The 56435-nt window shown below is 46.0% G+C and carries 65 protein-coding genes, 1 tRNA gene and 1 other annotated feature (2 of these 67 only partly in view); of the genes, 24 read left to right on the forward strand and 42 right to left on the reverse strand.

The features are described from left to right. Nucleotides 1-476 carry the 3' portion of a cation:proton antiporter gene (locus tag KNO96_RS02065; RefSeq protein WP_214702019.1) on the forward strand. The gene continues 745 nt to the left of window position 1, outside the view, so only the last 476 of its 1221 coding nucleotides appear in the window; the start codon falls outside the window, past its left edge; its stop codon occupies nucleotides 474-476. Between the two features lie 46 nt (nucleotides 477-522). Here KNO96_RS02065 and KNO96_RS02070 read toward each other — a convergent pair whose 3' ends face one another. Beyond that, entirely contained in the window at nucleotides 523-1305 is a 783-nt protein-coding gene (locus KNO96_RS02070; protein WP_026825971.1) for a LysM peptidoglycan-binding and 3D domain-containing protein, read from the reverse strand. A gap of 208 nt (nucleotides 1306-1513) precedes the next feature. Here KNO96_RS02070 and KNO96_RS02075 point away from each other — a divergent pair, with 208 nt between their 5' ends. Both KNO96_RS02075 and KNO96_RS02080 read left to right on the forward strand, forming a co-directional pair. After that, a complete protein-coding gene (locus tag KNO96_RS02075) occupies nucleotides 1514-1774 on the forward strand; it encodes a DUF1294 domain-containing protein (protein WP_214702020.1) in 261 nt (86 codons plus the stop codon). Between the two features lie 165 nt (nucleotides 1775-1939). Then, complete coding sequence (locus KNO96_RS02080) at nucleotides 1940-2719, forward strand: helix-turn-helix transcriptional regulator (RefSeq protein ID WP_215187695.1); 780 nt, start codon at nucleotides 1940-1942, stop codon at nucleotides 2717-2719. A gap of 16 nt (nucleotides 2720-2735) precedes the next feature. Here KNO96_RS02080 and KNO96_RS02085 read toward each other — a convergent pair whose 3' ends face one another. Continuing rightward, nucleotides 2736-3494: a glucose 1-dehydrogenase gene (locus tag KNO96_RS02085; RefSeq protein ID WP_214702022.1), complete on the reverse strand. Its 759-nt coding sequence runs from the start codon at nucleotides 3492-3494 to the stop codon at nucleotides 2736-2738. 184 nt (nucleotides 3495-3678) lie between these two features. On the opposite strand from KNO96_RS02085, the gene KNO96_RS02090 reads away from it, so the two are divergent. Next, the gene (locus KNO96_RS02090; protein ID WP_214702023.1) at nucleotides 3679-4515 is read left to right on the forward strand and encodes an alpha/beta hydrolase; all 837 of its coding nucleotides are present in this window, start codon (nucleotides 3679-3681) and stop codon (nucleotides 4513-4515) included. A gap of 34 nt (nucleotides 4516-4549) precedes the next feature. On the opposite strand, the gene KNO96_RS02095 is transcribed toward KNO96_RS02090, so the two are convergent. The 6 genes from KNO96_RS02095 to bglA form a co-directional block, all read right to left on the reverse strand. After that, the gene (locus KNO96_RS02095) at nucleotides 4550-5503 is read right to left on the reverse strand and encodes an alpha/beta hydrolase (protein WP_214702024.1); all 954 of its coding nucleotides are present in this window, start codon (nucleotides 5501-5503) and stop codon (nucleotides 4550-4552) included. Next, on the reverse strand, nucleotides 5496-6050 hold the full coding sequence (locus tag KNO96_RS02100; protein ID WP_214702025.1) for a helix-turn-helix domain-containing protein: 555 nt from the start codon (nucleotides 6048-6050) through the stop codon (nucleotides 5496-5498). Before KNO96_RS02100 ends, KNO96_RS02095 begins: the two co-directional genes overlap by 8 nt. Nucleotides 6051-6242: 192 nt before the next feature. Further along, the gene (locus KNO96_RS02105) at nucleotides 6243-7067 is read right to left on the reverse strand and encodes an SDR family oxidoreductase (protein ID WP_214702026.1); all 825 of its coding nucleotides are present in this window, start codon (nucleotides 7065-7067) and stop codon (nucleotides 6243-6245) included. 87 nt (nucleotides 7068-7154) lie between these two features. Then, nucleotides 7155-7478 carry an ArsR/SmtB family transcription factor gene (locus KNO96_RS02110; RefSeq protein ID WP_214702027.1) on the reverse strand — a complete coding sequence of 108 codons (324 nt, stop codon included), beginning with the start codon at nucleotides 7476-7478 and terminating at the stop codon, nucleotides 7155-7157. 69 nt (nucleotides 7479-7547) lie between these two features. Then, nucleotides 7548-8366, reverse strand: a complete 819-nt coding sequence (locus KNO96_RS02115) for an MBL fold metallo-hydrolase (protein WP_214702028.1) — start codon at nucleotides 8364-8366, stop codon at nucleotides 7548-7550. A gap of 92 nt (nucleotides 8367-8458) precedes the next feature. Next, on the reverse strand, nucleotides 8459-9895 hold the full coding sequence (gene bglA / locus KNO96_RS02120; protein ID WP_214702029.1) for a 6-phospho-beta-glucosidase: 1437 nt from the start codon (nucleotides 9893-9895) through the stop codon (nucleotides 8459-8461). A 136-nt stretch (nucleotides 9896-10031) separates the two neighbouring features. On the opposite strand from bglA, the gene KNO96_RS02125 reads away from it, so the two are divergent. Next, nucleotides 10032-10742: a GntR family transcriptional regulator gene (locus KNO96_RS02125; RefSeq protein ID WP_214702030.1), complete on the forward strand. Its 711-nt coding sequence runs from the start codon at nucleotides 10032-10034 to the stop codon at nucleotides 10740-10742. A gap of 383 nt (nucleotides 10743-11125) precedes the next feature. Here the strand turns inward: KNO96_RS02125 and KNO96_RS02130 are convergent, their stop codons facing one another. The 4 genes from KNO96_RS02130 to KNO96_RS02140 all read right to left on the reverse strand — a co-directional run bounded on the left by KNO96_RS02130 (nucleotide 11126) and on the right by KNO96_RS02140 (nucleotide 13394). Further along, nucleotides 11126-11560 (reverse strand): DUF3916 domain-containing protein, encoded by a 435-nt coding sequence (locus tag KNO96_RS02130; RefSeq protein ID WP_214702032.1) that lies wholly within the window; start codon nucleotides 11558-11560, stop codon nucleotides 11126-11128. A gap of 53 nt (nucleotides 11561-11613) precedes the next feature. Then, nucleotides 11614-11778, reverse strand: a complete 165-nt coding sequence (locus KNO96_RS14315; RefSeq protein WP_251125016.1) for a hypothetical protein — start codon at nucleotides 11776-11778, stop codon at nucleotides 11614-11616. Then, nucleotides 11759-12022, reverse strand: coding sequence for a DinB family protein (locus tag KNO96_RS14320; protein WP_251125015.1), 264 nt, complete (start codon nucleotides 12020-12022; stop codon nucleotides 11759-11761). Before KNO96_RS14320 ends, KNO96_RS14315 begins: the two co-directional genes overlap by 20 nt. A 109-nt stretch (nucleotides 12023-12131) precedes the next feature. Continuing rightward, nucleotides 12132-13394 (reverse strand): NCS2 family permease, encoded by a 1263-nt coding sequence (locus KNO96_RS02140; RefSeq protein ID WP_214702034.1) that lies wholly within the window; start codon nucleotides 13392-13394, stop codon nucleotides 12132-12134. A gap of 282 nt (nucleotides 13395-13676) precedes the next feature. On the opposite strand from KNO96_RS02140, the gene KNO96_RS14395 reads away from it, so the two are divergent. After that, nucleotides 13677-13799, forward strand: coding sequence for a hypothetical protein (locus KNO96_RS14395; RefSeq protein ID WP_255349577.1), 123 nt, complete (start codon nucleotides 13677-13679; stop codon nucleotides 13797-13799). 212 nt (nucleotides 13800-14011) lie between these two features. On the opposite strand, the gene KNO96_RS02145 is transcribed toward KNO96_RS14395, so the two are convergent. The 5 genes from KNO96_RS02145 to KNO96_RS02165 all read right to left on the reverse strand — a co-directional run bounded on the left by KNO96_RS02145 (nucleotide 14012) and on the right by KNO96_RS02165 (nucleotide 18293). Continuing rightward, nucleotides 14012-15511: a PH domain-containing protein gene (locus KNO96_RS02145; RefSeq protein WP_214702036.1), complete on the reverse strand. Its 1500-nt coding sequence runs from the start codon at nucleotides 15509-15511 to the stop codon at nucleotides 14012-14014. Then, the gene (locus KNO96_RS02150; RefSeq protein WP_214702037.1) at nucleotides 15508-16035 is read right to left on the reverse strand and encodes a PH domain-containing protein; all 528 of its coding nucleotides are present in this window, start codon (nucleotides 16033-16035) and stop codon (nucleotides 15508-15510) included. Before KNO96_RS02150 ends, KNO96_RS02145 begins: the two co-directional genes overlap by 4 nt. A 108-nt stretch (nucleotides 16036-16143) precedes the next feature. Then, the gene (locus KNO96_RS02155; RefSeq protein ID WP_214702040.1) at nucleotides 16144-16344 is read right to left on the reverse strand and encodes a WGR domain-containing protein; all 201 of its coding nucleotides are present in this window, start codon (nucleotides 16342-16344) and stop codon (nucleotides 16144-16146) included. A gap of 137 nt (nucleotides 16345-16481) precedes the next feature. Then, on the reverse strand, nucleotides 16482-16949 hold the full coding sequence (locus tag KNO96_RS02160; protein ID WP_214702042.1) for a hypothetical protein: 468 nt from the start codon (nucleotides 16947-16949) through the stop codon (nucleotides 16482-16484). 252 nt (nucleotides 16950-17201) lie between these two features. Further along, on the reverse strand, nucleotides 17202-18293 hold the full coding sequence (locus tag KNO96_RS02165; RefSeq protein WP_026825989.1) for an FUSC family protein: 1092 nt from the start codon (nucleotides 18291-18293) through the stop codon (nucleotides 17202-17204). A gap of 175 nt (nucleotides 18294-18468) precedes the next feature. On the opposite strand from KNO96_RS02165, the gene KNO96_RS02170 reads away from it, so the two are divergent. Both KNO96_RS02170 and KNO96_RS02175 read left to right on the forward strand, forming a co-directional pair. After that, on the forward strand, nucleotides 18469-19089 hold the full coding sequence (locus KNO96_RS02170; RefSeq protein ID WP_214702044.1) for an NAD(P)-dependent oxidoreductase: 621 nt from the start codon (nucleotides 18469-18471) through the stop codon (nucleotides 19087-19089). 16 nt (nucleotides 19090-19105) lie between these two features. Then, nucleotides 19106-22492, forward strand: a complete 3387-nt coding sequence (locus KNO96_RS02175) for a dynamin family protein (RefSeq protein WP_214702046.1) — start codon at nucleotides 19106-19108, stop codon at nucleotides 22490-22492. Between the two features lie 139 nt (nucleotides 22493-22631). Here the strand turns inward: KNO96_RS02175 and KNO96_RS02180 are convergent, their stop codons facing one another. The 5 genes from KNO96_RS02180 to KNO96_RS02200 form a co-directional block, all read right to left on the reverse strand. After that, nucleotides 22632-23612: a Gfo/Idh/MocA family protein gene (locus tag KNO96_RS02180; protein ID WP_214702048.1), complete on the reverse strand. Its 981-nt coding sequence runs from the start codon at nucleotides 23610-23612 to the stop codon at nucleotides 22632-22634. 9 nt (nucleotides 23613-23621) lie between these two features. Beyond that, on the reverse strand, nucleotides 23622-24104 hold the full coding sequence (locus KNO96_RS02185) for a GNAT family N-acetyltransferase (RefSeq protein WP_214702050.1): 483 nt from the start codon (nucleotides 24102-24104) through the stop codon (nucleotides 23622-23624). A 79-nt stretch (nucleotides 24105-24183) separates the two neighbouring features. Beyond that, the gene (locus KNO96_RS02190) at nucleotides 24184-24852 is read right to left on the reverse strand and encodes a hypothetical protein (protein WP_214702051.1); all 669 of its coding nucleotides are present in this window, start codon (nucleotides 24850-24852) and stop codon (nucleotides 24184-24186) included. A 6-nt stretch (nucleotides 24853-24858) separates the two neighbouring features. After that, the gene (locus KNO96_RS02195) at nucleotides 24859-25539 is read right to left on the reverse strand and encodes an LPXTG cell wall anchor domain-containing protein (protein ID WP_214702052.1); all 681 of its coding nucleotides are present in this window, start codon (nucleotides 25537-25539) and stop codon (nucleotides 24859-24861) included. A 99-nt stretch (nucleotides 25540-25638) separates the two neighbouring features. Next, nucleotides 25639-26007 (reverse strand): PH domain-containing protein, encoded by a 369-nt coding sequence (locus KNO96_RS02200; RefSeq protein ID WP_031423744.1) that lies wholly within the window; start codon nucleotides 26005-26007, stop codon nucleotides 25639-25641. Between the two features lie 118 nt (nucleotides 26008-26125). Here KNO96_RS02200 and KNO96_RS02205 point away from each other — a divergent pair, with 118 nt between their 5' ends. The 6 genes from KNO96_RS02205 (at nucleotide 26126) to KNO96_RS02230 (ending at nucleotide 30676) form a co-directional block, all read left to right on the forward strand. Continuing rightward, nucleotides 26126-27331: a cation:proton antiporter gene (locus KNO96_RS02205; RefSeq protein ID WP_214702053.1), complete on the forward strand. Its 1206-nt coding sequence runs from the start codon at nucleotides 26126-26128 to the stop codon at nucleotides 27329-27331. 94 nt (nucleotides 27332-27425) lie between these two features. After that, nucleotides 27426-27722, forward strand: a complete 297-nt coding sequence (locus KNO96_RS02210) for a hypothetical protein (protein WP_214702054.1) — start codon at nucleotides 27426-27428, stop codon at nucleotides 27720-27722. A gap of 29 nt (nucleotides 27723-27751) precedes the next feature. Continuing rightward, complete coding sequence (locus tag KNO96_RS02215) at nucleotides 27752-28222, forward strand: helix-turn-helix transcriptional regulator (RefSeq protein ID WP_214702055.1); 471 nt, start codon at nucleotides 27752-27754, stop codon at nucleotides 28220-28222. Beyond that, the gene (locus KNO96_RS02220; RefSeq protein WP_214702056.1) at nucleotides 28215-28499 is read left to right on the forward strand and encodes a hypothetical protein; all 285 of its coding nucleotides are present in this window, start codon (nucleotides 28215-28217) and stop codon (nucleotides 28497-28499) included. The genes KNO96_RS02215 and KNO96_RS02220 overlap by 8 nt, the downstream gene beginning before the upstream one ends. An 18-nt stretch (nucleotides 28500-28517) precedes the next feature. After that, nucleotides 28518-28922, forward strand: a complete 405-nt coding sequence (locus KNO96_RS02225) for a nucleoside 2-deoxyribosyltransferase (RefSeq protein ID WP_214702058.1) — start codon at nucleotides 28518-28520, stop codon at nucleotides 28920-28922. 209 nt (nucleotides 28923-29131) lie between these two features. Continuing rightward, nucleotides 29132-29385: a binding site (T-box leader), on the forward strand. 58 nt (nucleotides 29386-29443) lie between these two features. Continuing rightward, entirely contained in the window at nucleotides 29444-30676 is a 1233-nt protein-coding gene (locus tag KNO96_RS02230) for an MFS transporter (RefSeq protein ID WP_353047576.1), read from the forward strand. 1 nt (nucleotide 30677) lies between these two features. On the opposite strand, the gene KNO96_RS02235 is transcribed toward KNO96_RS02230, so the two are convergent. From KNO96_RS02235 to KNO96_RS02245, 3 genes are read right to left on the reverse strand one after another with little or no spacing between them, the layout of a single operon-like run. Then, on the reverse strand, nucleotides 30678-31595 hold the full coding sequence (locus tag KNO96_RS02235) for an alpha/beta fold hydrolase (protein WP_214702060.1): 918 nt from the start codon (nucleotides 31593-31595) through the stop codon (nucleotides 30678-30680). After that, nucleotides 31592-31978, reverse strand: a complete 387-nt coding sequence (locus tag KNO96_RS02240; protein ID WP_214702061.1) for an NUDIX hydrolase — start codon at nucleotides 31976-31978, stop codon at nucleotides 31592-31594. The genes KNO96_RS02235 and KNO96_RS02240 overlap by 4 nt, the downstream gene beginning before the upstream one ends. A gap of 17 nt (nucleotides 31979-31995) precedes the next feature. Then, nucleotides 31996-32511, reverse strand: coding sequence for a Rossmann-fold NAD(P)-binding domain-containing protein (locus tag KNO96_RS02245; RefSeq protein ID WP_214702062.1), 516 nt, complete (start codon nucleotides 32509-32511; stop codon nucleotides 31996-31998). A gap of 218 nt (nucleotides 32512-32729) precedes the next feature. Between KNO96_RS02245 and KNO96_RS02250 the strand changes: the two genes are divergently transcribed. After that, entirely contained in the window at nucleotides 32730-33539 is an 810-nt protein-coding gene (locus KNO96_RS02250) for a GGDEF domain-containing protein (protein ID WP_214702063.1), read from the forward strand. A 21-nt stretch (nucleotides 33540-33560) separates the two neighbouring features. On the opposite strand, the gene KNO96_RS02255 is transcribed toward KNO96_RS02250, so the two are convergent. The 4 genes from KNO96_RS02255 to KNO96_RS02270 all read right to left on the reverse strand — a co-directional run bounded on the left by KNO96_RS02255 (nucleotide 33561) and on the right by KNO96_RS02270 (nucleotide 37433). Next, nucleotides 33561-34250, reverse strand: coding sequence for a glyoxalase (locus KNO96_RS02255; protein WP_214702065.1), 690 nt, complete (start codon nucleotides 34248-34250; stop codon nucleotides 33561-33563). A 266-nt stretch (nucleotides 34251-34516) separates the two neighbouring features. Beyond that, nucleotides 34517-35428: an NAD(P)-dependent alcohol dehydrogenase gene (locus KNO96_RS02260; RefSeq protein ID WP_214702066.1), complete on the reverse strand. Its 912-nt coding sequence runs from the start codon at nucleotides 35426-35428 to the stop codon at nucleotides 34517-34519. Nucleotides 35429-35532: 104 nt separating this feature from the next. Continuing rightward, nucleotides 35533-36573 carry an ABC transporter permease gene (locus KNO96_RS02265; protein ID WP_214702068.1) on the reverse strand — a complete coding sequence of 347 codons (1041 nt, stop codon included), beginning with the start codon at nucleotides 36571-36573 and terminating at the stop codon, nucleotides 35533-35535. Beyond that, nucleotides 36573-37433: an ABC transporter permease subunit gene (locus KNO96_RS02270; protein WP_214702070.1), complete on the reverse strand. Its 861-nt coding sequence runs from the start codon at nucleotides 37431-37433 to the stop codon at nucleotides 36573-36575. Before KNO96_RS02270 ends, KNO96_RS02265 begins: the two co-directional genes overlap by 1 nt. Before the next feature lie 206 nt (nucleotides 37434-37639). On the opposite strand from KNO96_RS02270, the gene KNO96_RS02275 reads away from it, so the two are divergent. Next, nucleotides 37640-37942, forward strand: a complete 303-nt coding sequence (locus KNO96_RS02275; protein WP_214702072.1) for a hypothetical protein — start codon at nucleotides 37640-37642, stop codon at nucleotides 37940-37942. A gap of 401 nt (nucleotides 37943-38343) precedes the next feature. On the opposite strand, the gene KNO96_RS02280 is transcribed toward KNO96_RS02275, so the two are convergent. From KNO96_RS02280 to KNO96_RS02300, 5 genes are all read right to left on the reverse strand, one after another. Next, nucleotides 38344-38865, reverse strand: coding sequence for a hypothetical protein (locus KNO96_RS02280; RefSeq protein ID WP_214702073.1), 522 nt, complete (start codon nucleotides 38863-38865; stop codon nucleotides 38344-38346). 141 nt (nucleotides 38866-39006) lie between these two features. Beyond that, a complete protein-coding gene (locus KNO96_RS02285) occupies nucleotides 39007-39432 on the reverse strand; it encodes a hypothetical protein (RefSeq protein ID WP_214702074.1) in 426 nt (141 codons plus the stop codon). An 85-nt stretch (nucleotides 39433-39517) separates the two neighbouring features. Next, nucleotides 39518-40282: a DUF817 domain-containing protein gene (locus KNO96_RS02290; RefSeq protein WP_214702075.1), complete on the reverse strand. Its 765-nt coding sequence runs from the start codon at nucleotides 40280-40282 to the stop codon at nucleotides 39518-39520. A gap of 8 nt (nucleotides 40283-40290) precedes the next feature. Continuing rightward, the gene (locus tag KNO96_RS02295; RefSeq protein WP_214702076.1) at nucleotides 40291-41151 is read right to left on the reverse strand and encodes a metal-dependent hydrolase; all 861 of its coding nucleotides are present in this window, start codon (nucleotides 41149-41151) and stop codon (nucleotides 40291-40293) included. 200 nt (nucleotides 41152-41351) lie between these two features. Further along, nucleotides 41352-42359 carry a helix-turn-helix transcriptional regulator gene (locus tag KNO96_RS02300; RefSeq protein WP_214702077.1) on the reverse strand — a complete coding sequence of 336 codons (1008 nt, stop codon included), beginning with the start codon at nucleotides 42357-42359 and terminating at the stop codon, nucleotides 41352-41354. Nucleotides 42360-42475: 116 nt separating this feature from the next. On the opposite strand from KNO96_RS02300, the gene KNO96_RS02305 reads away from it, so the two are divergent. Then, a complete protein-coding gene (locus KNO96_RS02305; RefSeq protein WP_214702078.1) occupies nucleotides 42476-43321 on the forward strand; it encodes an alpha/beta fold hydrolase in 846 nt (281 codons plus the stop codon). A gap of 32 nt (nucleotides 43322-43353) precedes the next feature. On the opposite strand, the gene KNO96_RS02310 is transcribed toward KNO96_RS02305, so the two are convergent. The 7 genes from KNO96_RS02310 to KNO96_RS02340 all read right to left on the reverse strand — a co-directional run bounded on the left by KNO96_RS02310 (nucleotide 43354) and on the right by KNO96_RS02340 (nucleotide 50246). After that, nucleotides 43354-43767, reverse strand: a complete 414-nt coding sequence (locus KNO96_RS02310; protein WP_214702080.1) for a YhfM domain-containing protein — start codon at nucleotides 43765-43767, stop codon at nucleotides 43354-43356. Nucleotides 43768-43862: 95 nt separating this feature from the next. Continuing rightward, nucleotides 43863-45281, reverse strand: coding sequence for a glycoside hydrolase family 32 protein (locus KNO96_RS02315; protein WP_214702082.1), 1419 nt, complete (start codon nucleotides 45279-45281; stop codon nucleotides 43863-43865). A gap of 19 nt (nucleotides 45282-45300) precedes the next feature. Beyond that, nucleotides 45301-46731, reverse strand: coding sequence for a sucrose-specific PTS transporter subunit IIBC (locus KNO96_RS02320; protein WP_214702084.1), 1431 nt, complete (start codon nucleotides 46729-46731; stop codon nucleotides 45301-45303). Nucleotides 46732-46733: 2 nt separating this feature from the next. Continuing rightward, nucleotides 46734-47672, reverse strand: a complete 939-nt coding sequence (locus tag KNO96_RS02325) for a carbohydrate kinase family protein (RefSeq protein WP_026826024.1) — start codon at nucleotides 47670-47672, stop codon at nucleotides 46734-46736. Between the two features lie 109 nt (nucleotides 47673-47781). Next, complete coding sequence (locus KNO96_RS02330; protein ID WP_026826025.1) at nucleotides 47782-48771, reverse strand: LacI family DNA-binding transcriptional regulator; 990 nt, start codon at nucleotides 48769-48771, stop codon at nucleotides 47782-47784. A gap of 47 nt (nucleotides 48772-48818) precedes the next feature. After that, entirely contained in the window at nucleotides 48819-49295 is a 477-nt protein-coding gene (locus KNO96_RS02335) for a GNAT family protein (protein ID WP_026826026.1), read from the reverse strand. A gap of 87 nt (nucleotides 49296-49382) precedes the next feature. After that, nucleotides 49383-50246 (reverse strand): cation diffusion facilitator family transporter, encoded by an 864-nt coding sequence (locus tag KNO96_RS02340; protein ID WP_026826027.1) that lies wholly within the window; start codon nucleotides 50244-50246, stop codon nucleotides 49383-49385. A 181-nt stretch (nucleotides 50247-50427) separates the two neighbouring features. Here KNO96_RS02340 and KNO96_RS02345 point away from each other — a divergent pair, with 181 nt between their 5' ends. The 5 genes from KNO96_RS02345 (at nucleotide 50428) to KNO96_RS02365 (ending at nucleotide 55297) form a co-directional block, all read left to right on the forward strand. After that, complete coding sequence (locus tag KNO96_RS02345; RefSeq protein WP_026826028.1) at nucleotides 50428-50739, forward strand: hypothetical protein; 312 nt, start codon at nucleotides 50428-50430, stop codon at nucleotides 50737-50739. A gap of 40 nt (nucleotides 50740-50779) precedes the next feature. After that, nucleotides 50780-51571: a class I SAM-dependent methyltransferase gene (locus tag KNO96_RS02350; protein WP_214702086.1), complete on the forward strand. Its 792-nt coding sequence runs from the start codon at nucleotides 50780-50782 to the stop codon at nucleotides 51569-51571. Nucleotides 51572-51709: 138 nt separating this feature from the next. Next, a complete protein-coding gene (locus tag KNO96_RS02355; RefSeq protein WP_214702088.1) occupies nucleotides 51710-54103 on the forward strand; it encodes an immune inhibitor A domain-containing protein in 2394 nt (797 codons plus the stop codon). Nucleotides 54104-54210: 107 nt separating this feature from the next. Beyond that, nucleotides 54211-54281, forward strand: a tRNA-Thr gene (locus tag KNO96_RS02360). A 320-nt stretch (nucleotides 54282-54601) separates the two neighbouring features. Continuing rightward, the gene (locus KNO96_RS02365; protein WP_214702089.1) at nucleotides 54602-55297 is read left to right on the forward strand and encodes a queuosine precursor transporter; all 696 of its coding nucleotides are present in this window, start codon (nucleotides 54602-54604) and stop codon (nucleotides 55295-55297) included. A 39-nt stretch (nucleotides 55298-55336) separates the two neighbouring features. On the opposite strand, the gene KNO96_RS02370 is transcribed toward KNO96_RS02365, so the two are convergent. After that, nucleotides 55337-55585 carry a hypothetical protein gene (locus tag KNO96_RS02370; RefSeq protein ID WP_214702090.1) on the reverse strand — a complete coding sequence of 83 codons (249 nt, stop codon included), beginning with the start codon at nucleotides 55583-55585 and terminating at the stop codon, nucleotides 55337-55339. Nucleotides 55586-55732: 147 nt separating this feature from the next. On the opposite strand from KNO96_RS02370, the gene KNO96_RS02375 reads away from it, so the two are divergent. Together KNO96_RS02375 and KNO96_RS02380 are read left to right on the forward strand one after the other, a co-directional pair. Continuing rightward, nucleotides 55733-56089 (forward strand): PilZ domain-containing protein, encoded by a 357-nt coding sequence (locus KNO96_RS02375; RefSeq protein WP_026826035.1) that lies wholly within the window; start codon nucleotides 55733-55735, stop codon nucleotides 56087-56089. A gap of 84 nt (nucleotides 56090-56173) precedes the next feature. Then, nucleotides 56174-56435, forward strand: partial view of a hypothetical protein gene (locus KNO96_RS02380; protein ID WP_214702092.1) — the start only. It continues 380 nt past the right edge of the window; 262 of the gene's 642 nt are visible here — the first part of the coding sequence; its start codon is at nucleotides 56174-56176; its stop codon lies beyond the right edge, outside the window.

Raw genomic sequence — 56435 nt, forward strand, 5'->3', positions numbered from 1 at the left:
TGGGATTGACGATGGCAAATTCTAAGCATGGACATATGCATATCCTGAAACAGCTTCGTGAGTTCAAAGAGAACATTTCCATCTTACTCGTGTCGACCGTCTTCATCATTTTGACGGCGAGTTTGACACGTGATAGCTTGCTCGCCATTCTCGACTGGCCGCTCCTCTTGTCGATTGTTGGGATCTTATTCTTGATCCGACCGATCTCGGTACGGACGTCGCTCCTCGGTTCCCCGTTATCGATGCAAGAGCGGGCGCTCATCAGTTGGATTGCCCCTCGTGGAATCGTCGCCATGACGGTGACCGGTTTTTTTGCCCAAGAAATCGCCGAACTGGGAATTGAAGACGCGGAGCGGATGTTACCGATCACACTCGGTTTAGTCGTGACGTCTGTCGCCTTGCATGGATTGACGATTAAGCCACTCGCGAAGCGACTCGGACTGACGAAAGTGAAGAATCCTTGGGAGAAGGGTTAAACAAAAAAAGACACCGCCCGATGGCAGTGTCCTTGATTAGCTTGAATTAGTTCAAGACTTTGATTGTAATTGACTTGCGACCGAAGTTGAGCGCTTGCTCTTGTGTCGGCATCAAGATATCGATCTTATTCCCTTTGATGGCACCACCAGTATCTCCTGCGATGGCTGTACCGTATCCTTCAACCCATACTTTAGAGCCGAGCGGAATGACAGAAGGGTCGACCGCGATGACTTTTTGGTTCGGGTTCGAACGAACGTCGATACCTGTCGCTGTGATACCAGAACATCCAGCACAGTATGGTGTATAAGCTGTTGCTTCAACAGTCATCGTCTTACCTGAAGCCGGAGCTTGGGTTTGCGTTGTAGACGATGCTGTTTTAGTGACAGGCTTAGATGTTGAAGTCTTTGGTGCTGATGTCTTCGCATCGTTTGCTACTGACGCAGCTGCTGCACCTTTCACGGCAAACTGTTGCCCTGGGAAAATAAGATCTGAATTAAGACCATTCCAAGTCATCAATTGATTGACAGAGATCCCGTTGTTTAATGCGATACGATAAAGTGTATCTCCTGATTTAACTGTATACGTTTTTGATGCAGTAGCAGCTTTTGCTTCTGCCTTTCCAAGTTTCAAGACTTGGTTCGGATAAATCATATTTGAGTTTAAGCCGTTCGCTTGTTTGATGTCATTTACAGAGACGTTGTTGTTCACGGCGATACGATAGAGTGTATCTCCAGACTGAACTGTGTGTGTTGATGCTGCCGAAGCTGGAGCAGCGACTCCTAAACTAAGGCCAGCGAGTGCCGTTAGTGTCAATAGTGGTTTTTTCATAAGAATATTCCTCCCTTTTCTAACGCCCCCTTACTGTAACACCTATATGTTTCACTGCGATTACAGGACGATATGAGAGTGTTATCAGTTCATTTACAGAACAATTCGCGAGGATGAGAGGTTTCAGAAAATTGTTTTAATCTATTAGAACGGCTTTGTAAAGCCATTTTAAGATATAATGAAGAGAGAAATAAGGAGGTTTTGGTCTTTGGAACTATTACTGCTGTATTACATTGTGACTAATTTACTAGCCTTTGTGTCATTTTTTGTCGATAAACGACGGTCTCGCGTCGGGGCTTGGCGTATTTCGGAGCGTACGTTATTGACGATGACTTGGGTTGGTGGAGCTTTTGGAGCGTATTTGGCGATGCGGATCTTTCGCCACAAGACGCTGAAGCCTACATTCCGGATTGGGGTACCTGTCGCCATCCTCGTTCATGCCGCATTTACAGGATGGTTAATCTTTTAGGCGTTATATAGAAGAAACTTGATTGCGCCTATTACTGATTGGCGATGAGAAATGTCGGATTTGTCCCACTTTATTCTCGTTTTAAAGTGTTTCTCCGTGAACAATCGAAACAAAATGTCGGGAAATTATCAAAATGAGGGGGCATCACTTTTGAGGAGTATCGAGATGATTCATCACGGACCATTGACATTAAGGGTAACCGATGGCTTCACTGTTCTTTTGTGTGAGTTTGGGACGTCCGTGATTCGGGTGAACGGAGTGAGCCTCAACCTTAATTCGAGAGAAGCCGTTCTCTTGGCATCAGGACAAAGTGTCATGTTGGAGAAGATCAAGGAATCGTCGCGGTTGAGGTTACTCGAGTTTGATCCGATTGATTTGTTCCATCCCGATCTGGCGAGACGATATGTAACACCACATCTCACTTCGGAAAAATCCATACATATTTTAAAACAGGAACAGGGACATCACGCGATCATTCAAACGATTGAACGCGCCCTTCAACATTCTCAAGCGGACGGACCGCTCGCATTAATGGATGCGACACTGCAGTGTACGGTCATCTGGCGTTATTGGATTCAGCAAGAGAGTCAAGGGATGAAGGATGAGAAGAAACGGGAGAGCCTTCGTCACATGCTCGCTTATATCGACGCTCACATAGAAGACAGGCCTACGTTAGCCCAAATCGCTCATGCGGGCAATGTGAGTCGAAGTGAATGCTCTCGCTTGTTTGGATCCTTTGGAGACATATCTCCCATTGCGTATGTACAGATGAAACGAATGGAACGAGCTGCCACGCTGTTAGAAGATTTGAACGAAAGCATCGCGGACATCGCCAATCGTTTCGGATACGCCAGCATCAGTCACTTCGTCCAGACGTTTAAAGCACATCACACAATCACCCCGCTCACCTATCGAAAACAGTACAAAAAGAAAGGAGCCGATTGAATTCGGCTCTTTTCTTTTATCTTGCCGTCCAACCACCGTCGACTTTCAACACATCCCCGTTCACGAAGCTTGAATCGTCTGATGCTAAGAAGAGAGCGACACTCGCGATTTGCTCGGGTTCTCCCATCGGGGCTTCCCCAGCCCCTTGAATGGCCCGCATCCCGAGTTCGCTCGGTGCCGTGATCGTTGCACCGATGTTCGTGTTGACGCCACCCGGTGCGATGGCGTTTGCCCGAATCTTACCGAGCGTTCCATGTGTCGCCGCAATGTTTTTCGTTAAACCGATTAACGCATGTTTTGATGCGACATACGCTGCACCACCGCGAGTGCCGAACAATCCTCCGACAGACGCGTTGTTGATGATGACGCCACCATGATCTTGTTTTTCCATCACTTGGATAGCGGTACGTGCTAGTTTCATCGGACCGGTCAAATTGACAGCAAGGACTCGGTCCCATAGTTCATCCGTCACCTCACCCACCGTCATGAAGTTATCCATGATTCCCGCATTATTGACGAGAATGTCGACCGCGCCGAACGTATCCTTCGTCGTGTCAATGAGTCGGTCGATATCCGACTGATTTGTCACGTTACCAACAATCCCGACGACATCCCCGCCTCCCGTCTTGATCTCTTCGACGACCACCTGAATACCATCTTCATTCAAATCGAAGGCGACGATCCGGGCGCCCTCTTTCGCAAACAGTTTGGCGATGGCTCGCCCCATACCCGAACCTGCGCCAGTGATGATTGCCGTTTTCCCCGAAAGCTTCATTCATCATTCCTCCTTTGAAGGTCAGAACGTACATGATGCGTGATGACAGAGATTTGCCTGTCACTATGTTATACCCGCATTTGTCAGCAACCCCATTCAGAAACATAGAAAATTTTCTTCAATTGATTTCCAACTATCTTTATAATTGAATGGAAACCACTTCATTGTATAGAGGAGAGATGACGTGAGACAATTTCAAGTCACGATTCATGGCCAAGGTGATCCCGTATTATTCCTTCCCGGTGGGGGCTTCACTGGATCGCAAGGATTACAGTTCGTTGAAGCCCTACATAAAAAATCTGAAGTCCATCTCTTAGATTTACCGGGATTTGGTGAAAGTGAGGGGCTACATACATACGCCACATCCAAAGTACTAGCGGACTGGGTCGAGTCGTATCGAATCTCTCGAAAACTTGATGCTGTTCGATTAATCGGTCATTCGATGGGGGGCGCGATTGCTCTCGCCTACGCGGTCCATTATCCCGACCGAGTCAGGCGCTTAATACTACTCGACCAAGGTCATAAACCGAATGCTGTGCTCCCATATCGTGAATACGGCATCTTCGGCTTCACCTTCCCGCTTTTGCGACTACTGTATCACTGCTCTCCACAACATCTTTTAAACTGGTTTGAAGCTCGCATGAACAAGAGTGACTCCACGTTTTCTGAAGAGCGGTTCCAAGTGTTCTGTCGACGGATCGGGGTTGAACCGACCGCAAACGTTCGAACAGCTTTCGAGCGTCCGGCACGTCTGTCGTCCGGTGGATTACATTTGTCGTTCGGATACGATGGACTGAACTTTAAGGAATTGTTACAACGCGTCCAAGTCCCGACACAACTGTATTATGCGGATTTCACGGGAATTGATTTGAAGGAGGCGAAGCGGACGCTTTATCATGTCAAACGAGCGGAACGACAACTTCATCCCTCTGTACAATTGATTGCCGTACCAGGCGGACACTTCGTTCAGTGGAGCCGTCATTTCTCGATGGGAAACGTCGAGCGATTCCTACATTCGTAAAAAGGACAGCGGAGCAGAATCCGCTGTCTTTTCGTCATGATGTCCAATTGTGGTGGATGAGCCATTCGTGAAGTTGATGCTGTAGCTCAGGATGGAGCGGCTCCCTGAGTTGTGAACGATATTGTTTTTTCACGTCCAAAATACTCATCTCACCGTCGAAATGTTTCAACATATGGTCCATATCCTTAATCTTCTGTACCTCGATATGTTCCGCGTGAAGTGCGTCGAGCTCGTCTAGATGCTGGACGTCCGTTTGAACGTCCCGGTCCCCTGTCAGTGCGAGCGTCGGAATGTTCAACTGAACCAATCGTTCCCGAAACGACTCGTTTGTGTAAGCAAGATGCTCCCGTAACCATTTGGCAGGAAATTTCATCAGCTGGATCCGCATCGTATCTTGATTCGTTGCTGTGACGCGCTCGAACAGTTTTTGTTGTTTCCCGATGACCGACTTCTCGTTCAAGCTAAGTCGAAGCAGCTTGCCCTTGATTCCTTTCGTACGTTTCACTTCTTCGAGCAAAGCATATGCCTGTTCCTGCATGCTCGTCTTCAAGGCGACACCGGCACCGGACAACAGGATGAGACCGGAAACGGATTCACGTTCGGCCGCGAGCGTTGCGACGATGCATCCTTCACTATGACCGAGCAATAAAATGTCTTGTGAGACATGGTCATGAGATTTCAGATAACGTACGATAGCCGTCACGTCATCAACGAGTCCTGTCAGACCGACGCTACTTCGATTGCCGCCACTCTTGCCAACCCCACGTTTGTCATAGCGTAACGTGACGAATCCTTGTGTCGACAGCCATTCTGCTAAGTCTTTATACACATTCGACTTGAATCCGATCCCGTTTCCGTCCCGGTTCAATCCTCCCGTACCGCCGATGAGGACGATGGCTGGAAAGTTCGACTGATTCTTATTGGGTGACGTGAGGGTAGCAGCAATCGTTGTTTCTCCTTGAATCAATACCTCTTCTTGTTTATACATCTTCCGCTTCATCCTTTTCTCCGATCGGCATGACGGCATAGGAGAATTTTCGTAACGTCCGTTCTTCTGACGGTTCATGTTCGAGCATACTTTTTAATAGATCATAGAGACCTTTTAAGAATCGATCACTTTCAGAATCGGACAGATAAAGCGGGATACTTCGGAATCCAACTTTGTCTTTCTGAAGGTCAATCGAGTCGCGCTTCAGATAGTTCCCAAAATCCATGAGCAGTGACATCGTGAATGTATAACAGACCATGTACAGTTGTTCGCGGTCCTCTTCCTCCACAATCTTGTTGATGCTGGTCAACGGGTTGTTTTGAATCGCGTACACCTTCTCATACACCCCGCGTACTTTGTTCTCGCTGACGACGGATAAGATTTCATCTTGTACCATCTTGTTGATATGGCGATAGAGGCTCGCCTGCGGTACATCAGGAAGTACTTTTGCCAAATCAGCGGTCGTCACTCCTTCATTCATCAGAACATGTTGAAAGATTTTCATGCGAATCGGGTTCAACAGGCTTTTTAAAACGTCTTGGTCCATCATCTTCACCTCATTATTATCATATTTAATAATATTATTACTTATGATAATATCATGCGCCTGAATAGATGTCTATCTGTATCCAAAAAGTCATCAAGTTTGTGGTTACACTATCGTGAGGTGATGCATCTTCAAAAACACCATTAAAAAATCCTTCTCATTTTCCATAGAAAACAAAAAGGATGTGATTTATTACTTCTTTTCAACGACACCTCGAACAATCGCGAAGAATAGACGGTTCGGAAGATAGCGCTTGAGCGCAATCAATAACCCTGCCTGTTTACCCGATGGATAACGGAGTCGTTTCTTCCCTTCGGTCGCAGCGCGCCAAATCGTCTCGGCGACGACATCAGGTCCTTCGGCGTTCGCACCAGCGGCATTCGTGTTATGGAGTGCGACCTCTGTATAGTCATCATATACATCGAGCGGTTGGTCACGGACGAGTTCTTGGGAGCGACCGTAAAAGTCTGTCTTAATCGGCCCTGGTTCAATCAATTTCATCTCGATATTGAATGGTGCCAACTCGAACTGAAGTGATTCAATGAATCCTTCAATCGCCCATTTTGAACTGTGATACAAGCTATAGATTGGGAATGTGATCTGGCCACCGACTGAAGAGACGGTCACAATCCGTCCGCTCCGCTGTTTGCGGAAATACGGGAGGGATGCCCGAATCACGTTCATGACACCGAAAACGTTCGTATCAAACTGTCGCTGAATCTGTTCCGGCGAGGCTTCTTCGAAAATCCCGACCGCGCCGTACCCGGCATTATTCAATAACACATCGATTGTTCCGTGATCCGAGACGATTTGTTTAAAGGCGTCACGTATACTCGTCTCGTTCGTCACATCTAGCTGATAGAGGGACACCCCTTTCGGATTAGACAACTCTTGATGATTTTCAGGTTGTCGCATCGTCGCAGCGACAGTCCGGCCTCGTTTGCTGAACAGTTCTACCGTTGCCCGGCCGATTCCGCTCGATGCTCCTGTGCTGACAATGGTTTGTTTCTGATTCATGTTCATTCCCTTTTAATGTTTATATGTTTAAACTTTTAAACGTATTGGTGGAAAAGAAGCCTTTCTCTCTGTTTCCAAAAAGAAAGGTCAAAGGATGCATTCGTCTTCGATTGCTCGTGTCAGTGCCTTCAGCAGTCCGACCGCGTCCTCGAGCGTCAGGAAGTAAAAGTTCTCTGTCCCGACTTTCTCGGATGAGACGATACCCGCTTGTCGCAACAGTTTAAGATGATGCGAGATGGCCGGTCGAGACAACTCGATCTTTTCATCAATCTGATTGACGTTCAAGCGCTCATGTCTGGCGATCTCGACGATGATGCGTTGCCGATTGACGTCGGCTAATACTTGGAACAGTGGGATCGCATCTTCAAATAAAGAAAGCGATACTTCGGGTGTAGCATCTGGTTGCTTCATATTCATCACTCCGTTTAAAAGTTTAAACGTTTAATCATATCTTCAGAATACTAGGTGATCCGCCTTCTGTCAACGAAGTTGTTCGTACACTTCTCGAAGAATACTTGAAATCATATGTCTAGAATCATAATCTCGCTTGGAGATTTGGACGAGCGGCGACGGATCAGGGAAGAGATGGGCGTTGATATCGTCAATCGTATAGCCCGCAGCCGTTTTCGTGATCACGTCATCGGTCAAGCGTTCTAGGTAGTCAAGCTTTTTAGTCAATTGCGCCCTACCCTGTTTACCCTGTTCTAGACGCCCTGCATGCTGGCAGAACACTTCCTCAAAATCGAGGGACAGGACACGCTTGAGCGAACGAATCTGTTCAGGGACCGACTCCTCTGGAATCATGACCTTTGGATACGGATGAACGAACAAATCGCCTGAAAACAGTCGACCGTTCTCCTCATCATATAAGACGACGTGATTCGGTTCATGACCAGGTGTATGAATCACCTGATAGGTATGATGTTCTGACGTGATCTGATTGTCGTGATAGGCGATTGGCTGAAACGGTTCCGGGTCACCGGAGAAGAGCGCCCGGTAATCCGGGATGTCTAGTCCCGTTCGGCACAGTTCCAACGCGGATTCACGTATGTAAATCGGAACACCGTATGTTCGTTCAAGCCAGGCCGCGGTTCCGATATGGTCTTCGTGAGGGTGTGTGATACTGACAAGGTCGATCGGGACCGACTCATAAAACGATTGGAGAGCCGGGAGCATCGTGCGCGTCCCCGTATCGATGATCATCCCATCGATGTAATACACATACATCGACATTTCGAATGGACCGTTCTTTACTTTGGCACTAACGGCCGTCACCGGTCCATGTTGTTTCACTTCCATAAGGCTTCCCTCCTGTATCGTGTTTTTTATATTATAACGAAAAAAAGCAAAGACCTGCAGACATTTCACAGTTCTTTGCCCCCTTGTTTCACTTATAGTTCTTCCCCATTCGTTGCGATGACCCGCTTATACCAGTCGAACGAGTCTTTCTTCATCCGCTCCATCGATCCGTTCCCTTCATTGTCACGGTCGACGTAAATCATCCCGTATCGCTTCTTCATCTCGCCTGTCGTGAACGAGACGATGTCGATAATGCCCCAAGGTGTGTACCCAATCAAGTCGACCCCGTCATAGAGGACGGCTTGCTTCAATTGTTCGATATGGGCCTTCAAATAATCGATTCGGGATGCGTCATGAATCTTCCCATCGACGATCTCATCAACGGCACCGAATCCGTTCTCAACGATGAAGAGCGGGATTTGATAGCGATCATACAGACGATTGAGCACATAACGGAGACCGACCGGATCGATGGCCCAGCCCCAGTCACTCGACTGGATATACGGATTCTCGACACCATTCGGCAGACCACCGTTGACGATATCTCCGCTGTTGTCCGCGACGACGTCACTCTTCACGGTCGTCGACATATAGTAGCTAAAGCCGAGATAATCGACTTTCCCGTTCTGTAAAACCTCTTCGTCCCCTTCAAGGATCGGAATGTTGTATCCTTCGCGCTCGAACTCGTTCAATGCGTAACTCGGATAGAACCCACGTACTTGTACGTCCGGGAAGAAATAGCGTTGGCGCATCATCTCTTCGGCGAGCATGACGTCGTCCGGGTTCGATGAATACGGGTAGATCGGAACGTGAGAGACCATCGCCCCAATCTCGAAGTTCGGATTAATGGCTTTCCCTTTGGCGACGGCGAGGGCGCTCGCAATCAGTTCGTGGTGTCCCGTCTGATACATGACTTCACGGGCGTTCTCCCCTTCCTCTAGAAGAACACCGGAATTCGTCCATAAGAAAAGCGGGTTGTTGACGTCCATCTTGTTGTTGATCTCGTTGAACGTCATCCAGTATTTGACCTTATTTTTGTAGCGATCGAAGCAGACCTCCGCAAAGCGGACGAAATGCTCGACGACTTCACGATTTCGGAATCCTCCGTATTCACGGGCAAGGTGGAGCGGCATCTCGAAATGAGAGAGTGTGATGATCGGTTCGATGTCATGTTTGAGTAGCTCATCGAACAAGTCGTCATAAAATTGGAGACCCGCCTCGTTCGGCTCCGTGTCATCCCCGTTCGGGAAAATCCGGCTCCATCCAATCGAGGTGCGTAGGCATTTCAATCCCATCTCGGCGAAGAGCGCCACATCTTCTTTATAACGATGATAGAAATCGATCGCTTCATGGTTTGGATAGAACTCGTTCGGCTCTACCTTGTCTGTGATGCGACGCGCGACACCGTGTGCGCCTGATGTCAAGACATCGACGACGCTCGGTCCTTTTCCGTCAGCGTCCCAACCACCCTCGAATTGGTGAGCGGCAAGCGCGCCTCCCCATAAAAAATCTTTTGGTAACGTCTTCATCCTCTATTCCTCCTTCTGATGAATCATACATGTCAAGTATAATTGTGCCGGTACAATTTAACAAGGTCGATACACTTAAACTGTTTTGTTTTTTCATGATATAATCAAATAAGTGACGAAAAAGTGAGGAATGACTATGTTAAAATATCAACAGATTGCGAATGAAATGGAACAATACATTAACGAACAGAATTTAAAACAAGGCGATAAGTTACCTGTCCTTGAGCAGATGATGAGTCAATATGCAGTGAGCAAGAGCACCATCACGAAAGCGTTGGAACTGCTCGAACGAAAAGGCATCATCTTTCAACTTCGTGGAAGCGGCATTTTCGTCAGACGACATAATCGACCTGGCTATATGAGCCTCTTCTCGACCCAAGGGTTCAAGAGCAATCTCGGAGACCGCGTCTTGACGTCTGATGTGATTGATGTGTCCGTCGTGAAGCCAGACGCTACGGTTGCGGAAAATCTCGGAATAAACGCGACTGACGATGTGTACCGGGTCGAACGGGTAAGATATGTGGACGGGGAAGTGCTTTGTCATGAAGAATCGTATTATGTAAAAGCCATCGTCCCTTATTTGAATCGCGAGATTGTGGGCGACTCTATTTTCGATTATGTCCAAAGTGCGCTCGCTGTCACAATTGGTTTTTCTGACATGTATCTACAGGTCGGGCGATTGACGGACGTGGAAGCGGGCCACCTCGGATTGCAAGAAAATGATCCAACGCTTCGCATCGAAACGATCTTTCATCTGACGAACGGGAAGCCTTTCGACTATTCACGGATCACCCACCACTACGCACATTCGCAGTTCGTCATTCAGGCGAACGGACCGTATATGTGAAGAAACCCCTCATGCGTGCATGAGGGGTTGTTTGTCGCGAGATGAATATCACTTCACGACCGGGAGATTGACTTGTTCGACCCAATCGTCAATGAACCGACGTTGATGTTGATGTAATCGTGGTAGGTTTTCTCTTGAGAAAAATCGATGTTCGTGACTTTCGTCTGTCAATTGAGCGATTTCTCCTGAGAATGAATGGGTGTAAAAGATGACTTGAACACTATAGACGCGATCACCGTTTTCATAAGTGGCATATCCCTCATCACCGGAATAGATTCCGAACAGTTTCAAATTCTTCGAGAGTTTGTCGTGGAATTAAAAGGATTTTACCATGCTCTTTAACGGAATATTCAGATATTTTTAGACAAAAGAAAAATGCCCGTTCATTGAACGAGCATCCACAATTCTCTACCTTCATCTTCTTCGTCGAACAACCATTCTTCAAATCCATACACGCGAATATCTTGATCACTACAAATGTCCCATTTATTCATAAACGTTTTCTCATGAGAAATCGGGATCCATTTTTGATGGGATGAATCACGCCGCATGAACGTTTGTAACACCTCTTCATCTTGAAACACGAGAAGCTCAGAGTTCCAAAGTGTAGGAAGATCTAGCAGCACGACGACTCGCATTCGTTCATCCACGCGTTGTTTCGTTAGACGCGTCGCTTGATCGAGCAGAGTATGAATGATTGTCTGTTTGATTTGGGCATTGTGTTGAATATCCAGTAAAAAGGTTTGTTCGACCGGAATCTTGGTATTCCAATAACCATTATGAAACTCAGTTGGAAAATCATGATGGGTCCTTTGCATATTTCGCTGAAGACGACTTAATTTCCGTTTCAGACCTCGCACTTTCCGTTGTCTTATTTCAGGATCGACTCGACTTGCTTCATATGGTGTCGGTCATGCTCGATGAATTCTCCGATAATCACATATAGTGAATATGGGACACCTTGATGCGGATCATGTGAGACGCCATTCGCTGTCGTTTTATAAGTCAGCGCCTCTTCACTTAAGGACTCGATCATCGTGACGAGCGTTCGTCGCCCGCGCGTTAAACGAGTCAAAGTCAGGGAATATCATTCCTTCCCCGTTCTTCACCGATGGGATAATGACATTCAACAGATGATTGTCCCAATGGACGATATGTAAGATGATTTGCTTTATGGACCACTTCTCAGAGTCGATCTGTTTAGTCCAATCAGATTCACTTAGCTTTTCTAACGACTTGAGCCATTCTGTGTACGATGCGAATTCTTGAAGGACTTGCATCAAATCCCCTCCCCGTTTTCTTCAAATTACAGCGATTATAGCATGAACCATCCATTGAGAATCATCAAAAAAACGGCACCGTTCGTCATGAACGATGCCGTGCGTATCTCTATAACCAGACTGGTAATGAGAAGAAAACTAAGAACAATACGGTCAAGACACCGACGACCGGACTGAGTGACCGGTAGCCCTTCTTGAACAAAACAATCATCGTGTATGCGATGAACCCGAGACCGATCCCATCGACGATGGAATACGTGAACGGAATCATGATGATGACGAGAATTGCCGGGAAGGCATGCTCCCAGTTATCGAGAGGCAAATGCTTCACGTTTTGGAACATCATCATGCCGATGATAATCAACACCGGTGCAATCGCCGTCACAGGGATGATTGCAAAGAGTGGTAACAATATGAGCGATACCACATACAATCCAGACGTGACGAATGAAGCAATCCCGCCTCGTGCACCGACCGAGATCCCGGCAGCCACTTCGACTGTTGAGACAGTTGGGCTTGACCCGAACATGGCCCCGGCCATCGTCGACAAACCTTGTGCGACGAGACCTTTCGGCGCCTCTTCTTCTTTGCCGATTGCCCGTGTCTGATTCTGGATCAAGCTGATGTTTTCAATCAACAAGACGAGCGTCAGTACACCGACCGCGACCAAGAAGAGAGGAGACGCAGATTCCGCGAACGAGATGTTTCCGAATACCGTGCCGAATGACTCGAAGAATGGTGTCAATGCGAAGCTTCCCGTCCATTCTAGTGTTCCCATCACGGCACTAAGTCCGACACCGAAACCGATCGTCCAAAGGAAGCTGCTCGGTCCCATCTTCAAGAACAGCAAGATGGCGACGAAGAGTGATAAAAAGGCCACCTGGACGTTACGCTCACCGAGGTCACCGATGTGGAGCAATGCCCCACCCCCGCCTGAGACGATTCCAGCCGCCTCGAGACCAATCAAGATGAGGAAGAGGCCGAGACCGACCGTCAATCCGTCATGAATGATTGGTGGAAAGGCGTTCGCCAATTTCCTCGCCACTTTGGTCACCGTCAACAATACGACGAGTAAACCTGAGACGAACGAGACGGCGAGCGCACTTTGCCAGCTCAAGTCCATCTGCAAGACGAGCGTGTACGTGAAGAGCGCGTTAATCCCCATCCCCGGTAACAAGAGCAGCGGAAGATTGAAGAATCCCGCAATCAACGTCCCGATGATGCTTGTCAAAATCGCTCCGACGAGCGCCCCTTCGAACGGGAGTCCGGCTTGTGTCAAAATTGCCGCATGCACGGCCGGGATGTATGCTGTCGCCAGGAAGTTCAGCACGCCCCCGTATGTTTCTGTTTTCCATTCTGTTTGTTTTGCCATAGGAATCAATCCTTTATTGGCACCCTCACCCACCCGTGTATACACACGAAATTGATTATATCCTGTCAGACATCTAACAAGCAAGAGCGATTCGACTCAATTCCTTCTTTGGACCCATTCATGAGACCAATTCCATCAAAAGATTCATTTTGAAAAACAAGAACGTTTGTTCTTATTTTTAACGTCATTTTACGAACAAATCTGTTATAATGAAGGGGCAGGTTAACGCAGCAATAGTGGGGTCAGCCGCCAAGTCCACAATGGAGGAAGGCGGTGGTGCGGATGGAACAACTTTGGACCTGGGTTGGAGATTATGTCATGATCCCAATCCTCGCTCCGATCATCGTTCACTTGGTGATTCACCGAACATCCGATCGTGCAACGTCTGAACGCACAAAAAAATGACCCCCTCGGCGCAATGAGATGGGTCACTTTCTGATTCACTAACCATTGTGGCGGCTGGGACCACTCTTAAAGTGGGAGCCTGTAAGCCAGAGGTCGGTGTGTCGAGCACCGGTCTCTTTCTACTTGCATCATACCATACTTTATCCGCGTTTTCAGTAAGAGAAACATCATTTGACACGAAAATCACAAATAATTCAAACGCTCAGGAAACTTTATCCTGAGCGTTTTTCTTTGAGTTCGTTATAACGAGAGAACCAGACGAGCATCTCGTCCGCTTCTTCTTTTGGAATGTCGTCAATTGTCTCGATGGACAAGAATCCTCCTCGAGTCGAGAATTGAACCGTACAAAGTCCGAACCGACGTTGCAAGAGCGATTGCTTCAATTGAATCTGTTCGATTCGCGGTTTGTCCGTCAAGAACGATTGGACGTTGAATGCTCCAGTCCGTAACTGAATGAATTGATCTTTGCGGACATACTTAGTTGTGACGTAACTGAGCACGCGTCCTCCGATGATAATGGTCCATAACAGGAGGAGCCACCATGCGTAATCTCGGAAGAAGTAGAGCACGAGTCCTGATAGGATGAAGCCGAACCAGCTGATTCGTAGTAGTTTGATTCCTAACGCCCGTCTCGGGAGTCGATGCAATTCATCCGACCATGTGAAATACGCAAAGTGTTCACGTAGGACGCGCATCGCCCGGTCACGCCGCACGAACGGGAGAATCGTCGACGACTCGTCCTTCAATTCATCCATCGTCCCTGCTGCCACGAGTTCGACTCCGACGATGTGGAACCAGCGACGGATGAACGTCTCCTTGATGCGAATCGCTTGAATCTTCTCATATGGGATCTCTTTCGCACTCCGGTTCAACAATCCTTTTTCGACACGAATGCGCTCGCCTCTCCGCTCGAGCCGGAAGTTCCCATACTTCAAGAAGTTGATGACCATGCCGATCACGACCGATAGCATCAACACCCCGATGACGAGAAGACCGATGACGATGATGGACGCACGGATGACATAATCTTCGACCTGATTGAACGCCCCATCCAAGTTGATGAAGTCGTCAATCGACGAGATGATTGTCGAGGCGACAGGGAAGATGGCGAAGACAGAGAGCGATGTGACGGAAGCCAACACGATTTCGCGCGTCGACAAGGCGTATAACAGACGGCTTGGTAACGGCTCTGACTGTTCAGGTGTCGCATCCGACTCTTCAGAATCGCCTTCGGTTTGTGCATTCTGTTTCCGATGACGAACTTGCTCGAGAATCTCTTCAAGTCGTTTGGCTTCGGTCGGAAAGACACCAGCCAGTTTGAATGATGCATCGTCACTGTTGGCATTCGTATCGAACGTCAATTCCACGACACCAAGCAATCGATAGAGGAACGGGCTGTTGGAATGGACGCTTTGAATTTTATAAAGCGGAAGCGACTTTTCTTTTTTCAACCAGTTCCCTTCGATGACATAGACGGTCTTTTCATCGAGTGCATATCGGAAGTTTAACCACCCAAAGAACTTTTGGACAATGTCGAGTAATAGAAAGAGTAGGATGCCGACTCGGATGATGATGCCGAAAGTCGATTCCCAGTCGTTGTTAAGCACAAAGAGTAAGACGATTGGAATGGCGAACGACTTGATGACTTCGAGAATACGCAGCACCAAAACGCGACTCGGGAGTCGATGCCATGTTAACGCGGTCTCGGTCATACGACATCCTCCTCTTCAATACGTGCATAGATGGCAATCTGCTCACGGAGTGTTTTCGCGAATGACTCTTCAATCGCATAGATTTCGTGAGAACCGGCCGCTGTTCCGATGGTGATGGTCTGTAACCCGTATTTACGTAGAAGCGGTCCTTGTTCCGCATGAACATATTGGACCTTCGTCATCGGGATGAGTACGTCATGTGTCGTGATGATCCCATGATGAATCCGGATCTCAAGTGGCTGGACATCATACGTGAATCGTTCCTGTTTCCACTTTTGGAACCAGATGATATCAATCAAGCTATAGACGACATCGATGACAAGCAGCACGATAAAGCCAATCTGTAGCCAAGTCGGCCAGTCGAACCAGTATGATGCGACAACGAGAGCTCCAGTGATGAGGAGACCGATGATATAAAAAATCGCGCTCGATAATCGAAAGACCGCCCGTGCCTCGATCGGAAGCGTTCCGCTGATTCGTTGTGGTGTGACACCTTCTTCTGATGTCGGTGTTGTTTCTGACATGGTGAATCCCCCTATCGTTCATATGTATCTGTCTCTATTGTATACGTGTTTCTTCTCGAAAAGTTTCAGGATTCGGTCGGGAATGTACTTAAGCGTTCATATAACTCATCAAATATAGACTGATCCTCTACTTCTCAACTTTTGACGAATGAGGTTCTCTGCCTCTTTCATACACGCTAAATCTGACTCAAAAGACTTTACTTGTACCTTTCCAATCGTCCCTATTTTTCCGTAGTTTACAGCATACTCATCGCCATCAACTAAGATGTTCCAATACTTCGTAACCTGCTCAAACGACCGTTTGATCATTCAAATCCCCTCCCGTCCTAAAGTTTTATGGAGTAAGATGATTGTACCTCGGATGAATCAGAAAAAACGAACCTTTTAATCGGTTCGTTTCCTTCGTATTTCGTAATTTCTCTCGAGTGTGATGATGGATAATAGCTTTACTTCGGCTCGTAGCGGAATCGTGCGATTTTTTCGTTCGCTCTCGCATAGAGTGTTTCCATTGAAAATCGACTCGGTCGAGAAAGATCTTTGGCGTATACGGCTTCAATCGTTTTGTCGATGTAGTCATTTTCTTCTTGAAGATATTCCATGAGTAACATTTTATAGTCTTCAGAAGTCGCTTCCTTCTGTTTCAATCCATTCAGTTCATCAAGGTATATATCATTTTCTGCTTTGAATCCTTCTAGCTCTTCGACTGCCCCTGCCACGTCTACCGTATCCATCGGTAAACTTGATAACATTAACATTTTTATTTGATGATTTTGAGCATCTGCGAGAATGGTTCCGGCATCAAATGAGATAACTGGTCGAGGATCAATTTCTTCAGTAGAGGATGTCGCACCACAACCAATCAAAGACATCATTATGGCGGTCATCAGGAAGAGTGTTACTAAAATCCTGTTCATAGGCATCCCCCTTCAAAATCAAGTCATAAAGGCAACGTTGTCAATGATTTCTCTAGACTAACATAATTTACGTTTATTACCAAATGCATTGTTGTAAACTCATTGTTTTATAGTAGCTATTCACCCTTTGTAATAGACTGATAATCAAGAAAAAATCACTACAAAAAACCACGAAGGTACACTCGATTCTGTGCACTCATTCATGGTCTTATGAAATGGTGGTTGTAATTTTCTTGATGGCTTGCTCGTCCCTTAATCCTCGAAAAACCATTTCTTACGTGGTTCCACTTTTAAGTTGTCCCCATGTTTCTTCATTTCAGTTACAAGATAGCGTTCGAGTTCATTCATTGCCTTGACCCAGTCGGTCATCGTCGCCACGAGTGGCACAACAATGAGAATGAGTTCTTCCTCTTCTTCTCTCATTCTCTCAATCATCAGTTTCGCAAAGTCAAAGTTCTCATGGATGAGATCCTCTTCCCTGTCGATGAGATGTTCGTTCTCGAGTTCATAGGCTGAAAACAGACGCTCATGTCGACGTAACAAGTGACGAATATGGCGATACAACTCTTCGCTTAGTTGCGGGGGGAGTTGTTCGATTGTATGGAAGTCATGATCAAGTTTCTCGATGACATGGAGTGCAGCCCGGTTCGTCTCAATCATCTTAGATTTAATAACGGCTCGTCGGAAAATCGGCGTCTTCTTCTCAAGCCAGCGATTCGCTTTAATTTCTTCTTCAAAATAAGCATATGTTTGCTTTGAGTCACTGTGCAACTTCTTCGTTTCAGGTAGCGACTCGAATGATGAACGACCGCCTTCCGTTTCAGCAAACAAACGCGCGATTCGGACGACCATTTGAAAGACATCGGTTACTTGTGCTTCGAGTTTCCGTTCATACCGAGGTGGGAACAAAAGTGCGTTTACGATTAACGCAACCGTAATCCCCATCATGATGAGTAAGTAACGTTCGCCCGCAAACACCCATACCGGCATATCGGACTGACTTGCCCCTTCCATGATTAGAATCGTCGTCAAGATAACGGTGCGCGTCGTCGATTCTAAATTTAAAAAGAGAAGGATGGAGATGGCGATGATGATGACGAATCCGATTGCAATCGGTGTCGGATTCGGAGTCAGTAGCAAGGAACCGACCGCAAGCAATGCTCCGATGAGATTCCCTTTCATCTCCTCGATTAGGCGAAGCCCAGTCTGATAGACAGACGGCAGAAGTGCCAGTGACGCAGCGAGTGCCGGGACGACGATTTGTTGGAATTGAAACGCCTCGGCAATCAGTAAGACGATTGCAACCGATAGTCCGGTCTTAATAGTTCTAGCCCCAAATTTCATGTAGTGGTGCCTTCCTCTCTTACAGCTGTCATATGTATTTTTTGCCTTCTTCTTCAATTCTAAAACGTACCACATTCTTTTCAAGCAGAATCGAACCATTTCAGGCAGTTTTGTGAACGCTTCCGTGTTATGATGGCGTTGAATATTTCTTTCATCTTGATGGGGAGGGGTTTACTTGTCAACAATTGCTTTATTCGGCGGAAGTGGCCGTACAGGGGAACGGGTGCTTGAACGCCTACTCGAAAAGGGACATCGCGTCACACTTCTAACAAGACAGTCGCTAGGTTCCAATGAAGGGATCGATGAAATTCTAGGAGATGCGACCGACCGAGAGGCTGTCATTGAAACGGTTCGATCTGCAGACGTCGTCATCTCGGCGTTAGGGACGGACAAACAAAGTGTATTGTCTACATTCACACCACTCGTCGTTGAAGCGATGCGACAGTTTGATTTGTCCCGCATCATCACGGTCGGGACCGCAGGCATCTTGCAGGCACATGACAGCGATAATTACCGCTTTGAAACGAGCGAATCGAAACGCTCAACGACAACTGCAGCAGAAGATCACGCTCGGGCTTACGAGTTATTACGAGATTCCGGATTGGCCTTCACAGTCATCTGTCCGACTCAACTGATCGATGAGCAATCTATCGGTGAACTCATCGTGTCAAAAGAGGTATTGGGGACTAAACATTCAGGTCCAATTTCGAGAGATGACGTTGCCGATTTGGTGGTGGCTTGTTTAACGGACGATGACTATGTCGGACATCGTGTCGGCATCACGACGGAATCATAATTAGGGGATGGGAAACATGCACGAACAACAAGAACAATTGGCACGGCTCGCTTTGACGTTTGAACAAGAGGAGATGACGGACGCTGCACGACTCGCCCGGACCGCCCTACAAAAAGTAACAAATGAAGAAGTCTGGATTGCCGTCTGTGGTCACTTCTCAGCCGGGAAGTCGACATTGCTCAACGACTGGCTAGAGGACGGATTCCTTCCGACAAGTCCGATTCCGTCGAGTGCGAATATCGTCACATTACGAGGTGGCGAATCAGCGGCATCCGTCGCAATCAATGATACGGACTGGATTTCATTAGACCCTTCTTCCCTATCAAATATTAGTGACTATTGCAAAGTCGAGGAAATCAAGGAAGTCGAGTATACGATTGACCGATTCCCATTTGATGAACACGTCGTGTTGATGGATACGCCAGGGATTGACTCAACGGATGAACGACATCGCCAAGCGACGGAGCGCTCGCTCTTCTTGGCCGATCACTTGTTCTTCATGATGGACTACAACCATGTCCAATCGGAACAAAACATCGGACTAATGAAACAATTTAGCCGGGAAGGACGTCCCTACTCCATCATCATTAACCAAATCGACAAGCATGATGAGGATGAGCTTTCCTTTGTGGACTTCAAGGCGTCATTGACAAAAGCATTCCGTCATCATGACATCATACCAAATGACACATTCTACATCTCACTTCGTGATTTGAAGCATCCACATAACGAAGTCGAGCGCTTGCGGTCGTATGTGCGACAAGTCATCACGGACTCGAGACAGCAGCAAGTCAAGCATGCGGATGCATTGATTCATACGCTAGTCCGCCGCAACGAAACATCGATTCAATCGATGTTGGACCAATTGCCAACTTATGAAAAGAGCCCGAAGGAAATGCAGTCACGTCTACATCGCCTTGAAAAGAAACGGGCATGGTGGACCTCATTCCGTCGCGAATTCTTCAAACATCAGGCACCAATCGTCGAAAGTGCACCGATCATGACTTATGAGTTCCGTGAGTTGCTACGTTCTTATCTCGAGAGTTGTTCTCCTTCTTTCAAGGTCGGACTTTTGTTCTCGAAAGAAAAGACGAAGCAGGAACGAGCTCGTCGTGAGGAAGTGGTGGTTAAAGAGTTCAACCGTCTGATTGATATGAGCTTACGACCGCACCTCGTGAAGTACGCGGAAGACATCATCCGAGATTTGAAACTTCCAGAGACACTCCTTCCGAAAGGCGATGTCCTCCCGATTGCACCGAGCTCACTCATCACTGAACAAGTGAAGTCCGGCGCATCACTCAGCGGTGACACGGTATTACAGTTCAGCCGTGACATCGAGACGGCCCTGGCGACATGGGTGACGAAAGTATCAGAACCTTGGGTCCATTCGACGGATACGTACATGAAAGCTGAAGTCGACACGCGCTTGGAACTATTTTCAGCTGAAGAAGATGAGTTGTATGAAGCGCTCGATACGGAAGCGTTACGGATTCGTCTTTCCAACCGTTTGGACTCGATTCGAAAATATGAGGAGTTCCAACTTGATTCGAATCAAGTGAATCAGTTGGCAGTTCGAAACTATGTCGACGCGACGTACCTCCCTAAAAAACAGTCGAATGTTGTTGAATCAGAGGTTGCATCGACATCGTTTTTAGAAGATGATTATGACTTATTTGATTTTAATTTTTCTTATGAAAATGCGGTATGTGAAATATTAGAGAATCATCCATTGTTCCGCTCCCGTGTCTCGACATTACGCAAGAAAATCGAGCGTGCGAAGCATGAACAATACACGTTCGCCATCTTCGGTGCGTTTTCGGCCGGAAAATCTTCAACCCTCAATGCCCTTCTCGGGGAGACAGTTCTACCGACCTCACCGAACCCATTGACGGCATCGATTACTAAGATTGTTCCGCCGAACGGTCGGACGAATCGAACGGCGATGATCACCTTCAAATCACGAGATGAACTTGAGGGTGAGCTGCAAGATTATGGGACTTCCCTCGCCTCACTCGATGTCGACCACCCGTTCGTCAACGCGGTAAAAGCGGCACCGCTCGATTATCTCGGACAAATGGAAATCGTTGACTATAACACGTTCTGCGCGTTCGTCGCACAAGAAGAGAAAAGCTGTATCGTGAAAGAAATTGAACTGTACCTCGACTCATCGTGGGCGCGACGCGGCATCGTCTTCGTCGACACACCTGGAGCCGATTCACAGTTCAACCGACACAGCGAGGTACAGTTCGGCTACATGCGTGACGCGGATGCTGTCTTGTTCGTCACGTATTATAATCATGCGTTCACGGAAGCGGACCGGGAGCTCGTCATCCAGCTCGGTCGTGTCCAAGGGACGGGAGATCACGAGATGTTCTTCCTTGTGAACGCCTCCGATCTTGCGACAGATGCTGAGGAGCGGAATGCGGTCACAAACTATGTCTCACAACAGTTGACCGCGCTCGGTGTCCGTAGACCGACCGTCCTTCCAATTTCAAGCCGAAACGCCATGCAGGGGGATGACGCAGGATTCGATCAATTCGTCTCGACGCTTGAACGCTATGTCGACAAAGACCTTCGTCTCGCGAACGCGATGCGTATCCAGGAAGAAACGACAGCGCTACTCGCTGCATTTGATCGTGTATTGAAAGAAGCGAAAGAGGACGCGTCGGCGAAAGAACATCGTCAAAAGCAATTGATTGCTTTATTCGAGAACCCGCCGGCACTCGATGTGTCAGCTCTCATCGACCTATTTGACCGGGAAGCGAAAGAACTCCTCGCCCACCTCGAGACGCGATCACTCCTTCGCCTCTCAGACTTCGTCAAAGAGACATTTCATCCGGTCGAGGTCGATGGCTCAAGGAAGAGCTTAGAGCGTGCCCTTGGACGTACGCTCGATAAATACGCCTATGACATCCAACAAGAGCTTCAAGTATTTCAGTATCGGTTGGAGCGATACGTTAAACGCGAGTTCGTCGCCTTGGTCGAACGGTTGACCGAACGTCAAGCATCTCTCCTTCCGACGCTCGAATTCGATTGTGAACTCGACGTGGCATGGCTAAGAGAGGCTGTCGAACCGATTCATCTCGAGACACCACCTTATCAGTCGGTATTGAAGCGCTATAAGAACGCGAGTCAATTTTTCGAGGGAGACGGTCGGACGCAACTGAAAGATGAGTTGACCTCACTTCTTCGCAATATGATTCGGTCGCGTCTTGAAACGATTCATACGAAGCAAGTTGAGCGGGCCAACGTAGAAATCAAGAAATCCGAAATCGAGATTGAACGAGAATGGTCGACTCAAGTGACGGTACTTGCCGATGCAGAGCTCAGGTTGTTAACGGACAGCCATTCTTTTGATGAGATGCATGAACGACTCAAGTCACTCAGAAAGGAAACGGTATGAACACACTACTTCTAATTGGACTCATCCCTGCCGTCGTCATGACGATTGTATTGGGATTGTTTCTAAGGTATCTCTATTTGAACAAAGAATAATGGAAACGGTCCTTGATGTGCAGACGACATCAAGGACTGTTTTATATTTATTTATCTGCTGGATAGACCACACCAACGTGTTTGCGCACGGTCGTCATCACATTAGCTAAGCGAATCATATCGGTCGCTGAGTGCACAGCCGTTTCTGTATCCTCCGCTTTAATTGCTCGGACGAACGCTTCGATTTCATATGACATCGGAGCGTTCTGCGCTTCTGATATGATTTCTGATGTGCCATCCCGTAACTCTAGACGGACATCATCGCACGTCGCAATATCATCGATGATGATGCGTCCCTTTTCCCCGATAATCTCAGAAGGCGTCGATGTCGCATGGATCTTTGAGTGCATGACCACTACATCAAGGCCATCATAGGAAAGGATGACCGTCCCGCTTCCGTCCACTCCAGATTCGAGTTTGACACCGCTCGCCTGGACGTCATTCGGTTGACCGAACAATTTCAAGGCGGGACCGAGTAAATAGACGCCAAGGTCCATCAATGACCCGTTCGAAAAATCGGGATTGAATGTATTCGGATTTTTCCCTTGTTTATACAAATCGTATCGGGAAGAATACTGTGATTTATTGAAGACGGCCCGACGTACCGGAGCGATTCGCTCCATCGCCTGTTGAACCCGTTCAAAGTTCGGCATGAATAGATTACGGAGTGCCTCAAGTAAGACGACCTGGTTCTCCTTCGCGACTTCAATCATTCGGGTGACTTCCTGAACGTTCGAGGCGAGCGGCTTTTCACACAGGACGTGTTTGCCATGCTGCATGAACAAGATGCTCTGTTCGGCGTGAAGCGAGTTCGGGCTCGCAATATAGATCGCATCGATGACATCACTCTGCGCCATCTCTTCAAGTGATGTGAACGTATGTACAATGGAGTGACTTTCTGCATATTCGTTAGCACGCGACTCCGTGCGCGAGTAAAGTGCCGTCACTTCTACGTAATCCAACTGATTGATTGTTTCAATAAACCAGTCTGTGATGAAGTTTGTACCAATGATACCAAAACGGATCATGTGAATTCCTCATTTCTGTTCTTTCAGATTTTTGATGAGTAGGATTTCATCCAATAAAGGAATCTTATCATATCCGACTTGTGGGATTGTCGATTTCTGTTTTCTTGTTCTCGTCACCGCATCATGAATGATTCGTTCTAGACGATAGCCACGATGTTGATAAAAGCCGAGTGCTCTCAAATTATCATTGGTTGTGATGACAATTGATTGCTTAACGCCATGCTTCATACTAATTTCTTCAACAGCCTGGAGTAAGCGAGAGCCAATCCCACAATTCTCCATCAGGCTATCAAGAGATATGATTTCTATTTCCTCATCTCTCATAACATATGTAACAAGACCGTGAATTTGATTTAAATTCATGTAGACAAATCCTCCGAGCTCTGTACAATCGTAGGTTCCCGAGGAGACGACCATTTGAGCTGAACCCCATTGTTCAACAAAAAAATTGCGAATGTCTTCTTGCATATTAGAATGGATTGGTAAGATCATTTAATTCTTCTCTATCTACATAATAATTAGGTATTAAATACGGTATTTGAAATATATAGTGAGCTAAAATACTCTCTTATCATTTGTTATCATTCTGAAAGACTTCGGCACGCTTCTTCTCCTTAAAAGGCCAACGATAAATTTGTCCTTCTTTCTCGACATAGGCAACACCGTCTTCAATCATCAACGACGAACAGTCAAGGAGATGACGTGGCATCGGATATATTTCAATCCACCCGTTCGCATGGACATGAACGAGACGACCATCGATTGAAGAGATGACCCATACCCCATTCTCTGACGTACACATCACGTCGCAGTCATGAAGAACTGGGGCCTTTCTGACCTCTTGATTATATTGAAAACGTACGGTTCCCTCTTTTGAGAAGCAGACGAGAGCCTCGGTCGAGATCCCTTCTCCAAAGATGCCCTCGTCCCCGTAACCAACCCAGATCCCGGTATCATTGATCTCAACCGCTTCAATCGCGTTACCTGCGTGAAATGAATGTTTGATGTCGCCGTCTACATCTAGCACCCACGCATTGATTGGTTCTCCTTCCAACGTAAACGCCCAGATGAACAAGTGATTCTCGTCAATGATTCGAATACCCGCCACATATTCATGCCGATTGAAGTCCATGATCAACCCATTCCAATGGATGTAGAAGTGATGATTGGACTTGACCAAACGAGCTGAACCCATTGACTTGCGCGTATCGGAATCAACCACCTCTATTTCATCGTTCATACACAATCACCCCTTACCGTCTTCCAATCGCTTGAAATGTAATGCCTCTCGAAACCGTCTAGATTCTTCATCACTCACCACTTCGTCTATATATCTTGATTTCCAATAAGGCGAGAGGTCCACCTCTTCCACACCGATCCGCTTGAACCAATCCAACACCGTCTCATTCGATTGGTGTCTTGAGGAAATCGGCAAATCCAAATTGAACTGGATGAGCGCATTCCGAATCGCGTTATCGGTCCATTGGATCTCACTGGGTTCTACAAACTCTTTTGCTTTAGTCTTTCTCCCTCTTCGTTTTACGGCGTTACTCGAGAAATCAATGGTCGAGACGACACCCTTTCTTTTACGTAGCATGCTGAGCGTCAAAATCAGGAGAACGATCAAGCCTCCAATAAGGAACCACATCCAGACTGAATTTCCCGTCTCTGTTACCGTCCCACCTGATCCGAACGTATAGTCTAGAAAGTCATGATTTAAGAGTTGAAGATCCTCATCTTTCCACTTACGGAACTTCCCATCAAATGCGTCGCCGCTAACACCATCTTTCCCAGAAAAACGTAGTATAATTCCACCGTCTGTCGGGTCGTGAAACCATTCCCAAAATAGACGGGCCAGATGGATAAATCCAGTCACCAACATAAATCCAGCAAACATGACCATCAATAGTCGGATTTTAAATCGCATCGTAACCTCCGTCACACATTATGTATGATCGTATCACGTATGATAAGAGATTGTCAGAAAAATCCAAACGAAAAGACCGAGAACTCTCGGTCCACTGTTTTACAAAATTGCTTCTGCGAGCAGTCGGTCGAACTTACGCACATCCACTTTTTTATTTAGATTGATCTTAATTGTTCCGGCGCGAGTGAACAGCTGAACTTCGGAGTTCAAGTCAAACATTCGTCCCGCATTCTCCGTCGAGTACATATTGATCGAGTCGTACGGAAGTGAGTAGACTTCAATCTTCTTCCCCGTAAGCCCTTGCGCGTCACGGACAATCAGGCGTTTGTTCGTGAAGACAGCGACGTCACGCACCGTCTTATAAGCCGCGACCGCCCGCTCCCCGTCGATGAATGACTCCGTGATATCACTCGGCACCTCACACTCCGAATAAAACGTCCAAGATAAATCTCCAATCGGGTTTCCCATGTTGATTCCTCCCTGAGTAAATTAAATGTACTATCCCCTATATTCCACAATTCTCGTTTGATTAGACCTTGAATGGGAAGATAGTGTATAGCATGTTGATGTAGAGGAGGACGTCGTCATGATCGCGCAACAGTTCATCACATTACTACTCATTGGCTATCTCATTTATTTGATTGATTCCAAACGAAATTACTTCCCTGTCCCGGTCATCTTGGTCTTGATTGGGATTGGACTATCTTATATCACTTTCTTTGATTCCGTATTCATTACGAAAGATATGATTTTTGAAGTGTTCCTGCCGGCTTTACTTTTTACGTCGGCCTATCAATTTAAGTATAACGACTTGAAAGATAACTTTGGGATCATCGCGATATTAAGTACGGTCGGTCTTGTCTTGACCGCCATCTTGATGGGATATGGCACGTTTTGGATCAGCGAGCTCTTCACCCCGCTCACGTTGACCGCTTCCTTCTTATTAGCGTCCATCTTGATTCCGACCGACCCCGTTTCCGTGACCGCGATTTTAAAACGGAGTAAAGGGGAGAAGCGGATTGCGGACGTCGTCGAAGGCGAATCGATGGTGAACGATGGGACGAGTGTCGTCATCTTCACAATCTTTCTCAGTATGTTCGCGACGGGAGAACGATTCTCCACGCTCAGCTTTTTAATTGATTTTTTGATTGTGTCTGCCGGAGGAATCGGGATCGGTTTTATCTTTGGATTCTTACTTAAGAGATTGATGATTGTCAGCTTTAAAAAGCATGAGCTCGTCATGTTGACGATCGTGACTGCATATGGCGCCTTCTATCTCGCCGATGCGCTAGAAGTGTCTGGTGTACTCGCAACGGTGACAGCAGGTATGATATTGTCACACGAACTCGGAACAAAAGCGAATTACGAATCGGTCCAGCGTCATCTTGATGGTTTCTGGGATATCGTCATTCCAATATTGCTCGCCCTCCTGTTCTTATTGATTGGAATCGAGGCAACGGCATACTTGTCTGTATCTCTTTGGACGTTCGCCGTTCTTTTATTCCTGCTTTCAATCGTGACTCGGTTCATCGTCGTCGGCGGTCTCGTCTATTCGGTCCCCGTCTGGCGTAAGGAATTTAAAGACGATTTAACGGCGACTTCCTTACTCACATGGTCGGGAATCAAAGGAACGATGTCGATTGCCCTCGTGCTCTGGCTAGAGGCAGAAAATATTGACGGGTCGAGCGAAATGATATCTCTCGCGTTTGCCGTCATTCTTCTCTCTCTTGTGCTACAAAGCATCGGTGTCTATCCACTGACAACTTATTTAACGAATAAAGAGGACACATAAAAAATCCTTCATCAGAAGGATTTTTTATTTAGATAATTGACATCAATCACTTAAAGTGTAAAATTACACTTGTAATATACTAGGAGGTGATTTGTTGGAAAATACTACAACGCCATCCGCCGCCATCTCTACGGGGATTGTGACGGTCGTGCTTGCACTCATCGCTTCGTTTCTGACTCCATCGTTCTTGAAGGTCGGCATCATCTGGGATATCGTCGCTTTCTTAGTGATCGGGATTGCGACATTTAGTTTTACATACCATTTTTATCAATCAAAACGGTTGTCCTACTGGCAATATATTTGCTGTTATGTCATCGTTTGTCTCTTTTTATTCACCGTGTTTCTCGGAATCTCGTGGATCTTGATTTTCATTAGCTCAGCGACGCTGTAATTCAGACAAACAGGAAGGAAGGAGCGCTTATGCAAAAATCCGAATTTATTGAACAAGTCTCTCGAAAAATGAAATTGATTCGTATCGAATCCCAGCATTCACAGGAAGAGATGGCGAACTTACTCGGCATATCCAAAAAAACGCTCATTCAAATCGAGAAGGAGCGGAATGAAGCGAGTTGGTCGACGGTTGTGACGCTATGCGCGCTGTTCAATGAGAGTGAGGTTCTCATACACCTAATTGGTGACGATCCTGTCGAGTTCGTCAAACTGATCGCAACCGAGAACACATACGAGCCGAAAGAAAAGACGCTCGGCGGACGTGTCTTTTGGCATGCAATCGAGTCAGGTCCACATTACACCCTTCAGCAAAATATCATCAGCGGACATTATCGGATCATCGATCTCAACCATGTGAGGTGGTACAGTACGTTTGATGCAGAGGATGCCGAACAGGTGCGGTTGAAGTTGGAACATCAACGAGGGGGATTAGATGACTAAAAAACGTAAAGATTTAATGGTCACTCTGTGTCTAATCGTGATGACAATCGCCTATTTTTGGCTGATTCCGAATGTAATGACTGGTTCCATTTGGTTTATCGGCACAATCGTCTTACTCGTTCTCTCGTCGATTTATATGACACGCTTGATTCAATCATACGTTCCACTTTCTTTGATGAAATTTGTACTGATTAGCGTGATTTCTTTCCTTGTACTTTGCTGCTTGTTGATCATTTTATTTTATAAAGTGGCTCTTTACCAGATGAATCATCTATAACGAATTGGAGGTTTTCACATGCGATTTTATGTCGGTTCAAGCTTCTCAAATAAGGAAGAAGTACGTTTCATCCGTGATCAGCTGATTGCGCTCGGTCACACCCATACGTATGACTGGACTCAAAACGAACGCGTCACATCGATTGACGCATTACGCTCGATTGGCGAAGAGGAGGTTTCTGGAATTCAATCAGCGGACTTCGTCGTCATCCTCTTGCCCGGAGGTAAAGGCGCACATGTTGAACTCGGGATTGCTCTCGGGATGAATAAACACGTTTTCCTATACGATTTGGGTGACCAGATGATGAATATGAAGGAGACGAGCACGTTTTATCATGTGGATGCGGTACAACGCTTGGAGGGACCGTTCAACGCCCTCCCCTACCAAATTCAAGATCGATTGAAGCTCTCTAATCACGTTTGAGCTGATGCCCTTTATTCTCACGAAATCGATCCGGGGTACAGCCTACCCATTCCGTGAAATGCTTGTTCAGTTGAGCCGAACTATTGAATCCGACTACTAATTAAAGCAAGATTCGAATATCCTAGGAGAGATTTCGCACGAGATACATATTTCTCCAAAATGTTGTTTCCAATATTTTTTCAATATGCTATCCTTTTAAAAATAATCTGACAAACGCGATGAAGAGAACAGTACATCAATGAATCTTTCGTAGAGATCCCCGTCCGGTGAAAAGGGGTAAAGAGGATTGATCGAAACAAGACTCCGAGCAGCGCTATGGAACTCACCCTGAGGGATATGGCGACGGGCACTCCCGTTATAGAGTTGAGGTATAGTCCGACTCGTTCGGCAGTACCGAACAAGGTTCGTGCGGTGACGTGCGGACGAACAGGGGTGGCACCACGATGAGAATCTCGTCCCCAAGAATTCGTTCTTGGGGGTGGGATTTTTTTGCGTTCCGAAAGTGATTAAAAACACAAGGAGTGATTAACTTGAACTCGTTTCGAAAAACCTCTACGCTGCTGCTCGTCAGTGTCGGAATCTCAAATCTCGGTGCCTGGGTATACTTTATCGCGCTCAACTTAATTGTCTTAGAGATGACTGGATCCCCTTTCGCCGTCTCGATTCTCTATGTATTAGTCCCACTCGCATCACTCATCTCGAATCTATGGTCAGGTAGCCTGATTGACCGGGTCGATACGAGACGATTGATGATGTTGCTGGATGTCCTGCGCGCATGTTTCGTATTCAGCTTAGGTTGGATTGAATCTTTATGGCTCATCTATGGAGTCGTCTTCATCTTAAATATTTTGAGTTCATTGTTCGAATCATCGAGCCTGGTCTACATGACGCAACTCGTACCTGCCTCGAATCGACAAAAGTTCAATGCGATGAAAAATTTTGTGCAGTCAAGTGGTTTCATTTTAGGTCCGACGATTGCCGGACTACTCTTCCTAATCGGGAGCCCGACAACTGCGATCTTCGTGAACGCGTTCGCACTCATCGTCTCGGTTGGTATGCTGTCGCGCCTTCCATCTCATCTTCGAGTAGAAGCGTCTGTTGAACCATTCTCTATTCGGATGATTATGAATGATTGGAAGGTAGTCATCCGATTTGCATCTAATGCCAAATACGTGACGCTCATCTATGGATTGTTCTGTGTCATGACCATCTTCATGTCTGGACTTGACTCGTTGGAAGCGTCATTCGCGACCCAAGTCCTTCACTTGTCTGAGAGCCGATATGGATTTCTCGTCAGTATCGCTGGGATTGGAATAATCGTTGGGTCACTCATCAATTCAAGATGGAGTCACCGTTTATCCTTATCGTTTTGTATTGGATTCGGGGCAATCATGACACCAGTCGGCTATCTCCTGTTCGCAGGCTCTTCTTCGTTCACGATGGCTTCCATCGGATTTTTTATTCTTACGTTCGCGCTTGCGTTCGCCAATACCGGATTTTTGTCATTCTATCAACACCATGTTCCTGTCGAAATCATGGGCCGGTTCTCTGGTGTCGTCAATGTGGCAGAGTCGCTATTCGTCATCCTGCTCACATTCGGAATTGGACTCTTTGCCGAAATAATCGGGATTCGCCCAGTCTATCTCGCATTCTCGATCGTCTTCTTCCTAATCGGTTGTTACACGATGTATGTCATTCGTGACCGCTCGAAACGGGAGTATTTCACTCAAAATCAAATTGAAGAAGCGTCTTGATTCATGAACCGGTCGTTTTTATGCGACCGGCTTGTTCTAATCGGTGAATCGCTTCGATGATTGTGTCTTGTCGTTGTAAATGAATTTGGTGTCCTGCATTTTCCGCGATGATGAGTTCCGATTGATTTGATAATCTCAACTGTTGATGAATGAGTTCATGCCATGTCTCTTCTAGCAAGCGAATTTCTGACTCAGGCATCCCACTATTTATTCCTTCCTGAATCATCGCTTCATGGTCTCTGCCGATGACAATTAACGGAATCGATGAAAAAGTGCCCATTTGTTTGATGATCGCGGCGTCATCACGCCAGAACGATTCTTCTTCCAACATCGTTTTATACAATTGCGGAGATTGATAAAATCGTTTAAGACGTGCGCGTGCATCTGATGATAAGCCTTGTTGCTCGGGTGAAAATTCTGGCTGATGGAGTCGCTCTAATTCTTCTTTCGATAGATTTGAATAAGAACGACACATCGTCCGCCAATCTTCATCTGAATACTGACAATCCATTACAGGAGTTTCTAACTCATCTAATATTGAAAGATTATGGGAAGTGGAATCAACGAGTACGACTCCTACTACTCTATCCGAAACAAGTTTGGCCATGTGTTGCGCGCACAGACCTCCGTAAGAATGACCGACTAATATGATTGGTTGATTTAGCTGAAGGGCATCCAACAATTCTGTACATTCAAGAAGATGAGATGACGTTCGACTCGAACGATTGTTCATCTCACTCTCACCATAACCTGAGCGATGATAAAGCAATACTTGATACGACTCACTTAATTGTTCAGAAAGAGAAACCCACTCTTCGAATGAACCTCCCATTCCTGTCATGACCACGATAAGGAGTTCCCCGGAACCGAATAAACGATATTCAACATCATACCCATTGACTTTAACCAATTTATTCATATAACCCACCTTCGAATCAATTCGAGATCCTCTGGAAACGCATGGTCTAATCGTTCTAACTCTTGAAGCGACCACCAATTGACTTCCTCGATATCCGAATCAATCCTAGCGGTCTCGACCCGCTCTTCACACGTTGCCAAGAAATAATGTGTCTCGACCTGAAAGTTTGATATGATGGTTCGTTTGATATGTAGTCGTTGATTAACAGAAATGCGATAACCCGTCTCTTCTAACACTTCGCGCTGACAACATTGTTCCAGCGTTTCTCCGTCTTCTAGACCACCTGATGGCAAACTCCATTGTTGTATGTCACGATTCTTTACGAGCAGGACTTCCTTCTCTTCGTTGATGCATAAAGCAGCGGAACCTCTCCATTGTTTCATCATCTTATGACTCCTTCCTATTCAAGTCGACCGACTAATTGGTAATCGGTCGGATATTTAATCGCACGAATAACCCCTTCCACAATCTCTTCATGTGTCAACCAACGCGTGGATTCCTTCTCATGGATTTTACCAAGTTGAACCTGACGATATAGTTGAAGTTCATTAATACATAAGCTACTTTTCTCATATTCCGGATTCGCCCGACTACCTAAAATATGTATCACCTCTGCAGTCTCCGAATGATCCAAAATGAGTTGTATCGCTTTTCCTGAGCCTCGATGCACCCAGGCGATGACTTGATCAAACGGACCGTTTTGCCGCACCGCTCTTTGTAGTCCGCTTGAAAGTGCTTCCTCCTCACGATAATCAACGATCAGCGGATGACACGTGTCAGGATTTCGTTGTACGACGTTTGCCATTTTTTCTTTATCTCGTCCAACTACCGTGACATGATGGTCGATTGCCAAATAAGATGTGAGTCCTGCCAACATCCCCGTCCCCCCGACGAGCAATATGTGTTTTCGATTCATGCAATCACCTCGATTTCCATTATACACCAATCATTCATTCTTCTTTTCGTAAAGAAGTGTTCGGAAACATTCACGTCTTTTCAAAAATAAGCCTTTCATAACAGGATGAATCACTTATAATGAATCAAGTGTTTGAATCGGTTTGAACAATCACTATTTTGGAAAATGGATAATAGTGTTACTATTGCAATTTATTTCTTTCAAGAGGGAGGATACCTATGAGACATTGGACAACGAGTTCACTACAACTGATTGCACTCATCGTTGTATCGTTGACATGTAGTATTCTATTTTCCTCTGTTCTGATCATGAATCTTCTACCTGTTTGGTGGATGATCTGTATTCCGATTCTTTATCTTTCAACTTTGCTCATACATCGCGGGTCTGGTGTACTCATTCTATTAGGATTCGCAGCTTACTTTTTAATCAACATGCCTGTATATGCGACGGCCGCTACCGCGCAACTATACATTTTATTACTATTAGCGGTTTTGACGGGTTTGTCTTACTGGCTACAAGTCAACCTGTTTCATGCCCAGTTTGCACTAAAGGTTGCGGAAGCGAGAGTCAGTCAGTTGATTGCAATCGACCCGGAGACCGGTTTTGATAACCGAGATCGGTTTTTGATGGATGTAGAGGCTGAACGGGATCGGTTGATTCGCCACGGTGAAACGTTCGTGGTGGCATTCATCACATTGCCGATTCTCGATGATTTTGAGAAACGGTACGGTTCAAGTGAATATGAGTGGTTTTTGGACTATTTTAGTGACGAGCTGCATGAAGCGACTCGACGGACAGATAAGAAATATCGGGTTGCACAAGACACGTTCGCCATGATTTTCCCTCGAACCTCCATCGAAAATGCACAAATTGCACATGGACGAATCAGACCATTATTACTAGATTATTCACGTCAGAACGGCGATTCGCTCACAGTTGAATGCTCAGACAAATCGTTTGAGGTGAACTTAGAGAACGCAACCATACGATTAGAAGAAATTTATCGTTATGTCGAATCTAAAGACTAAAAAATGAGTTCAATCGTGAACTCATTTTTTGATGGAGTGAATATGAAATTCGTGTGTCTCATCCATTTCGACGATGTATTGTTGATCAAGTACCATCTGAATCGGGCTAGGAATCGACAATTTTGGTGAAAAGAGCCAAACGCGCCCTCGAGGTACGAGCAGAATGTATGTATCGTGATTTGGAGGACCAATGAAGTTTAAATGATGGGGGTCGACTGGGTTACCATCCCTCCGCTCCACACCAATCTTTTCAAACGCTTGAGCAACGAGAGACGGGGCTTCTACCGTCAAACTCATCTCACCGATTCCAAGAAACTCATTTGATGAAAAGGACTCGATGTTATTTTCCGGATTAATCGAATGTCGAGCAATCAACTCGACGACATTCTCGTCCGCGTCGTAAAAGTAAAGCGATGATGCATCGATTCCTTCAAAATAAATTTCGTTCTCCCCATCTTCGGTTAAAAGCGGGACACGTGACATGATCCATTCCTTCGCTTCTTTGAACCGGTTAGCCGGAATATTGATAGCGAAATGGTACTGTCGCTCTTGCTCCATTACAGCCCCTTGGAATATCAAGGTATCTTCCCCAAATTCAATTCGAAATCGGGTAGAATCCTCCTCAATGACGGTTAGTTCAAGTTTTTCCGCATAGAAACGTTTCATTTCATCAAGCCGGTTCGTGTAAAGTGTAACTTCTGTGATTCTCATGAAATTCCTCCTCGGTTACAATTTTGTATTAAGTTCAATTCAATGATAAGTTGTACACTGATGGTATGTGAAATAACATTCTTTTATAGCCATGATTCAATAAACATCCCAACCCCGATCGGATTGAAAATGATAGACAAATGATTATGCGTCTATTATCCATCTAAACCAATAAAGATATTCCTACACAACAGATATCCGTATTCATGCGTTCCATCCGTTGCACTTGATGGCATCAACAACAACTCATCCTCTGGTGTTTATTCCTAATTGACTGTCACAATCACATTCCCAACCTTTCTCCCTTGATCCACATATCGGTGTGCTTCGACAATCTCATCGAGTGGATAAACCGTATCAATGACGGGTTGCAATGCTCCTGATTCAAACAATTCGTTCAAAAATATCAAATCCTCTTTGCGTTCACTCGCCGGTCCCTGTCCCGCAACAGAACTGAATGTCCCGTTCTCGCTCACATGGGCTTTCGCTAATCGTTTATCGATTTTTCCAGACGCATCAAACACCACATCATACGTATTTAATTCAAAGTCGTACCCCTCTTTCGTATAATCGACGACCACATCTGCCCCAAGTCGCTTCACGAGCTCGATGTTCCGTTCATGGCAAACTGCTGTGACATGTACGCCGAAATGTTTTGCAATCTGTACGGCAGTGGAGCCGACCGCACCTGATCCACCATATATAAGAACATTTGCCGCCCGTTCGATGTTTGCTTTCCGTAAAAAATGTAAAGAGGTCGTCCCTCCGAACGGAAGTGCCGCCGCCTCAATAAAGCTGGCATACGCGGGCATCTGAACCACACATTTCGATTCGTTCACGCAAGCAAACTCAGCATATCCACCAAACCTCATCCCGGTGAGCGCATAGACGTTGTCCCCTACTTGAAAGCTCTTTACACCGCCACCGACCTCTACCACTACACCTGCCAATACGACACCAAGGATCGGTTGTCTTGGTGCCTTGTACCCCACCACCATTCGCATCGGTAATTTTCCGAGTGCAGGAACGTCCAGTGCGCGAAGTCGTCGATCTCCTGAGTGAACGGCCGATGCATGTACTTGAATCAGTAGCTCATTGCTTTTAGGTTTCGGGCGGTCTACGTCTTGAATGACGAACACTTCTGGTCCCCCATACGCCGTACAAATCGCAGCTTTCACGTCGATTCACTCCTTTTCTGACTTGTCATCTCATTCTCTTATATACGTTCCCGCAATCATGATTGTTCAGTCGATTCGGCACATAAAAAAACCAGATGATATCTTCAGAGATCATCCGGTTCATTCTTTACTGATAAACTCACATCGACGAGTGAAAACGGATTGTCGAGTGACGCAGCAGCCGCTTCCGATTGTGCGACGTTCATTTCGGTCACCCTTGGTTCTTGACGACGTAGACGGAATGCCCGTTCGAGTCGGCTCGTCAATACATTAAAGATAAAAATAAGCGCAGCGAGCGCAATCGCCGGGACAAGGAATAGATGATTGGTCATCCATGTCATCGCTGTGAATTGTCTGAAGTAGTATCCAAACATCGAAGACCATTCATAGACGGTCGGCATGATCCCTTCATGTAATAGAACCGTTCCGCCGAAGAAAATCCCAAACAACGAAAGATGAATGAGCAACATGAGCGTCTGCACGAACTGTTGCATAAAGACGATGACAAGCGTCGGAATCAGGTGGGGCAAGAGATGTAGTCTCACACGATGCCAGACACTCCCACCAAGCGTCTCGGCAACAATCATGAACTCTTGTTGTAGCAATTGGCGAATCTCCGTGATGAGATATAACGTGACGGCAGGTAACCCGAGAACGACTAAGACGATTAATTCAATCTTCACTCGTTCCAATAGTGGAGGTACTTGTGTCGAATCCCAAAACGTCATCGTCGACGCGAGCATCATCAAAGCGAGTAACGAAATCGGTAAAATCAAGAATCCATCGAGCAACTTTTTGAAGAAGTGATTTAATCGTGCTCCGCGGAAAGCAAGCGGAATCCCAACCAATAAACCGATCGTCATGCGCCCAAGCGCGACAATCGCACAAATCCCGACAGTCCACTTAAAACCTTCGACGAACATCTGAAACAAATCATATCCAGCATTATCCGTCCCGAGCCACTGATCTTTTGACGGTTCAAGTGGTGGGATTCCGATGAGTCTCCCCTCATCCGAGTAGAGCATAAGGGTTTGGTCAACGTTCCCATCACGAAGTACGGTATTTCCAAAACTCATCAACAATAGACCGACTACGATGACGAAACAGACGATAAAAATCGGATCACGTAATAATACTCGACGCATCAAATCCCTCCTTTCCAGGCATTCGGAATGATCCACTCAATGAATAGATCCAACAGAAAAATCGGGATATAGATGACGAATAAAATGACGAGCAAGATCTCCATCTGTGGATTGTAGGCGGCGAATCGAAACAGTCCCTGGACGTTAAATAAATATTCGACGATGAGAAGCGTCGATAAGATGGTGATGAGGTTTGAACGAAAAAAGAGGTAAAAGCGATAGATGATGTTCGGCAACAAATGCTTCCAAAATAGTCCACTCGGTCGAATCCCTTTCGCTTGGGCAAGTTCAAGGTAAGGGATGGCCTCTTGTTCATGGATATGAATCGTCAGCCATTTGATAAAGAAAAACAACGTCGTAAGTGTCAAGGTGACAATCGGTAGAAGTCGTATGTATTCCGCATAACCGCCAGCTACTTCGATTCGGTCAAATCCCGTTGTTTTATATATGGAGATGGCGAGAAACTGTGAAAAGATTAACCAAAATAAATCAGGCACCATCTCAAGCGTCTGACTCGTTTGGTGTAGAACCGTGCGAACACGACTACCGCTACGATAATAGAAGTAGGCATACATGAGACCAAGCATAGTCGACAGGGCGAGTGCTGTCGTAAAAATGATGACCGACTCTTTGACGAGCGGTCCAAGTTCCGGCAACAAAGGTAAATCTGTTTGAGCGGTGATGTTGTAGTATGTAATCTCGTCAAGCTTTTGCAGTTGGTCCAACTGTTGTTGGATGCCGCTCCAGTAATTCGTCAGACTAAAATCGGTCTGAACGACGAGCGTCGGTAAGGCACTAATCGCAATCAAGACAAAAAATGCGATGACAAGATGTGCAGATTTTCGTGCAATATAGCCCATAGTTTTGTCTCCTTTAAATTACATATCTCAACAAACGTGTGAGAGGATGTCCGCTGTTCTTTCATTTTGTAAAGGGAATTATATCCAAAGATATGTTCCATTGATTCTAGCATATTTATTATGTGAATAGAAACAATTTTCAGAAATTAATGTGGATGATAATGTATGCTATGATAATCATATAGAAATATTTAGGAGGATAACAGATGTGGATTATTTTCGGTCTGGCTGCGATTGGAGCCACACTTTTAAACTTGACTGTCTTTATGATGGAGAAAGATTATAAACTGCCGATGGCGATTGCGCTGTCCTTGACCGCGCTAACGTTATGCGCCGAATATAGCCTGGTCAACATGTGGGTCGAAGCGGAGGACTGGGCTGCTTTATCGGATGTTGTGCCCGGCATGTCACGAGCGTTATGGTTTTTAACGATTGCGGCAATTTTCTTGAATCTCCTTCCGATATTTTTAGAGAGAAAACGGACACGCATGATGCAATCGAAAAAGTAAATAATCATAAATGGAGCGTGATGATGGAAAATAAATTATTTGCGACTTTCGCTAACCCTTTTGGAATTCTCATTTTTGCAGTGATTGCATTTTCATTTTTATACCAAGCCGCACTCCGTCTCTTATCGTCTCACTACGTGTTGTTCGTTACCAATTTGGTTGGTGGACTGGCTTTCATCAGCATCATGCTACTTTTATCGCGTACATATAAGAAAAAATGACAATAAAAACGTGTACGAAGCTATATTTTTAGCCTCGAACACGTTTTCGTTTAACAATAACTCGATGTCACAACCTACAGTCATTCTAGCAAGTGTAATTTCGGTAGATACTCCATTTATAAACAAAACCAAAGAAGTTGGAAAAAATTGTTGCTAAGAGCTGATTGGCTACTCGCTCAACTACTGTAACTCACTAATCACTGTAAAAGTTCGCATATATGCATCTAAAACATTCCGCTCGGTTACTTCGTTGTCGTTCAACTCAAAACCCCAGAACTGAAACTGTTCCTGGTCTCTTTGTAAAAAACCAGCTGCGTACCCTTCAATGTCTGGCGCATCATCGTACCTCATGTCTTCAAATACGAATGGAAGATAGCTCTTTTTCGTACCAATAAAGAATATCGGGATACTTGAAGCCGTATAGACTTCTACATATCTCTCTTGATCCGCTGTATCAAATTGACTGTTCATGATGCAGACGGCATCATATGCAGAAGAAATAGTATTGATATTCTCTAACTCTTGAAAAGATATCGTATTGAATTTCACCTGTTCTAGTTCAACTTCCGGTAGTTCCCCGATCACGGCGATATGTAAGGGTTTTCCACTATACAGTTCGATTGGCATCTGTTGCGATGTACCCAATCCGCAGCCACTCACGGTCGCAATCAATAAGATCAAGCAAATAAGCATTTTCTGCAACTCAATACCCCCCATGATGATTCATACGTATAATATACCATTTACCCTTTAATTATTTACATCTTTCTCCTTTTTTCATACATTTTCAAAAGTGAATTCAAAATTGACGAATTTTAATTTAAGGAAGTATCCGTCACCTCATCAATCCTCTAACTTGGTTGAATACAATAATTCACCATCTCGTGTGCGCAATTCATAATCGATTCCTGATTGCATCTGCTTCGTCATCGTCGCGCGACATGTAAACATATGCCCCGGTCCATATGCAACGTCGGGAATTTCTTTGAAACCATATGATCGCTTGCCGAACCATAGCGTCACGTTCGATGGGCCTTTCGATGATCGGTCATCGACGACATAACATTCTCCCGTCTCGACGATGTAATTCGTCGTCATGCGATCGTGCGTCTCCATCCCGGCCATTCCAAGTATAGCAACTGATGCGAAAACAGCGAGAAAGACTTGTCCTAATTTCACACGAGTGCGTGTCTTCCACCACTCTCTCCAATAGATGACAAGAGATCCTAAACACAATAATCCTATGAACCAAGTGAGTACAATTTCCAACAACCCCATCACCTCATTTTATAATACGACTATTTTCAAAAAAAGGATTCAGTGCCCTCACAAAAAAACTCGACATACGTCGAGTTTAAGTTATTTCATATTCTAGCTTTCGCTTTTGCCAAGCGACAAGAAGGATACTAATAATGACGAGTAGGAACCAGGAGGACAGTTTACCCAAATCGACGATGGCCCAACCGTTCAATTGGTCCGGATACGCCCAGCCGTTGTAAAAGGTCACAATATTTTCAGCGAGCCAAATGAAGCAGGCGATCAAAAAGAACGACAGCACGACCGGCATTTTGAATCGTTGGTCATCAAGCCTGTATGAGACAACCGAGCGACCAAATGCTAAGAAAATGAGTGCGATCAATAGCCACCGTAGGTCTAACCATATATGGTGCCAGAAAAAGTTGAAGTAAATCGCAATGCCAAGTCCGAAGGCGATAATTGGGTTCGGCATTCGCGTGAACTGTAAATCGAGACGACGCCATGCCTGAACGACATAACTTCCCACGCTCGCATACATAAATCCGGCATAGAGCGGGACGCCCCACACTTTTGTGAACGCCTCATCTGGATAACTCCATGACCCCATCTGCACTTTGAATAATTCAAGTCCGAGACCGATGACATGGAACCAGCTGATGACTTTCACTTCTTCCATCGTCTCAAGTCCCGTCTTCACAAGGACGACCTGAACGAACAAACACCAGATGAGCAAGACGTCATATCGAGGGAGCGGTAACTCCACAAATTTTGTGACGGCAAGCGCTCCGAAGATGGCAACCGGAAAGATGCAACTAAGTGCCTGTTCGTAAGCAAAGATAAAGAGATAACGTATACGTCCCATCCGTTGCCCTACCTTTCGATGTATTCATATAAAAATGAAGACTCTCCGTCATAAAAACGTGGGTCAAAGACGCCGAGCCGTTCTTCGTCTGCCACGATGACGACGAACGGTGACCATTTTGTCAGAGTAAGCGCCTCTTGATTCGCTTCAAACAATGGCTCAAGACTCGTCTTTTCGGCACTCGTCAATTCGTATTGCAAGGTCGCTTCTTGATAAATGGAATCTTTAAAGAGCGATACGTTCTCGTCAGTCTTCGTGATGACGGTGAACTGGGTCGGGACAAATGAAGCCGATAGCGCCACTTCGTCATGTTCATCTGCATATGTCTGATACAAGTAAGCTCCTTGCGCACTTTGAATCGCGACATACAAAACGAGAGACGCCCATGCATACCGATACGTCTTATAGCGGACTTCTTGTTTACGGGCGACGAGCCAGGCAACCAAGAAGATCCCCCAATAGACGAAATCCACAATTGGAATCACACCAAACGTAATCCTCACGTCCGAGAACGGTTCAAAGTAACCCGTCCCCCACGCATTGAACAAGTCAGATGTGTTGTGTATGAACACGGACAACAGTGCCCACCAAAAATAACGGATATCTGTCACTCGAAAGAGGAGACGAACGAGTATGTAGATGAGCAAGGCAAAGAGCGGGACGAGGAAAACCGAGTGCGTGATGCCGCGATGCCACATCTGATACATGCCTTCTGTGTCCCATAGCCGAGAAATCACATCGCTGTCCGGGATTTGGCTCCCGACGAGTGTCGTGACGAACAAGGCTCGTTTTTCATGTTGTTGTAAATCACGTTTATCGGCTGCACCATATAGTGTCAAACCGAATAACGTATGCGTAATCGTATCCACGTTCTACCTCCATAGCGAAAGAGACATCTCCCAGTCCTGGACGATGTCTCTTCTTATTAATTCTCTTTATCCATTTTCATGGCGCGTCTTGCGACGATCGTTACGAAAATGACAGCGACAATCGGAATGATCAATGGCATCCAATTCAACATCCGCCTGTCCCCCTTCATCTAGTGTCGCAAGCAGTATAGCACATCTGCTTACTCGATGGATGAATGAATGCTTGTATTTTCATAAGTAGTTGCCATCTTCTCAATCGTTGCTTTCATATGATCACGAAGCGTGAGCGGTTCGACCACTTCTACCTGTGCTCCTAAGGAGAGCAACCAGTAAATGAATCCGTCAGATACGGCCGCATCGAAACGGATGAGGAATCGTTCTCCATGTTCGGACACGGAAACATCTTCTCCTAATTTGTCAAAGATGACCGGGAGTACCCGTTCGTCGACAGACAAGACGATTTGTTCATCAGATCCATTATACATATTGAACGACTTTTGATAGTAATCATCAGGTAGGTGATGTTTCGGACGGATGGTGCCGTCTTCCACAATCTCTGAGTTGACGATGCGGTCGACCCGGTAGTTTCGCACTTCTCCGATCGATTCGTCAATACCAATCAAGTAATACTGCTCGTGATTCCAATGCAAGTCAATCGGATTGATGACGTATCGTTCTCCGTCACGACGAAGTGGAAACGTTCGCTTCGTCACATCGAATCCGACGACGTCTGTATACTGGAACGAGATGGCTTTTCGTTCATGAATGGCCCGTTGGATTCGGTCGATATGGTAAGGAATGTGTCCGTGTTTTTTCTTCGGCGTCTTGATGATCGATTGTAGCGTCTTCGCTTCAGGGATACTCGTCAGCATTTGAAGCTTCTCTACGATTTCCTCGGTCACGTCTTCCGAGATAAATTTCGCTGCGACAATCGCATCGACCATCATCCGAAGTTCATGAATCTCAAATAAGCGGGCCGAATGCCAATATTTTTTGGCGAGACCATTCTTCTCCAATTCATCCTGCACTTCAAACCCCGAATTATTCAGTGCCTGGATATCGTCTTTCACCGATTTTTTTGCTAACTTAGAAGTATCTCCAATCGTTGACAAGTATTCGAGCAAATCTTCTAGTGTCTTTGGATTCGCTTCGTCCGTGTAACGTTCGAAGAAACGTCGAACTTCAAGTAACCGCTCTCGGTTATTCACGGTTCTATCCCCTTTCGTTTCTCTATCTAAATTATGTATAAACAGACATTATCATTTTATTTCCACGAAATAAAGGTATTTTCCATTACAAACTGTTTAAGGAGGCGCCATCTCTAGTGAAATATTATGCACACGTCAACGGCTCAAAAATTGAATATATAGACCGTGGTCACGGTCCTGTTATCGTACTGATTCATGGGACCCAATCCTCGAGTCTAGAACCATACCATGTGGACCAGCTCGTTTTGTCCGGTTTCCGGGTCATTGTCCCATCTCGGCCCGGATATGGAGAAACTCCGTACTCTTTTTCAGCATCTCCTCAAGTGTTTGCGACACAACTCCATCACTTGATGCAGATGCTAAAAATTGACCGATATCATGTATATGGTATTTCTGCCGGTGGACCGACCGCCATCGAACTCGCCTCACAAAATCCGGCCGTGCTCAGTCTGACACTTGCTGCAGCCGTGACGAGTATCGTCGATTTTCCATATCGGGACACGGTCAGTCGGAATATCGTCCAGCCGGCATTCATCGCGCTTCAATACATCATGAAACAGTTCATTGCTCGTGCCATCCAAAAGCACCCGTTTGAGGCGACGGCTCGGATGATTCAATCGACAAGCGATTTGACGCTCGACACGATTCGGGAAGAAGTGTCACCCTACGACATCTTCCTCCTCAAACGTGTCGCGAATCAGATGGCGTTTGGACTCGGTGCACAGTTCGATTTGAAACAACGTGTTTCAAGTGAGGTCTTAATCGGTGTCACCTGCCCGACCTATATCGTCCATTCCAAAAACGATAAGGCCGTTCCGGTTCGCCATGCCCATTACGCGAAGCGCTTAATCCCACATGCTCAACTATCGATTCTGAACAGTCCCGGTCACTTGATTTGGGTCGGACGGCACGCGAGAAAGTCAGAGCGACAAATCGAACGATTCATCCGATTTAACTCATAAAGCATCTCAACACAAGAGGTGCTTTTTCTCTATTAACCATCCAATCCCAAAACTTGTATCAAATGATTGGTCGTATGTTCTGGCAACTTCCATAGACTGCCTGCTCGATTAAATCCCGCGAGTACACTTGGACGGTTCGATTGACCGAGCCAAAGCTGATAACGCTCTTTCTCTCCACCTTTATATTGCACCGTAAGATCAAAATCGGGTGCCACTTCGATTTCGATTTCTTCGATTTCTTCTGAACTTCGTAGCATTTCCGCGAACACCTTAACCTGATCCAATTCGTGAAACTCTAACGCTACTACTGGATTCATTGTTCCGCGCGCTGTTGACTCAGCAATCATCACGCACTCCATTTCCTCTCGTTCAAGTTCTTCCGTGTCGATTTTATAAGACAATGTCGCCTTACGAATTTCACCTGCCCACCGAATCCATTTATCCATCATTTCACTCCTCTCGTCTAATGTACGTATTATCAATCAAAACGGTTTCAACATTTGCAAAATTAAAAAGCCGAGCAATCGCTCAGCTTTTACACTCATTCATATTTCCAACCAACCAAAGTTGCATCCTCTCCGACATAGCGAATCCGTTTCTCGTCATCATTTGGGAAAACACGAAGCGTTGCCACGGCGTCACCGTCGTTGACGAAACATTCGACACTCGACGAGTCGACGAACAGATGTAAAGACGTGACATCGAGCACTATTGTTCGGGTCGTCCCGAACTCGGTTGCGAACGGTTCACCCGCATTCGTCCGATCGATGGTCAATTCCTGTGTTTCTTTCTCGTACCGAATCACGAGCGACTCATCTTCTGTCTTCAACAGTTCGAGCTCGAAGTCTTCTCCGGACGTCGACAATTCCAATTCATAACGTTCGGGCGAAATCACTTCGATATGCGCGCCTGATTCATTTACGAAATGATTAGTTCGGAGTTGCTTCATTTCAGGGACTGGACGTTGCTTCAATACGCCATTTTCAAGAGACAGCTCTCTAGGTAGCGTCAATGCATGCGCCCAGCCGTACCGGTCTGTCGGATATTCAATCTCCGGTAAGCCCATCCAACCGACTAAGATGCGACGGCCATCATGCTCCGTCGTTTGCGGGGCGTAAAAGTCAAACCCGAAGTCCAATTCTTCGAATGCACCGTGGTTGAATGTACTCGTATTCAAGTCGAGGTCACCGGTCAAATATCCGGACTGATAGATGTTGTGGTAGCGATGACCCTCGGGCTTGATCCCTTGCGGAGAAAAGATGAGCACGTGTTTCCCGTCAAGTTCGAACACATCAGGACATTCCCACATGTAACCAAACTCTTCGAGTTCGGTCTTTACTTCACCTAAAAACGTCCAGTCATTTAAATCTGTCGAACGATATAAGACGACACATCCCGTCTCATCCGTGCGTTGCGCACCGACAATCGCGTAATACGTTCCATCTTCTTCCCACACCTTCGGGTCACGGAAATGTTCCGTATAGCCTGCTGGAATATCCGGGATGGCCACATTGCGACGTTCAATCATCCCGTCACGCAATACACCGATAATTTGCGAGGCGTGACGCGTCCAATCGTCTGTGCGATGATTCCCGGTATACATCACATGAAGGGTGTCGTCTACAACGAAACCACTTCCAGAGTAGGCACCGTGGGAATCTTCTTTCGTTTCAGGGACTAACGCCACCCCGCGGTCTGTCCAATGGACGAGATCGGTTGAACTGACATGGTACCAATGTTTGAGACCGTGAACTGGCCCTAGCGGAAACCATTGATAAAATAAATGGTATTCTCCATCGTAATACGTGAAGCCGTTCGGGTCGTTGAGGAGGCCCGTAGGCGGCTGGATGTGGTATCCAAACCGCCATGGGGATGCGGTCGTCTTTGCACGGAGCACCTCCATCTCGAGGGCGCTCACGTCACGGAGTGAACGATAACGTTCGGCCTTCGTCCAATTCATAGTGTCACTTCCTTTTTCGTTACGCGGCTTGTTTGACCGCTTCTTTTTTTGCTTGTCGTTTCGCAAGGATGAATGTCAACCCGAACGTCACAGCGAATGCAATCGCCATGCCAATGATATACGAGATGATTGACCCCGGTGCGATTGAGATGATCCCTGGTAATCCAGCAGCACCAAGCGCTACTGCCAATACGTCGTTTCCAACGATGAACGCGGACGCGATGGCTGAACCGACGATGGCTGCAACGAACGGATAACGAAGTTTTAAATTGACCCCGAACATGGCAGGCTCTGTGATTCCAAGTAATGCTGAAATCCCTGATGCAGAAGCTACACCTTTCATCTTCTTATCGCGAGTCAAGAAGAAGACCGCAAGAGTAGCCGCTCCTTGCGCGACGTTCGACATTGCAGCGATCGGGAAGATGAACGATCCGCCTGTTTCGGCGATATCAGCGAGAAGCTGTGTCTCAATCGCAATAAAGCTATGGTGCATCCCTGTGATCACGATTGGGGCGTAGAGAAGACCCATGATCAAGCCACCGACGAATCCGAGTGAATCATACGTCCACACCAATCCATCAATGATTAGGTTCCCTGCTTCACGTGTGATTGGACCCACGAAAGCGAACGTGATGAACGCTGTGAAGAGAAGTGAAAGTAATGGCGTAAGCAAGATGTCAAGTGACGCCGGCATGAACTTCCGGATGTTGATTTCAAGCTTCGATAAAATATACGTCGAGACGAGGACTGGTAAGACTTGTCCTTGGTATCCTAACTTTTCAATCTCAAGACCGAAGATGTTCCAAACCGGAATGTCTTCAACCGTTGCCTGTGCATATGCGTTAATCAAGTCCGGGTGAACCATGATCATTCCTAGTGCCGCACCAAGATATGGATTACCACCAAACCGCTTGGCTGCGGAGAACCCTATGAGTACTGGTAAGAAGACGAAGGCAGCGTTTGCGAACGTATTGATCATCGCTGCGAGATCCGCCATGCCTGGATACTGATCAATCAACGATTGTCCGTCAAAGAACAAATCCGGTGCCGTCAATAAGTTGTTGATCCCCATCAAGAGACCGCCGGCGACGATGGCCGGGATGATTGGAACAAAGATATCGGATAACATTTTGACGAACTGTTGGAGCGGGTTCATCTTTTTCGCTCCGGCTGACTTCACGTCTGTCGTTGACATGTCTCCAAGACCAGTCATCTGTGAGAACTCTGTGTATACCTTGTTGACGGTACCTTGTCCGATGATGATTTGGTACTGTCCTCCCGTCGAGAACGTTCCTTTGACAACATCAAGTTGTTCGAGTGCTTTCTCATCGACTTTTGACTCATCGTTCAATACGAGACGGAGGCGAGTCGCACAATGGGCTGCTGCCGCAACGTTTTCTTTCCCACCAATCGCCTCTAAGATTGATGCTGCTTCTTTTTTGTAATCCATTTTCATTTCCCTCCTAACGTTTCATTTACAAGTTTTCGTGATGGAATGGCTGGTATAGCGCCGTATGCCGTACAAGTCAATGCTCCTGTTACGTTTGCATATTCAATGTCAGCCAGTAATCGCGCCGAATCAAATCCGAGTGTCGCCAAACGATACAAATAGGCACCGACGAACGCATCTCCCGCTCCCGTCGAATCGACACTGTCGATTGAGATTGAAGGAACGATTTCATGATGCGCGCTTGTCGCAATCAACGTCCCACGAGACCCTAGTGTGATGGCAATCTGTTTTGCACCTAATTCAAGCAGTGCACGAACAGCGTCTTCTAGTTGTTCTTCTCCGGTTAACAAGTGTGCTTCTTCTTCGCTCAATTTAATGAAGTCCGATTCCGCGATGAAGTGTCTCGCATCTTGTTTAAATTGCTCGAGGTCCGTGATCAATGCATCTCGATAGTTCGGGTCGAACGAGATAAACAAGCCATCCCGCTTTGCAAATTGCAATAACTTGAAGTACGCGTCTTTCAATTTTCCATCAAGTAATGCTGTCGCCGAGCCGAAATGAATGATGTCTCCTGACTCGATTACCGATAAGTCGATCGACTCGAAAGCGAACTCTCCGTCACTTCCGCGACGGAATGTGAAGTCCCGCTCTCCGTCCTCTTGAATCGATACGAATGCAAATGTCGTATTTCCAGATTCCACAAGGTTTTCTGTTCGGACGCCGTTCTCGATCAACGTCTGTTTCAAGAAGAGACCAAACGGGTCATCTCCAACCTGTCCGAGGAAACTCGATTGTCCCCCGTGCTTACTGACGACTGCCGCGACATTCGCAGGTGCGCCTCCTGCTTTCTTGACGAACGTCGTCCCTTTAACGAGATCGCTTGACGCATCTTCACATACCCAGTCAATCAACAATTCGCCGATACAATGTACGGTGTTCATATCGTCCACCTCCATAAATCATAATAAGTTCTAAGTATGATTGGTACCGGTTCCAAAATGATTTAAAAAAATGTTACGGAACCGGTTCCGCAACACGAATATAAATCATTTATTTTATATTGTCAACGCTTTCGCGCACTTTTAATTCGAAATTTGTGAACGTTTTCATCGGAACTTGTTCACCATGTAAAAGTTGCAACATCATATCGGCTGCTTTAGCACCAGTTCGGCGATATGGAAGATGGACGGTCGTGATGGATGGATGTAAGACTTCCGTAAAATCGTAGCCTCCGAATCCACTGACAGAAACATCATTCGGGACAGAGATGCCACGATTCGCCAATCCTTTCAATACGCCAAGTGCGATGTTGTCTGTCGCACAGACGATGAGAGAGACTGAACCGATATCATTCGCTAATTGTTCCCCGATTGGAATGGCGTCCTCAATCTTAAACGTCGTTTGAATGACTTTGACGTGTGCCCCCGACTCATGAAACGCCTTTAAAAATCCGTCGCGGCGGTCTTGGCCGACCGCGATATCCGATTCATATACTCCGACATAGACTACGTCTCGATGACCCCACTCCGTGAATTGTGTACCAAGTGCAAAAGCCGCTTCATGGTCCGGATATACGAGGCTGTGCACCTTGTCATGCTGCTGACCAATCAGTAAGACAGGGATTTGAATCGCTTCAATTGCCTCAAGGTGACGCTCTGTGACCGTTGTCCCAAGCCAAATGATCCCTGCGACCTTTTGTTTGGTCAAGTTGTATAACTGTTCGATTTCACGCTCTGTCTGCTGTGCCGTATTGACGACGAGCATCTGATACCCTCGATCAGTAAGCCGTTCGTCAATTCCCATCATCGTCCGCGAGGATGCATATGAATCGAGCCGTGGAACGATGACCCCAATCATCTTCGTCTGTTTCGACTTGAGACTTTGCGCGAACTGATTCGGTTCATAATTCGTCTCTCGAATGACCCGGTCGAGTTTTTCTCTCGTCGCCTTGCCGACAGAACCTCCGTTCAAATAGCGCGAGACTGTACTTTTTGCGACTCCTGCGAGCTCGGCGATATCTTTAATGGTGACTTGTTTCATCCTTACCCCTCCATATGAAAAAAGCTGACGTGCGAGACGCCGTCAGCTTAATGGTTTACTACATATCGTTTCTTAAAATTTAAATAATACAGGCCGTTCCGCTTTTCGAATCCATTTCGCAAAAGGACTTGTTGCATCTCTTGTTGGTGAGGACTCGTTGGTGGAATGCCAGCGCGGACGGTCTGTCCGTCTAATAACTCCGAATCTAGTAAGGCAAGACGTAGCCCTTCAGTCGCATACCCTTTATTTTTATACGGATCAAACACCATCAGGTCGAGTTGATATACTCTAGCAAGCTTGAGCAACAATACTTTACCGACAAGTTCGTCGTCGACCATCAAATCATAATAAAAGTCTTCTCCATAGCTGTGCTCTTTTGCGTGATAGAGTTGTTCTGTCCCCATCTCTTCAAAGATGCCTTTCAACTCTTCGGCAGAAACACCATATGAGTTTTCTCCGTATTTTTGAAAGTGTTCATATTCGATCTCATCAATTTGGCGAATAGGTTGACGCACGATGTTCATCCCGTGCCCTCCTTAACTAGTAGTTCAATATCTGTCTGCGCTTATTATAAACGAATCTACTCATGAAGCGCAAAAGATAACCGAACGTCATATCGGTTCAATATGAATATGAACCGAGTCGACAGCATGTTGTTCATCCAGTTTCCGTTCGATTTCGTCACACAATTCATGAGCCGAATCCACCGTCAAATCCCCATCAACTGCAATCGTCACGTCGAGCATCACGTGATTCCCTAAATGTCGTCCTTTGATTTCACGGACTTCTTTCACCCGTTCGAACTGTTCGATTGTCTCCTCATATGATTCCACAAGATGTGGCGGGAACCCATCTGAGAGTTGATGTGTGGCATCTAAGAAGATTTGTATCGCTGTGCGGATAATCATACCGGCAATGACAACTGCCAAAACCGTGTCCATCCAAGGGAGCTGAAAATATGCGAATAGAACACCGAGTGTTGCCCCAATCGAAATCATCGCATCTGCCAAGTTATCTTTCGCCGCTGCCTTTAGCGCCAGTGATTTTGTTTTCTTCGAAAGATTCAAATTGAAGCGATATACAGCGAACATGACGAGCGCACTGACTAACGCGACGACGGCTGCTAATGGGTTCGGTTCTGCATATTCTCCTCCTATTAAGTTAGACAGGCTATTGAAGAATACAAAGATACCGACTGCAACCATGATCAATGAAGCAACCAACGCCGAGATTGTTTCCATCTTCGCGTGTCCGTATTTATGTTCAGCGTCTCGAGGAAAAGCCGCAACCCGAATTCCGATATATACGGCGACCGACGCGATAATATCTGTCGTATTGTTGAATCCATCGGCTAGCACAGCCTCAGATTCATATAGATAACCAAAAAATACTTTTACTATAGATAAGATCAAATAGGTTGTGATCGATACAATCGCTCCTTTGAGCGCTTTTGGTGGATGATTTGTCGTTTCCATCCCCCCACCTCCTTTTTAGCTCAGTTAGTATAGCAGGTGAACTTCATGTGGGGATAGAGAAACAATGTTTCTTACAGCCAAAATAAATGGAATATATTCCCGGTAGTTTCGTTTAACAAATTTTATGGTAAAGTAAACAGGAAGAGACCTTAGGGTTAAACCGTAAAAAGAGGTGAAACAAATGTTTACAGAACGAGATGGGATTAAATTAAGATTGGAACAAATTGACAGATTACTCGTCGATTTGAATCGCGAGGCGAAGCAATTGATGGCACGCCTTCGCGAGCTAGATGCCTCTGGAGAAAATCCGCATGAAGTATCCTTGAAACCTGAAGAACGAGATACGTTGAAATCGTCAATCGATGAGACGCTTGAAGCACTGCAAAGCCGTTCAAAGCGTCCGGTGAACGTAAACGATGAGAAGAAGAAAGAACTTGCTTCTCACAAAGCACTCATCGATGAGTTATCTGACTTACTCAGCAAGAAAAAATGAGACGCCGCTGCGTCTCATTTTTTATGAAGGAGCTAGTAACATGTATATCGTAACAACCTGCCTACGCCCGACAGACGAAGTTTTGTCTCGGGCGCATGCACATTCCGCAGAATACAATATGAAGTTTGTCGATCGACGCAAACATTCGATTGATGAGCTGAAGAAACGCCATCACCAAGATGTACTTGTATTTGATAAACGACGCGTCGAATATACACCAGTGCACAGTACAGAACCATTCTTTTTTCACCCTTCTAGCTCGGTCTTTCGAGTGAAACAACTTAGTCGTGGTGGAACAGATTCACTCATTGACGCATTACAAGCAACACCGGGTGATCGAATGTTAGATTGTACGCTCGGTCTGGGATCGGACTGCATCGTCATGAGCCATGCAGTCGGCACAACAGGAAAAGTGGTCGGAATCGAAAGTCAATTTATCACGGCGCAACTCGTTCGAGAAGGCATGGCCGTTTGGGTAGAAAAAGATGAGCATGTGACTGAGGCGATGCGCCGCATTGAGGTCGTTCACGCCAATTCACTCGACTATTTGAAAACGTGTGCGGAAAATTCGTTTGATTGTATTTACTTTGATCCGATGTTTGAAAAAACGATTTCAGAATCGGTTCATTTGAACCCACTTCGCTCGATCGCCGACACTTCTCCTCTCACGCAAGAGTTGATTGCCGAAGCAAAACGAGTAGCCAAGAAACGAATTGTCTTGAAGGCGCATTTTGAGAGCGATACCTTTGAACGCTATGGTTTCACTCATATAAAACGTAAAACGTCGAAGTTCCATTACGGATATATCGACTTGGAGTCTAAGTCTATTTAGTTCATATTGACTAAATAGGTCATTAGACTCCTTTTTTGTTTATTATTTTCTGAATATTGACATTAATCAGACACAAAGGGTACATTTACATCAAGATCACACATTTTCCCATTATCTATTTACAGGAGGTTCACACAAATGAAAAAACGTTCTATTCGTCGAACGACACTCGCGGCTCTCATGACTTCTGCCATGACAGTCAGTATCGTTCCGGCTGCAGGTGCTGCCCCTTTAGCGGTTGCGCCACCCGGTCCGGCAACAAGCGAACTCGCTCCGTTCGACCACAACATCATCGACGAAGACCGTCTCGCGAAAGCGCTCGAGAAACGGGGCGTCATCAAAAAGGGGTTATCTGCATCTGAACGTATGAAAGCGGTCGACGCATATATCTCGAAAAAGCAAGGTGCAGCAAAAGATCCACATAAGCATGATGAAAAACTGAATGAAAAGGCTTCAAAAGCAAAAGAAAAGGTACATACTCAATTTGAAAAAGAAACAGAACGAATTCTCGACAAAGCGAAAAAAGGACAAGCGAACTATCGAAAAGGAAAACCAAATGGTCAAGTAAAAGTATCCCCTGCACAACAGTCTGCATACAACGGAGCTGTTCGTGAAGACAAAGTCCTCGTCCTTCTCGTCGAGTATAGCGATTTCAAACACAACAACATCACCCAAGAACCGGGCTATATGTATAGTGATAATTTCAGTAAAGAACATTACGAGAACTATATGTTTGGTGACAAGTCATTCGAACTCTTCAATGGAGAGAAAGTCCGGACGTTCAAACAGTATTATGAAGAACAATCAGGTGGAAGCTACACAGTTGATGGTGAAGTTTCTGAATGGTTGACCGTTCCAGGGACTGCGAAAGACTATGGGGCGGACAAAGGTGATGGTGGACACGATAACGTCGGGCCTGGTCCACGTCAACTCGTCAAAGATGCGTTGAATGCAGCGGTCGCATCTGGTATCGACCTCGCAGAGCACGATCAATATGACCTTTACGACTTAGATGGAGACGGCGATTTCAACGAGCCGGACGGTCTCGTCGATCATTTGATGATTATCCACGCAGGTACTGGTCAAGAAGCTGGTGGTGGTGCGCTTGGTGACGATGCGGTTTGGTCACACCGCTGGGTTCTCGACGGTGTATATCCAGTAGCCGACACAGAAGCTACAGTTCCTTACTGGGGCGGAAAAATGGCTGCGTACGATTATACGATTCAACCTGAAGATGGCGCAGTCGGAGTCTTCGCACACGAATTTGGACATGATCTCGGTCTTCCAGATGAGTACGATACGCAGTACACAGGTCAAGGTGAGCCGGTACAGTCATGGTCTATCATGAGTGGCGGTAGCTGGGCCGGTAAAGTCGCAGGTACGGAACCGACAAGCTTCTCACCACAAAACAAAGAGTACTTCCAAAAAATCATGGGTGGAAACTGGGCGAACATCACAGAAGTCGACCTTGAAGACATCAACTCACAAGGGTTCGTCTCACAACTCGACCAGTCTGTGACGAAATCAAACAACCCAGGCATCGTCAAAGTCAACCTTCCTGATAAGAAGATAAAAGGAATCGAACCAGCTTATGGCGATCGCTATTACTACTCGACAAAGGGTGACGACATCCACACAGAGATGGCGACACCAAGTGTGAAACTCGGTGCTGACGGAGTCCTCACATTCGATTCATTCTATGAAGTCGAATCTGACTATGATTACTTGTACATTAAAGCCCTCAGCGGTGGTCAAGAAGTCGTTCTCGATGTATTCGGTGACGACGTCAACGGTGCAAACGAAGCAGGTTACCCTGCCGAGACGACGAACGGTGCATGGGTCAACAAATCATACGACCTCTCACAATTTGCTGGACAAGATGTTCAAATCGTCTTTGAATACGTGACAGACGGCGGCGTCGCGATGAAAGGCTTCGCAGTCGACAACTTGTCAATCAAATCAGAATCAACAACGCTCTTCGCAGATGATGCGGAAGGCGCTGAAGCCGTCACTCTCGATGGATTCGTTTCTTCAGACGGATACGATTCAAAACCACACTACTACTACCTCGAGTGGCGTAACCATGCCGGGTCGGATATGGGTCTTCTCAACGGCCGTGGCGTGAAATACAACACAGGTCTAGTCGTATGGTACGGTGATGACTCGTATACAGACAACTGGGTCGGTGTCCACCCTGGTGAAGGCTTCCTCGGTGTTGTCGATTCACATCCACAAGCGCTTATCGGTAACTTGAATGGACAACAGACAGTGACAGGTAGCACACGTTACCAAATCGCTGACGCTGCATTCAGTCTCGATAAGACGCTCGCTTGGTATATCGATTCACCAAGTCGTGGTATCTATGACTACAAAGCACAAGCTGGCGTGAAGCAGTTCAATGATGCGAATTCGTACATCAACTCACTCATTCCAGATGCAGGACGTAAACTCCCGCAATACGGCCTCGTCATTGACGTAGTCGGTGAAGCGAAAGACAACTCTGCAGGTGCTGTTTGGATCCGAACAAAATAAGCATGATTCATCCGACCTCTAGTCTTCGGTTACCGAAGACTAGAGGTCTTATTATTCTGAAAAAGCTTGAAAATGGCGATTAACCTGTGTAACATAGTGGGTGTAACGCCTCTGTAGGTTAGTGGCAGACCTCAGCAATGGTAATGCTGCAGCACGAGTTCGATTCTCGTCGGAGGCATCAATAATACCGCTTAACAATGCGGTTTAGAGCACTTCCTGTTTCTTGCAGGAGGTGCTTTCTTTTTGTCATTGCACAGAAATTACACAGTTTTCGTTTTATCGTGTCATGAGCACCACTTTGTCAAATCGTTTTCAATTTGTCGAACGATTGCACTTCACAGAAGTTTCCACTAGCACTTTTTTGATATAGAAGAAGGTTTTTCAATTTTACAGTGTTTACCTAAGTGGACCCTCTCCCCTCACCTTGACATCATTTCCGTTCCTCTATAAACTTGAAAAGTTGAAATTATTGAATAGTTAAAGGAAGGAGCATGATTCATGCTAAACGAATGGTTATGGATTCCTTCCGCCATCCTTACACTCGGTCTTCTCGTCGTTAGCTACAAATTATTTGGTCGGGTCGGACTATACGCTTGGATTGCGATGGCTTCTGTCGTCGCAAATATTCAAGTCACGCAACAGATTGTAATTGGCGGATACATTTTTACGCTCGGTAACATCGTCTACGGTTCGCTTTACTTAGCGACGGACATTTTGAATGAAAAATACGGGCGAGCAGCTGCCCGAAAAGGGGTATGGCTCGGATTTTTCATTTTGATCGTCTCAACGGTACTCATGCAGTACGCCCTTTTGTATGAACCGTTTGAAGAGGCGCTCTTCATGCACGAGAGTTTTGAGGTACTCTTCTCGATGCTACCATTGATCACACTCGGTAGCCTTGCCGCCTATTTAGTCTCTCAATTGTTCGATGTCTTCGTCTATTCGAAAATTCGCGCAAAAACGGGCGAGAAAAAGCTATGGCTCCGGACAACCGGTTCGACCGTATTATCTCAATTGATTGATACGTTCACGTTCTGTATTATCGCTTTCTGGGGGATGGAATGGGACATTTGGTGGAATATCTTTATCACGACGTACGTGGCGAAGTTTGTAATTGCATGGATGGCTACACCATTCATGTATTATGCAAAACGGACAAATCCACAAGACGAAACAAAACAAGATGCTGCATAAGAAATGCCGTAACTTCTCGTTTGAAGTTACGGCATTTCTTCATGGTCGTTCGATTTGGATACGCACAGCATAAGGCCGAGCGGCTTCAATCGACGTCTCATCTCGACAAACTGTGATGGCCTTAAACGCATCAATGGCGACCGCCTCGATCGTTTGATCGTTCATTTCGACCTCAAGAATGGTATAGACAGGCAAACGATCAAGTTTAACCCATTCCCCGTTATGTTTTTTTTCGTAAATGACTGGTGATTGAATCGCGTATCGCCGGAGTAAATCATGGACATTCATCTGATCTCCTCCCTGTTCAAAACGTACACTTATTATAGAAAGCGTTTTCACTTTTGTAAAGCAAGTACATAATAATTTTATAAGCATTTCCTCTTCATTTTTAATTATCCAGTACCGATATAACGAGTAGAGAAATGGGGTGAATTGATGCGTTATCGCAGACAGGAAACTTTCCGCTACATACTACCAAATCCGCGTATAATTCCTTACAAACTGATTTGGGGAGACAAAGAATTATATGATGGCGAGGGGCTACTTCTCAATGTAAGTTCTCACGGATTAAAATTACGCTCGGATTATCTCTTTCCACTTTCTAATGACTTACAAGTACATTTTGTCCTCGATCTCGTTCCAACTCTCCAACCGATCGAACTGATTGGATACGTTAAACATCGCAATCAATTGGGAACTCTTTATGACTATGGAATCATGCTTGATATAAAAATGGAAGAAACCCAACAACTCGTCACGATGATTAAAACGTATGCACGTGAAAATAAATGAGAACATGCATGATGCATCTTCTCATTTTTTCGTGTTTACAAAAGAGGGTATACTACAACTATCAATCATTGGCGAGGTGTTCGTATGACTAGAAAATTTTTATTGATTCCATGGGGGGCGGCTATCGCGTTGGCCATCTTAGGTCAGAACGTCCCGTTTGACGGGCGCTTTCTAATCGACTTTGTGACTTATAATACCGATGCGTACGAAGGCTATTCTCTCTCACTCTTTAGTATCTTAGGTGTGTTTCCATTAGCGATGTTCCCGCTTCTTTGGTCAGAAGTGAATCAGTTGAAGCCGAATCCGCTCATCGCTGCCATCAGTATTTTTTTCGTAGGTGGCTTCT

Origin of the sequence: Exiguobacterium sp. s89, from assembly GCF_018617735.1 — a bacterium.
Lineage (GTDB): Bacteria > Bacillota > Bacilli > Exiguobacteriales > Exiguobacteriaceae > Exiguobacterium > Exiguobacterium marinum.

Coding starts and splice junctions, on each gene's coding strand:
- KNO96_RS02070 (WP_026825971.1), bottom strand. CDS start 1,305: ATGAAAAAACCACTATTGACACTAACGGCACTCGCTGGCCTTAGTTTA.
- KNO96_RS02080 (WP_215187695.1), top strand. CDS start 1,940: ATGATTCATCACGGACCATTGACATTAAGGGTAACCGATGGCTTCACT.
- KNO96_RS02085 (WP_214702022.1), bottom strand. CDS start 3,494: ATGAAGCTTTCGGGGAAAACGGCAATCATCACTGGCGCAGGTTCGGGT.
- KNO96_RS02095 (WP_214702024.1), bottom strand. CDS start 5,503: ATGTATAAACAAGAAGAGGTATTGATTCAAGGAGAAACAACGATTGCT.
- KNO96_RS02100 (WP_214702025.1), bottom strand. CDS start 6,050: ATGGACCAAGACGTTTTAAAAAGCCTGTTGAACCCGATTCGCATGAAA.
- KNO96_RS02105 (WP_214702026.1), bottom strand. CDS start 7,067: ATGAATCAGAAACAAACCATTGTCAGCACAGGAGCATCGAGCGGAATC.
- KNO96_RS02110 (WP_214702027.1), bottom strand. CDS start 7,478: ATGAAGCAACCAGATGCTACACCCGAAGTATCGCTTTCTTTATTTGAA.
- KNO96_RS02115 (WP_214702028.1), bottom strand. CDS start 8,366: ATGGAAGTGAAACAACATGGACCGGTGACGGCCGTTAGTGCCAAAGTA.
- bglA (WP_214702029.1), bottom strand. CDS start 9,895: ATGAAGACGTTACCAAAAGATTTTTTATGGGGAGGCGCGCTTGCCGCT.
- KNO96_RS02125 (WP_214702030.1), top strand. CDS start 10,032: ATGTTAAAATATCAACAGATTGCGAATGAAATGGAACAATACATTAAC.
- KNO96_RS02130 (WP_214702032.1), bottom strand. CDS start 11,560: ATGCAAAGGACCCATCATGATTTTCCAACTGAGTTTCATAATGGTTAT.
- KNO96_RS14315 (WP_251125016.1), bottom strand. CDS start 11,778: ATGATCGAGTCCTTAAGTGAAGAGGCGCTGACTTATAAAACGACAGCG.
- KNO96_RS14320 (WP_251125015.1), bottom strand. CDS start 12,022: ATGCAAGTCCTTCAAGAATTCGCATCGTACACAGAATGGCTCAAGTCG.
- KNO96_RS02140 (WP_214702034.1), bottom strand. CDS start 13,394: ATGGCAAAACAAACAGAATGGAAAACAGAAACATACGGGGGCGTGCTG.
- KNO96_RS14395 (WP_255349577.1), top strand. CDS start 13,677: ATGGAACAACTTTGGACCTGGGTTGGAGATTATGTCATGATCCCAATC.
- KNO96_RS02145 (WP_214702036.1), bottom strand. CDS start 15,511: ATGACCGAGACCGCGTTAACATGGCATCGACTCCCGAGTCGCGTTTTG.
- KNO96_RS02150 (WP_214702037.1), bottom strand. CDS start 16,035: ATGTCAGAAACAACACCGACATCAGAAGAAGGTGTCACACCACAACGA.
- KNO96_RS02155 (WP_214702040.1), bottom strand. CDS start 16,344: ATGATCAAACGGTCGTTTGAGCAGGTTACGAAGTATTGGAACATCTTA.
- KNO96_RS02160 (WP_214702042.1), bottom strand. CDS start 16,949: ATGAACAGGATTTTAGTAACACTCTTCCTGATGACCGCCATAATGATG.
- KNO96_RS02165 (WP_026825989.1), bottom strand. CDS start 18,293: ATGAAATTTGGGGCTAGAACTATTAAGACCGGACTATCGGTTGCAATC.
- KNO96_RS02175 (WP_214702046.1), top strand. CDS start 19,106: ATGCACGAACAACAAGAACAATTGGCACGGCTCGCTTTGACGTTTGAA.
- KNO96_RS02180 (WP_214702048.1), bottom strand. CDS start 23,612: ATGATCCGTTTTGGTATCATTGGTACAAACTTCATCACAGACTGGTTT.
- KNO96_RS02185 (WP_214702050.1), bottom strand. CDS start 24,104: ATGATCTTACCAATCCATTCTAATATGCAAGAAGACATTCGCAATTTT.
- KNO96_RS02190 (WP_214702051.1), bottom strand. CDS start 24,852: ATGAACGATGAAATAGAGGTGGTTGATTCCGATACGCGCAAGTCAATG.
- KNO96_RS02195 (WP_214702052.1), bottom strand. CDS start 25,539: ATGCGATTTAAAATCCGACTATTGATGGTCATGTTTGCTGGATTTATG.
- KNO96_RS02200 (WP_031423744.1), bottom strand. CDS start 26,007: ATGGGAAACCCGATTGGAGATTTATCTTGGACGTTTTATTCGGAGTGT.
- KNO96_RS02205 (WP_214702053.1), top strand. CDS start 26,126: ATGATCGCGCAACAGTTCATCACATTACTACTCATTGGCTATCTCATT.
- KNO96_RS02215 (WP_214702055.1), top strand. CDS start 27,752: ATGCAAAAATCCGAATTTATTGAACAAGTCTCTCGAAAAATGAAATTG.
- KNO96_RS02220 (WP_214702056.1), top strand. CDS start 28,215: ATGACTAAAAAACGTAAAGATTTAATGGTCACTCTGTGTCTAATCGTG.
- KNO96_RS02225 (WP_214702058.1), top strand. CDS start 28,518: ATGCGATTTTATGTCGGTTCAAGCTTCTCAAATAAGGAAGAAGTACGT.
- KNO96_RS02235 (WP_214702060.1), bottom strand. CDS start 31,595: ATGAATAAATTGGTTAAAGTCAATGGGTATGATGTTGAATATCGTTTA.
- KNO96_RS02240 (WP_214702061.1), bottom strand. CDS start 31,978: ATGAAACAATGGAGAGGTTCCGCTGCTTTATGCATCAACGAAGAGAAG.
- KNO96_RS02245 (WP_214702062.1), bottom strand. CDS start 32,511: ATGAATCGAAAACACATATTGCTCGTCGGGGGGACGGGGATGTTGGCA.
- KNO96_RS02250 (WP_214702063.1), top strand. CDS start 32,730: ATGAGACATTGGACAACGAGTTCACTACAACTGATTGCACTCATCGTT.
- KNO96_RS02255 (WP_214702065.1), bottom strand. CDS start 34,250: ATGAGAATCACAGAAGTTACACTTTACACGAACCGGCTTGATGAAATG.
- KNO96_RS02265 (WP_214702068.1), bottom strand. CDS start 36,573: ATGCGTCGAGTATTATTACGTGATCCGATTTTTATCGTCTGTTTCGTC.
- KNO96_RS02270 (WP_214702070.1), bottom strand. CDS start 37,433: ATGGGCTATATTGCACGAAAATCTGCACATCTTGTCATCGCATTTTTT.
- KNO96_RS02275 (WP_214702072.1), top strand. CDS start 37,640: ATGTGGATTATTTTCGGTCTGGCTGCGATTGGAGCCACACTTTTAAAC.
- KNO96_RS02290 (WP_214702075.1), bottom strand. CDS start 40,282: ATGGGACGTATACGTTATCTCTTTATCTTTGCTTACGAACAGGCACTT.
- KNO96_RS02310 (WP_214702080.1), bottom strand. CDS start 43,767: ATGGATAAATGGATTCGGTGGGCAGGTGAAATTCGTAAGGCGACATTG.
- KNO96_RS02315 (WP_214702082.1), bottom strand. CDS start 45,281: ATGAATTGGACGAAGGCCGAACGTTATCGTTCACTCCGTGACGTGAGC.
- KNO96_RS02320 (WP_214702084.1), bottom strand. CDS start 46,731: ATGGATTACAAAAAAGAAGCAGCATCAATCTTAGAGGCGATTGGTGGG.
- KNO96_RS02325 (WP_026826024.1), bottom strand. CDS start 47,672: ATGAACACCGTACATTGTATCGGCGAATTGTTGATTGACTGGGTATGT.
- KNO96_RS02330 (WP_026826025.1), bottom strand. CDS start 48,771: ATGAAACAAGTCACCATTAAAGATATCGCCGAGCTCGCAGGAGTCGCA.
- KNO96_RS02335 (WP_026826026.1), bottom strand. CDS start 49,295: ATGAACATCGTGCGTCAACCTATTCGCCAAATTGATGAGATCGAATAT.
- KNO96_RS02340 (WP_026826027.1), bottom strand. CDS start 50,246: ATGGAAACGACAAATCATCCACCAAAAGCGCTCAAAGGAGCGATTGTA.
- KNO96_RS02345 (WP_026826028.1), top strand. CDS start 50,428: ATGTTTACAGAACGAGATGGGATTAAATTAAGATTGGAACAAATTGAC.
- KNO96_RS02350 (WP_214702086.1), top strand. CDS start 50,780: ATGTATATCGTAACAACCTGCCTACGCCCGACAGACGAAGTTTTGTCT.
- KNO96_RS02355 (WP_214702088.1), top strand. CDS start 51,710: ATGAAAAAACGTTCTATTCGTCGAACGACACTCGCGGCTCTCATGACT.
- KNO96_RS02365 (WP_214702089.1), top strand. CDS start 54,602: ATGCTAAACGAATGGTTATGGATTCCTTCCGCCATCCTTACACTCGGT.
- KNO96_RS02370 (WP_214702090.1), bottom strand. CDS start 55,585: ATGAATGTCCATGATTTACTCCGGCGATACGCGATTCAATCACCAGTC.
- KNO96_RS02375 (WP_026826035.1), top strand. CDS start 55,733: ATGCGTTATCGCAGACAGGAAACTTTCCGCTACATACTACCAAATCCG.